The organism is Xenorhabdus sp. KJ12.1 (genome assembly GCF_963876495.1).
Lineage (GTDB): Bacteria > Pseudomonadota > Gammaproteobacteria > Enterobacterales > Enterobacteriaceae > Xenorhabdus > Xenorhabdus stockiae.
The window spans coordinates 115,344-173,014 of record NZ_CAWNQH010000094.1 but is presented as its reverse complement, the minus strand read 5'-3'; the positions used below and the strand labels follow the sequence as shown (position 1 = coordinate 173,014).

Here is a 57,671-nt window from a genome sequence, read left to right as displayed (position 1 = left end):
TACTTATTTTGTCAAGTTGTTCTGCGATAGGGGAAAGACGGCGCGGTTCAAATACGCCGACAATAATACACGCACTGCGTTGTTTCTCCGGGCTACCGCTTTTTACACTAAACTCCATGCGTTCTCCTGAATCTTAAAGACAAAGACAGATACAATCGCTAAAATACCATGTTCCGCATTAAATCATCCCAAATAAAGTTCTCTGCTATGTTAAGCTGAGTATATTAATTTTAGATACTTAGCTAACGATAAGTATGCTCTAATTGAGAACAAATATATGGAATGCTTTGGTATCATTTTAGCTACGGGGAAGCCAAACTGATTCATATAAATGGTAGATATACGACGAAGTTAGCGACTTTCCTGCAAAAAGACAAGTTTTCACAGGCGTAATAAGCGTGATCATCATTAGATATCTGGTACGGGAAACCCTGAAAAGTCAAATCGCAATACTTTTCATCTTATTGCTGATCTTTTTCAGTCAGAAATTAGTTGAGGTATTGGGCGCGGCGGTGGAAGGTAATATTCCCGCAAATTTAGTTTTATCTTTGTTAGGATTAGGTGTGCCGGAGATGGCGCAGCTAATTTTACCCCTGAGCTTGTTTCTCGGGGTGTTAATGACATTCAGTAAACTCTATACGGAAAGCGAAATTACCGTCATGCATGCCTGCGGTTTAGGTAAAAGCGTGCTGGTGAAATCCGCCCTCATTCTGGCTCTGCTCACTGCGATGCTGGCTGCGGCCAACGTTATCTGGTTCACTCCGTGGTCATCCAAGTATCAAGAACAAGTGCTGGCAGATGCGAAAGCAAACCCAAGCCTTGCCGCAATAATGGAAGGGCAGTTCAAGCCTTCTAATGATGGCAATATGGTGCTGTATATCGGTAACGTCAAAGGGAATAATTTTGAGAATGTTTTCCTTGCCCAGCTTCGCCCGACGCATAATCAGCGGCCTTCAATCGTCATTGCTGATGGCGGGCATATGGAAGCGTTACCCAACGGCAATCAGGTTGCGGTACTTCATACAGGAACGCGCTACGAGGGAACGGCCTTGTTACGTGATTTCCGCATTACCGATTTTAACGACTATCGCGCCGTTATCGGACATCAAAACCCGGATGTAGACAGCGGTAAAGTTGAACAAAAATCAATGACTGAACTATGGCATAGCAGCAATGATAAAGATGCCCGTTCTGAACTTCACTGGCGTCTGACTTTGATTGCCTCTGTCCTGATTATGGCATTGATGGTTGTTCCCCTCAGTGCAGTCAACCCACGTCAGGGGCGCGTACTCAGTATGCTGCCAGCCATGTTGCTCTACCTGATTTTCTTCCTGCTGCAAAGTTCACTGCGTTCGGCTGGTGGTAAAGGGAAACTTGATCCTATGATCTGGATGTGGCTGGTTAACGGTGTGTATTTTGCTCTGGCACTGGCGCTCAACGTATGGGATACCACCCCGATGCGTAAACTGCGTTCACGCTTTAAGACTCAAGGAGCGGCCTGATGTTTGGTGTATTAGATAGATATATCGGGCGGACAATCCTGCAAACCATTCTGATGACACTGTTCACGCTGGTGTCGCTATCCGGCATTATTAAGTTCGTCGATCAGCTGCGTAAAGTCGGGCAGGGCGAGTATACCGCCCTTTCTGCCGGTATTTATACCTTGCTGAGTGTTCCCAAAGATATCCAGATTTTCTTCCCGATGGCGGCTTTGTTGGGCGCACTTTTGGGTTTAGGCGCGCTGGCAACCCGCAGTGAGCTGGTGGTAATGCAGGCTTCTGGTTTTACCCGTCTTCAGGTTGCCGGTGCGGTAATGAAAACAGCTATTCCGCTGGTTTTACTGACCATGGTGATAGGTGAGTGGGTTGCTCCGCAAGGGGAGCAAATCGCCCGTAACTTCCGCTCACAGAAGATGTATGGTGGCTCTTTGATGTCCACCTCCAAAGGGCTTTGGGCAAAAGATGGTAATGATTTCGTCTACATTCAGAGTGTAGGGAAGGATAGTGCACTGAACGGTATCAGTATCTATCATGTTGATAACGACAAAAAACTATTGTCAGTGAAATATGCTGCATCCGCTGTGTATGATACGGAAAATGCGCAATGGAAGTTATCTCAGGTAGAAGAGTCTGATTTAAATCATTTTGGCCGGATCACCGGTTCACAGTATATCTCTGCTGACTGGAAAAGCCGACTGACACCAGAAAAACTGGGGGTTGTTTCCCTCGAGCCTACCGCGCTTTCTATTCGTGGTTTGCATCAATACATCACTTATCTGAAACAGAGCCAGCAGGATGCCGGGCGCTACGAACTCAATATGTGGAAAAAGGTTTTTGCGCCGTTATCCGTGGCGGTCATGATGTTGATGGCACTTTCCTTTATTTTCGGGCCGTTGCGCAGTGTTCCTATGGGATTCAGGGTTGTGGTTGGGATCAGCTCAGGCTTTGTTTTCTATGTCCTCAATGAGATATTCGGCCCACTCAGTTTGGTTTATAGCATGCCACCGATGTTAGGTGCATTGCTGCCGAGCCTGCTGTTCTTTACAGTGAGTGTTTACTTACTTTTGAAAAGAAAATAGCAGCCACAAATTGATATCCTGCTCCTATCAGACTGATACAGCCTGAGTTTTGATGATATAAACTCAGGCTGTTATTTTTTATAGGCTTATTTTTTTACCAATTCCATTACCGGTTGCTCTGGAATCTGGTTATGATTCTGTGCCAGTGCAGTGACCAGCTCATTCACACCCTTAGTAACCTGATGAAACTTACTGTGCTCTTTTCGGGTCATGACAATAAAGACACCAATATTCTGCTCAGGGATCATCGCCATATAAGTGTTAAACCCGCCACCACCGCCTGTTTTCTGATAGATACCCGGAACATCTTTCTTACCGTTCATATAAACCCAGCCAAGCCCGATACCATCGGCTTTTCCGGCCACATCCATTCCTCTGATTGAAGCCAGCTCAGCGCGTTTAAAATAAATGCCCTGTTCACGGCTGGCAGTCTGTTTTCTCAAATGATTGTGGGAGGATAAAAACTGCTGCATCCAGCGTTGCATATCGGCGGGAGTAGAATAAATGCCGCCACTGCCTGCTGCGGCGATAGTATTAAGGCAAGGGCTGGATTTGATCCCCTCCATCAACCGGGCACACTGAGCAGGAGTTGGTGTCAGGGTTGTATCCTTCATTTTATAGGGAAGAGTGATTTCTTCATGTAGAAGGCGGCTATAAGGTTCTCCGGTTGCTTTGGAAAGGGCATCAGCTAATAAATCGTAGGCTAGATTAGAATAAGAAGCCGTTGTGCCGGGGGCCGTTTCTAGATCCGCATTTTTCAGCCAGTTCCATCGATTAGACTGAGTCGGCCAGATAAATACCGGACGCCCCCATTTTCCTCCGGGTTGCTCCCGTGGTAACCCACTGGTGTGGCTTGCCAGATGATATAACCGAATAGGCTGGTCGATACCAAAATCGGGTACATGCACACCATGATAAGTATATTTTTGTAATGGATCGGTGATTTTAATACGCTTTTGTTCTGCCAGCTTGATCATGACTTCACTGGTCATCAGTTTGGTGATTGAAGCGATGCGGATTAGAGAATTCTGGCTGGGTTTGATACCGCTCCCTGGATAAGTTTCTCCAAAACTATGGTGTATGACCTGATTATTATCAATCACCACCATTGCCATACCTAGCGGATTACCTTCATTAAAAATTGACTGTGCATACTCTTCAACCAGCGCTGAAGCCATTTTCCGGTTTGAAACATCGCCGTCAAACACTTCCCATTTTGTAGGCTGTTTACCTGAGTGCGGCGTTTTGTTCTGGTGCGAATTACCAGAAGCAGAGCAGGCTGAAATCGCTAATGAGAGAGCTGAAACAACACAAAATTTATAGAGCCGTTTGTTCATTTTCGGATTAACCAATCAGGGAGCGTAATGCATGGCGAAACTCAACCGTTATTTATTCTTCTTAAATATCGCAATAACGGCACCGATAACAAAACCCAGCAGAATACCTGCGAATATCCAATTGATAAGCGTCATACTGATTTACCTCAACAGCAGTGTTTTATAGTATTTTATTTTGAATTATATAAGGAGATTATGGGTTGTCTATCGATGATAAGAAGTTATAAAAGGTCGATTTATGTTACATAGAATAATGTGGGCTTAAATTTAAGCAAATTTATGTGAAAGTTATTGTGTTTGCTTTTTTTTTCAGCACTTGAACAAAATTGGAAGGATAAGTGTTGCGAATGGTCTTCGGGCAAGTATAATGGCTCTCGTTTTCCGACCCCTTTCAGTGCCGAAGTGGCGAAATCGGTAGACGCAGTTGATTCAAAATCAACCGCCTTCGGGTGTGCCGGTTCGAGTCCGGCCTTCGGCACCATTCGTTAGTAAGTTTATTAACGTCCATTCAAGTCTTCAAATTTTTTGAAAATCCCATTAAATCAATATATTTCGTTATTTTGACGTCTACTGCGGTCTGTTGCAATCAACATGTACTAAGGGACATAATCTGGGGCACCTACACTTCGATTTTAACTGTGCCCCAAAAATGAAGAAGCAGATTAGATCACTGATATTGCCATTATTCCTCTAAATATTCGACTTCCATGGCAGGTAATAGAGATAAGTTAAATCATCTAATTTAAAGTTGATATAGTTACCTATGTTATTTTTTACCGGCGGTAATTCACTAAAAATGAACAAATATAGTGGTTTTGATGGGGTACTCATTGCTATTTTGTCTAGCATTTCTCTGGATGTTCTCTGGTAATCGGAATGATCGACGAGGCGAGCAGGAATGAAGAAGGTCGGTTTGCACTTCACGTTACCCGAGTGCATTTCATTAGCGAAACGTACCAGATAATAATCATCTTTTCGATTAAGCCACGCCTTGCCGTAGTATATCCTCGGTTCATCTGGGTATTCACGAATATCTTTGTAATCATTAACTCTGATAAAGAAATCTTTTAAATGGAGTCTGCCTTCTGCTGTTTCAAGGAAAAAATTCTCTTTGTCAATAAAGGCTGTTACAAGCCCAGATAAACGTTTCCGAGAATGGCGTCGTTGAGAATTTTCACTTTCATCATCTGAAACGGAGAGTTTACTGCGTTTTGTTACACTATCATCATCCTCGTTTGCAGGAACGTCATGTGTGGTGTGCTTATTTGGGATAGATAAATCAAGTTCGACAATATCGTCGCGAATAAAAGGGAGAACTTCAGGATCATCTTTTGTTCGTTTAATCTGGCGATATTCATCATCTATTTGTTCCCCTAGCTTACATTCAGGTGCATGTTCAGAGACAAATTTAAAATAAGGATCACGCTTACGCAGCCGTTTAGGCCGATCAAGATTGGCACATGTTACTTGTGCATGGCAGTTTGGTTCAGGACACTCAAAAAGGTGTTTCGATGTCACAAGCCCTTGTATAAAAAATTTATCGGCTTCTTCAGCCGAAATATCTTTATTTAACTCCAGACTTCTTGCCTGCACCAGCTTCATTATACCCCCTTATTAAAATATCAAATTTTATGCTGTGTTTTATTTAAAGATTATCGGGATTAATGATAGTGTGATGGTGGAATCATTGGTAATTCCCTTGCTACATCACGAAACCATGGTAATTCATGCCATACTGCTGGATTACCAATCACGAAAATGTTCTTTTTAGCTCGGGTGAGAGCCACATTTAATAGATTTGGTTTACTTGCTGCCCATTGAGCACCACCCTTATTATCTTTGTCACATCCCAATACAAAAATGACAATATCATTTTCTTTACCCTGAAATGTATGCACAGTACCTATACAATTCTTTTTCCAGTTACTGACATCTTTGCTTTTTATTGATGGATATTTTCTCCAGAGAATTGAATTGCTTTTTTCCAGCAATTCACAAAGGGCGAATTTAACTGATTTGAACGGTGTAATAATATAAATTGAATTTAGGGAAATATTGGCGGAGAGGAGTTTTTCCAGCAATGTAATCAAATCGTTACCGTGACTATCACAATATTGTTTTTCACTTTGATTGCCAATGGATGCCTGCCAGTGATTATTCATTACATTATTTATAGATTGGCTACAGATTTTGTCAGCATCCATCCCATGGATCATACGGTTATTGTAGGCCATTTGGTTTGCTAAGCTGAACATTGGTTCAATACAACGACGATGAACCCACAAAGGTATACCGATCCAGGCAGACTTATTCATTACTTCTAATATACAACCCCATTTATTGGCAAGGTCGGAAACTTGTTGTACGGAAAGGCGGCCTGGATTCCAGTTTTCGGCTTCATCCTTCAAAATATCCTGACAAAGACGCTCAACCAGCGGTGGAGAGGTTGTTAATATAGGCTCAATCTGTAAAGGATCACCAACAATTAATACTCGTTTGGCTCGCCAGATACCTCCGACTGCTTGTTGGGGTGATGCCTGACCTGCTTCATCAATCATCAACCAACCAAGTTCTTCACTTTTCACTCCATGGAACATACGTCCCAGAGATGCAAAGGTCGTAGATAACACTGGGACAATCATAAATAACGTCTGCCACCAGTGTAAAGTTAGTGACATTTGGCGGTAGGGTTGCGCCAAAAAAGATTTAAGATTAAATATAATTTTTCTAAAACGCTCTATCCCTAATGCCTCATATAGCCAAGCCTGATGAAGTTCTATTGCAGCAACAAACAATGAAGAGCGTTGGCGGTTTATATTGCTACTTTGCCAGAACGCTGTGCGTTGTAACGCTGCATCGTTAATTTGTAATTTGACATCAGGCAATGCGATATCAGGAAACTGCTGTCGTAATTCTTGCAAAGTACGCTGATCATTCTCTTGTTCTTGGGTTATTTGTTCAATATTTCGTTGTAGATTCAGCTTTTTTCCTATAATTTCGTTAAGTATTTCGTATTGTTCAACGGTGATTAGGGCTTGTTCTGCTTGTAGGCCCATTAGTCTTAACACTTCATATTGTGAATCTTTCAATACTTCCTGATACGCATGTACTTTTTTGCGGTTCACTAATCTTGTGAACCATCCTGGAGCAGAACTTTCGACGACTTTTTGCTTCTGAGCCGCATACTGGATTTGCTTTTCTAGTGCATGTTGTTTTTCTTTCATTTGCTCTAGTTTATTGTTTTGTTCTTCACACTGTATAATTATTTGTTCCAGTGTTTGAGATAATGTCCCAAGTGGATTGTTGTGCAGTTTTTCTAACAAATGGGCAAATTTTTCTAAGCTTTGGTGAAGCTTTTCTGTTTGAACCAGACAGTCACAAAAACGTTTTTTAGCGTTATCGAATGAAGTGGGTTGATGATAGTTTTTCCAGCGCCAAAGGCTAAGAAAATTCTCATTTTCGGGAGGAGAGGCTTCCACTTTGGTATCACGAGGGAAGTGTTCATCAAACAATAATCTCTGTGCAAATTCTATTCTATTCTCCTTTTTACCTAATGCGGCAGATACTAAACCCCAACACTGTTTTTCATTTACTAATGAGCGGTATAGGTGGTGATTTTTTTTGTTTTTACCTACCTTATGTTCACGTTTAGGGCGTTTTTCTGTGGCTATCTGGTTAGCTGTCGGCGCTAAATAATCGAGTGTGAGAAATTCTTTCGCCAGCGATTTCTTTTGTGGCAGTTCCTTTGAAATGTTTTCCACTGCTGCATTGTTGGATGAAGCAACTACCATTTCAAATCCCGTTAGCTCATTCACGATAAAACCGGAATTGTCCAGGGTATCTTCAACGCATTGAAAATATGAAATTTTTTTAGCTCTTTCTACAATGTTGTGCGCTACCAGATCGCGTAAAAGTGTTGTTTTACCTGTTCCTGGAGGCCCATTTACAGAAAGTAAACCTCCGTCAGCGAGTTCTTCTATCGCTGTATTGATCGCAAATTGCTGCATTAGCGACATGGGATGTTCTGGTTCAGAGGGCCAGCGACCATGAGGCATTTTTGTAGGATGTAATTGCCTGATTATGCAAGAAAGCCCTTCTTGTGTGTAAAGGTCTGGATTTTTGGACTTATTGCGGGAAAGGTATGTTCTGAGTGCTTTGCATTCGTTCCCGTGCTTGAGAGCAGCAATAGCGTATTCAATATCTTCAAAAAAGAAACTGTTCAGTATAGGGAGTACAAAGGTTTTATCTTTAATATTTAGGCCATCTTCAATTTCGTGATTATTTTCTGATGATATTTTCTGAGCTTCGGATTCGTCATTGCTATTTACTTCAATCCAATCTATCTGTAGGGCATATTGCCACTGAGGGACAAAATCTGCCCACTCTACTAGATGTGTTAACAATAGTGTCAAAATATCGTTAGCTGTTAAAATACCAGTAGTATTCTCTCGTATTGGTTTTAATGAGATACGGAATTTACTGAGAGTGTTGGCAAGATGCTCGCAACTTTCTGAGAAGGAAACCGAATTAAGTGCATCAAACCGTTTTTTACGTAGATGCCCCAATGCCCATGGGAGAGAACTTACTGAGAGTTTGTCTAGAATTGGACTTCCTTCGGTATTTAAATTGACTTTTGCGAAACAGGTTGTCCCTTCCTTATCTAGCCGTTGTTCAATTTCTTCAAAATATTGCTCTTTAGGAAGGCCAAAAATTCCTTCACTAATGGTATTGGAAATAGATTTTTCGAACAAACCGATGTGTAAGCTATATGCAATTTTTTTATTCGTAATTTCATATTGTTGTCTGATATCTGGAGATAGCCATGGTAGTACATTATCTCCTTGCAGTCGTAAATCTTGAAGTGTAATTCGAATGCTCGTTTTTTTTTCTTCAAGAGTATAAGGCTGGAAGAACTCTGTACGCTGCCAGGCTCTAAGAATATTGTGTGGAAGAGGAGAATGGGCCATCATAGCTCTTTGATAATTATTCAATAATTAATGAGTTAGATAATTTATCATAATTAATGCTGGTTTTGTAGACACTGCATGTTAGGTTAATTAATAAAAGTAATTTAAGTGATATGTGATTAAAACTACATAAATTACATTCATGCTACCATTTTCAGGTTATCTCTGCTTTTGAAACTCAAAATTTATTTCATTTTTATAATGTTTTTTCAGTTATTGTATACTCATTTTTATGTGCCATGCACTTCATATCTATATCTTTAGATATGAAGTATATCCCCATCTTTTGATTGAGAAATACTCATTGCTATAGTTGCATTATTCAATATAATAATTGATTGTTAATCTAGGTCGTCCTCTATCAACTTGAAAATTTTTCTAAGGATTCATATGAGCACATTACTTGAATTAACCGAAGAGAATTTTGACAGTGTTATTAGTGCCAAAGGGGTCAGTGTTATCAGGTTCTGGGCACCGTGGTGTGAGCCATGTCGTATGGTTGCGCCGACGTTTAAGCAGTTATCAATTGATATGCAAAATAAGGCCACTTTCGGCGAAATTGATATTGAACGATTCAATACTATCGCTATGAAGTATGGTATCCGCGGTATACCAACAACGTACATTTATAAAGATGGGAAACCTGTTGATTCTATAGTCGGAGTCGCTTCGTTATCACAATTTAAGAATATGGTTGCTCGAAATCTGTAGTCCAGATTTCGCCATTTAAAAATCTGCCTTGCCTATATTATGAAATATCAATCAAAAGGTAAGGCAGTTATCAATACCGTGATATTTTCCAATTGAAATTAAATAACAGTCTCTAAATTTAATATATATACACAATGGATTTCAAGATGCATCGCGGCGGCAAGGGAGTTCATCCCCGGGAGCATAGATAACTATGTGACCGGGGTAAGCGAGCACAGCCAACAAAGAGGCAACTTGAAAGACGCAGTGTATAGGATTTTTAATCTCATCCATATAATATATGCGGCTCTATAATTATTGGAGAATGTTATGCAACTTTCAGATTTAGGAAATAGAATCTGCATTATGGGGCCTTCGAATAGCGGTAAATCTACACTTGCTAATGCAATCTCCAAAAAATGTAATTTGAAAGTCACTCATTTGGATCAACTTTTCCATTTGCCGAATACAGATTGGCAGGAACGCTCTGTCGATGAATTTATCTCGTTGCATGATATGGCAATTAAAGAAGAAAGCTGGATTATTGATGGAAACTACGGAAGATGCTTGCCACAACGCTTATCCAGAGCAACAGGAGTTATTTTATTAGATGTTTCAACGCCATTGAGCCTGCTTCGCTATATAAACAGAACGTTATTCCAGCGTAAACGATATGGTGGATTGGAAGGCAATCAAGACTCAATCAAATGGGAGATGCTTCACCACATCACTGTTGTTACACCCAAAAATCGAAAACGCTATGCTGCAATGTTTGAAAAATTGGCCATACCAAAAATAAAACTAAGTTCTATTAAAGAGATGAAAGAACAATTTGATAAATGGGAGCTATTTTAAATAGAAACTGATATAAATTAGTTTTCATTATATTTATATCTAAAATAACCAGATGGATTAATTTATTTTAGATATAAAATATAGATTTAAAATTCATAGTGTTATTATTTTCATGAATTGTTTTATGTCCTGTTAACTCCCTATTCTATATAGCTTATTTTGGATTTTTTCTTATATGCCAAACAAACTTTAGGTTTGTTTATTTAGAATTTATCTATTTAAATCTTATTCATTCTATATTTAAAATCCATCGTTATGCAGGTTGTAGACTTCTTATGAAATAACATTTTTAAATAGAATAAGTAACAAAATATAGCCAGACAACCAAAGGATAAATCCGAGTAAACAGCGTAAATGTACACTCTGCACGTCCCTTGTCCTGCGTTTTCACTTTATTAGCAGCCTGATAAATGTAACTAATTGTTAAGTCTTGAGTAACAAGACAGCGTAACTAGTTTTAATCATTACAAAAAATAAGGGGATAACAATGAAGAGGCAAAAATTGATGAAGCAGATCGTTATCGCCATTTTGCTTGGTGTGATAACGGGATGGGGATTTAATCGTTATCTTGATGCCAGTCAGGCAAAAGAAATTGCCTCTTATATCAACATTATTACCGATGTCTTTCTGCGCCTGATAAAAATGATTATTGGGCCGCTTATATTTTCCACGATTGTTGCCGGATTAATGTCAATTGGAGGCTCATCATCTGTCGGACGGATCACTATCAAAGCAATGATATGGTTTATTGTTGCTGGTTTGATTTCGATTAGCATTGGCACTCTGATAGCTAATCTGTTCCAGCCAGGGGTTGGATTGAATATTGCAATTCCACAACATGGAAATATCGATACGAGTCTGAATGCTGGTGAATTTTCCCTGAAAAATTTTATCAGTCATATATTCCCCAGTAGTTTTGTGGAAGCTATGGCAAATAATGAAATCTTACAGATCCTTATTTTTTCTCTCTTTTTTGGTTCAGCATTGTCATATATTTGCCGGAGTAGCAAGAAAGCAAGCCCTATAGTGACTATGATTGAAGATCTGGGACGCATTATGTTCCGCATCACAGATTATGTTATGGCATTGGCTCCAATTGCGGTATTTGCCGCCATTGCCTCTGCGATTACTCTTGAAGGGATGGGGTTGCTTTATGAATATGGAAAATTAATTACTCTCTTTTATCTGGGGATACTTTTACTTTGGTGCATTTTACTGGCTGTTGGATTTCTTTTCCTCGGTAAGGATGTTTTTTTGCTGATGAAGCTTATCAGAGAGCCTATCATACTGGCCTTTGCCACTGCGAGTAGCGAATCTGCCTATCCAAAGACGATGAATGCACTGAACTGCTTTGGTGTGCCGAAAAAAATTTCCAGTTTCGTATTGCCTCTGGGTTACTCATTTAACCTTGATGGCTCAATGATGTATCAATCCTTTGCCATTCTCTTTATTGCGCAGGCTTACAATATTGATTTGAGTATCACAGAACAGATCCTGATTATGTTAACGTTGATGGTTACCAGCAAAGGCATGGCTGGCGTAGCTCGTGCTTCTGTAGTGGTTATTGCCGCCACTCTCCCGATGTTCAAACTGCCTGAAGCGGGCATATTATTGATCCTTGCTATTGACCAGCTCCTCGATATGGGACGCACAGCCACTAATGTGGTAGGTAACTGCATTGCTACATCAGTTATTGCTAAATTGGAGGGAAAGCGGGGTAGTTCTGAATCCGAAGTGCAGGAAAAAGAGTTTGTCGGGCATGATAGTTAAATCATTGGGGAAATTACTGCACTTTTCGTTTTTACATATGATTGATATGTTTGGTGTCAGGGTATTATTAAATTAGATTCATCACTAAATAGACTTGCTATTTTTTATTTGATAGAAAAAATATAATAAATATAGCTAAATTTAATACTTTAATTTAGAGGGAAGCTTTACCAATTTAATTAAATTGGTACTGAAATAATTCATTAAGACTATAACATTATAAAAGTGTTGTAGAAGATGGAACATGGTTACCATGATCAAGAGTTTAAAGCACAAGGGAATGAAAAAATTCTTCTTAAATAATGATAGTAGTGGGTTGGAACAAAAATTAGTTCTTCGAATAAAAAACCGACTTACAATTATCGATTCTGCCAGTTGTATTGAAGCTATTAATTTTCTTAGTTATGATCTTCATGAATTAAAAGGTAATCGTAAAAATATCTGGTCAATCAAAGTACCAGGAAATTGGCGTATCACATTTAAATTTATAAACGGTGATGCTGAAATTCTTAATTTGGAGGATTATCACTAATGCAAATGGTTGACCCTGCACATCCTGGTGAAATTATTGCAGAAACATTAATCGAAATGAATGTGAGTTTGCGCCAGTTTGCTAAGGCAATGGAAATCGCGCCTTCTACTGCTAGCAGGCTTCTTTCAGGACAGACATCTGTCACTCCTGAAATGGCGTTGAAGTTATCCATAGTGATTGGCAGTACACCAGAAACGTGGTTAAAAATACAGGCTAATTACAGCTTGCGAGAGGCTGAAAAGCATCTTGATTTAAGTCACTTGCACCGTTTAACGTTTGCTTAATTTTTATACCTGAGACATAAATGGTGCGTCAAAACAGCAGATGAGCTTTGAGGTTGGTATCAAAGATGTCTTTTTTAAGAAAATGTCGACTATGGTTATTGTTTGTTTTTTATTCTTTTGGATGATTTGAGGAGTTGCAGTTTAACCGCAACTCCCCACAACGACTTCACTCCACAACTTCTTTCTTCTTAATCCCCCCATAAACTCCAGCTGTTAACATAGTACCTACCAGAATAGCTCCCAAGTAAGGCAATACAGGTGTAATTGCACCCGGTATCAGCAGTACAAACAGTCCGCCATGTGGTGCCATCAGTTGTACGCTGAAGTACATCGAAAGCGCTCCTGTAACTGCACCTCCGAGAATGCAGCTTGGCAGGACTCTTACCGGATCTTTCGCTGCAAATGGAATCGCTCCCTCCGAGATAAAACATAGCCCCAGTACTAGTGCCGCTTTTCCACCTTCGCGCTCATTTTGATCAAATTTATTTCTCGCAATCACAGTTGCCAGCCACATGGCTAATGGTGGAACCATTCCCGCAGCCATAATTGCGGCCATCGGGCCGTAGCTCTGGGCACTCAATAATCCTACGCCAAAGGCATAAGCGGCTTTATTCACCGGCCCGCCCATGTCGGTGCACATCATTCCGCCCAGTATTGCGCCGAGGATCACGGCATTGGTGGTTCCCATGGATTTCAGCCAGTGAGTCAGCCATTCCATAATCGCTGAAACGGGTTTACCGACAACGTAAATCATGATTAACCCCGTCGCCAGTGTTGCGACCAACGGAATAATCAGGATTGGTTTTAATGCTTCCATGCTTTGTGGCAGACGAAGTCTGGTTGTCAGAAATTTGGCAACATAACCAGCAAGAAAGCCTGCAATGATCCCGCCGAGGAAGCCCGCACCAGTGCTAACGGCGAGCATTCCGCCGACAAGTCCGGGAGCCAATCCCGTACGTCCTGCGATGGAGTAGGCGATGTAACCGGCAAGAACGGGTACCATGAGGGCAAGTGCCGAGCCGCCGCCGATTTGCATCAGGGCTGCCGCCAGTGTGCCCGATTCTTTAAAGGCTTCGATGCCGAAGACAAATGACAATGCGATGCACAGGCCACCCGCGACGACCATGGGTAACATGTAGGAAACGCCGGTCATCAGGTGCTGGTAAATAGGAGTATTTTTCTGATTGTTCCTGCTGGGGACAGAAGTTGTGCTAGTAGCGGTATAAATCTCAGCTTTGGTTAGGGCGTTATCCAACTCGCTGGCAGTTTTTTTCAGGGCTGCTCCTGTCGAGGTGCGGTAAAGGCGTTTGCCGGAAAAAGGGGTGAGTTCGACCTCGATATCGGCTGCGACAATCACGAAATCTGCTGCTGCGATTTCGGCATGAGTGAGAGAATTTTCGCTTCCCACGGAGCCTCGGGTTTCTACTTTGATTTGCCAGCCGCGTTTTTGTGCTTCTGTTTCCAGTGCCTTGGCTGCCATAAAGGTATGGGCGACACCGGTTGGGCAGGCGGTAATGGCAACGATGTTGACAGGCTTTTGCTGAACCCCGTTTTCTGCTGTATCAGCGGTGTGTTGCTGATGATAAACACTCGCTTCTGTTTGGGCTTTGTGGAGAAATACCTCGGATTCGCTGATTAACTGTTCTGCGGAGCCAATGAATATTTTCTTTCCATACAAATTATTGCCGAGCAGATTCAGGCTGTCCGGTACAGATTCTCCGATGATGATCACCAGTTCAGCCGTACTTAGATCGTCAGTCAGGGTAAGACCATGTTGGGCTATGACATTCTCCAGTGTTTGTCTGGCGAAGTAGGCGCGTGCTTGTCCTTGTTTCTCATTGCTAATAATCAGTATGTTCATGGCGTTCTCATCTTATTGTTGTTTGCTTTTCGATGGTTGTCTTTTTCGATTGTTTTTTTAATGAAATGAGTTCCACTTTTGTCATCAAGCAGGCGAGTTGCTGGCGGTCGATATTGCCGACGTTACTTTGGCTGACGGTCATGGCAGAAATGGCGGTGGCAAGGCGCAATGTATGTTCGCAGGGTTGTCCCATCATCAAGCCGTAAATCAGGCTACCCACCATGGCATCACCGGCGCCGACGGTACTGACAATTTCACAGTGCGGTGGTCTGGCGTGCCAGGCTCCGGCTGAGTTAACCAGAATGGCCCCTTCTTCGCCTAATGAGACGATGACATGTGAGATCCCCTCCGCACGTAGCTGCTGGGCAGCGCTGATGATATCTTCCTGAGTCAGTAAAGGTCTGCCTGCCCAGATTTCCAGTTCATGGCGGTTCGGTTTAACCATCCACGGTTGTGCTTTAATTCCGGCAGTGAAGGCTTCCTGGCTACTATCGAACACAACACACATACAAGCTTCGCGCAGTTGCTGCATCCAGTCAGTGAAGTCATCCGGCTCAACGCCTGCTGGCAAGCTGCCACTGACGCACACCATGTTGAACTCCCGCAGCCATGTGAGGGAGTTTTTGGCAAAGCTCTGCCAGTCTTCTTTACTGATATTGAATCCTGAAAAATTGAAATCGGTGACAAGGCCGTTCTGCTCGGTGAGTTTGACGTTGATACGCGTCCGGCCTTCTACTATCTGGAATCGGTCAGTGATGCCCAGTTCTGCGAAAGTTTTTTGGAAGCTGCTCTGGTTCTCTTTACCGAGAAAACCACCTACAGTAACGTCAATGCCGAGTGTTTTGAGGATCTTCGCAACGTTGATGCCTTTGCCTGCCGGATATAATCCCGCAGTTTGGATCCGATTAACTTGACCGGTTTTTATATCTCCGGTTAACCCGACCAGATCGTAGGCAGGATTGAGGGTGATGGTGGCTACTCTTTTATTCATTCCATGTTTGTTCATGCGATATCTTCACCCAGATTGTTGTTGATAAGATTTTTGATGGCGTCCAGAGCCTCTTTGGCGTCCGGGCCGGAAGCAGTAAAACGGATACGGTCTCCCCGTTTAATGCCCAAACCGGCAACCAGCATCAGTTTGCGGCCATCAACGGGGATGGTGTCTCCATCCAGATGGATGATGGTAATGCGGCTGCTGAATTGTTTGATGGTATTAACCAACAGTGCACTGGGGCGGGTATGTAGCCCGTGTTCATTGGGCAGGATAAAATCTGCGGTCAGGGTATTTTTTGCTTGTGATGCAGCTTGTTGTGCGGCCTTAGTGGTCAGTAATGTAATGAGCGCTGCATGATCCTGAGCTCGTTGCAGTTGCTCACCTTTTCCTTGCTGGATCAGGTTGTTTAGATTAGTTAGCAGGCTATGGAGCTGATCGTCTGCATAGGCAATGGTGATGAGCAAGCTGACCGGTTTTTCATCAAGATTATCTGTATTCATACTGAAGGAAGCTTGTGGACGGGCGATGGCAACGGCATTACGTAAGCTACCCTGTGAACTGTCACTCAACCAGATCCCTTGCCCCAGATGTATGGGGGATCTCGCGAGGATATCGGCAATAAATGCGGCATTCACCGAGCTGGTTTTTTGCAGGCGAGCGAGGTTCAGCGCCTGCAAGGTTTCCAGATCTCTGGCGTCAATATCCAGTGTGATTGTAGAGGCATCCAATAGATAGGGCGGTTGTGGGTTCATGAGTAATCGGTAGAGTTCATCTGCCGAGGTGGTTTTTGCCATCTGACTGGCTCGATTTTCATCACTGAGAATCGGGAGTAACTGATGTAGCAGCTTCAGATGCTCGTCAGATTTTGCTGCAATGCCGATAACGATGTAGGCAGTCTGGTTATCACCCCAGTCAACACCATCTGGGAATTGCATCACCTGTACACCCGTATGAAGTACGTTGCCGAGTGTGGCATGAGTACCATGCGGGATAGCAATACCGTTACCCAGATAGGTTGAAGACTGTGTTTCACGCTCCAGCATCCCATCAACATACTCTTTACTGACATATCCGGCGGTGGTTAAAACATCGGCAACCTGCTGAATTGCATCTTCTTTATTGTCAGCATGTGCTGCCAGATGGATATTTTGCAATGTTAGGTGAAACATTTTACCTCCCTATATACTCTATAACATTTGTTGAAACGATTCAGTTTTTTAGGGGTGAAAAACCGACGTTGAATAAATTCACGTTATTTTTTATTAAGTAGGTGGATAGTTTTATTTTTCTACGTTGAAGTTACATTAATCCTAACGCTAGGAAATAGTATAGTAATTGATATAATGTGATTTTTATTAGTAACTATTTTTCATAATTATTAACGAGTTGTTTATTGGTTTTTTGTTATTCAGGTAATATTTGCTAATCACCTGTATTGTCAGGAAAGTATCGTTAAATAGTTAATGTGTAAAGTAACGTTTTATATTATTTCCTGAAAGAGTGATAGTGATCTTAATTATTTTAATTTCAGTTAAATTAAATGATTATAAAGTTCATTATTAGAATAATAAAAAATCATATGAATAGATTAATAAATTCTCTTATCAAAGAGATATTCTATTTATGAATGTGAATTCTTGGTCTGAAAAAGGTTTGAGTATGTTGTATTGGAAAGAAAGGCGGTGTACTGTCTTTGCTGACTGAAAAATAGTCAATAAAAGTGTGTTACAGGCTGGATAAATCCGGTTCAAAATGGCCTGAAATGCGAACATACATGAAATGTTAATAAAAAATAGCATATTGCCATATTTCGGCTTTCAATTTCGGCGTACTGCGTTTATTATGCGCGCTTCGTAATTTCAACCGGCGCCACTGGCTTTGAGCTTCAGCGGAGAAATAATGCTTCCTGTTAGCTGACACAGTCTTTTCCCGTGGCGGTTCTATCTGCATTATTCCAAGGGATAGATGATAGCATAAATGACTGAGAATACCTCTCTGATACCACTCGTTGAATTAAAGTCCTTAAGTAAAGGCTTCGACGGCAAGCAAGTTATTTCACAGCTCGATCTGACAATCAATGATGGCGAGTTTCTGACCATCCTTGGTCCATCCGGTTGTGGTAAAACCACAGTACTTCGTCTGATCGCCGGGCTGGAAGATGCTGATAGCGGCAAAATTTTATTGGAAGGGCTGGATATTACTGATATCCCGGCCGAGAACCGTCATGTTAATACGGTTTTCCAAAGTTATGCCCTGTTCCCTCATATGACCGTATTTGAAAATGTTGCCTTTGGACTGCGTATGCAGAAAACACCGGAAAAAGAGATTGCTCCGCGTGTTGAAGAAGCATTGCGTATGGTGCAGCTTGAAGAGTTTGCTCAACGTAAGCCCGCACAGCTTTCCGGTGGTCAACAGCAGCGAGTGGCGATAGCTCGTGCGGTTGTGAATAAACCCAAAGTTCTTCTGCTGGATGAGTCACTGTCAGCGCTCGATTATAAGCTGCGTAAGCAGATGCAGAATGAGCTGAAAGCACTCCAGCGTAAACTCGGTATTACTTTCATTTTCGTCACGCATGATCAGGAAGAAGCGCTGGTCATGTCTGACCGTATCGTGGTTATGCGCGATGGGCGTATCGAACAGGATGGTTCTCCGCGCGAGATCTACGAAGAGCCGAAAAATCTGTTTGTTGCCCGCTTTATCGGCGAAATTAATATCTTTGACGCCAAAGTATTGCACCGTATTGATGATCAGCGGATACGTGCTGATGTGGAAGGCCACGAGTGTGATATTTTCACCGCTCTGCCAGTAACCGCCGGACAAATATTGAAGGTGCTGTTGCGCCCGGAAGATCTGCGGGTAGAAGAGATCAATAATGGTGAGCAGGTATCGGGCCTGATTGGTTATGTTCGCGAACGTAACTACAAGGGAATGACGCTGGATTCCGTGGTCGAAATGGAAAACGGCAAAATGGTGATGGTAAGTGAATTCTTTAACGAAGATGATCCGGATGTTGACCATTCCCTGAACCAGAAGATCGCAGTCACTTGGGTAGAAAGCTGGGAGGTTGTGCTGGTCGATGAAGAAGTCGCGTAAACTATTCCAGAACATCGTCATTACAGGCATCGTATCCTGGCTGATGTTGTTTGTCTTTCTGCCGAATCTGATGATTATCGGCACCAGCTTTCTGACGCGTGATGATGCCAATCTGGTACAGATGGTATTCTCTCTGGACAACTATAGCCGCCTGTTCGACCCACTATATGCAGAAGTGTTAATACACTCGCTGAATATGGCGGTTATTGCAACTCTGTGTTGCTTGGTTATCGGCTATCCGTTTGCCTTTTTTCTGGCGCGGATGCCGAAAAAATTGCGTCCTCTGATGCTGTTCCTGCTTATTTTGCCATTCTGGACAAACTCGTTAATCCGCATTTATGGATTGAAGATGTTCCTCAGCACCCGTGGCTACATGAATGATTTTCTGTTGTGGACAGGAATTATTGAGAAGCCGCTGCGCCTGATGTACACCCCGGAAGCGGTGGTGTTAGGGCTGGTTTATATTCTGCTGCCATTTATGGTGATGCCTCTTTATTCAAGTATTGAAAAGCTGGATAAACCCTGTCTGGAAGCCGCTCGCGATTTGGGAGCAGGGAAGTTACAGACTTTTATCCGTATCATCATCCCACTGACGATGCCGGGTATTGTTGCTGGCTGTCTCTTAGTTCTGCTGCCGGCAATGGGGCTGTTCTATGTCTCTGATTTAATGGGCGGTGCGAAAAACCTGCTGATTGGTAACGTCATTAAAAGTCAGTTCCTCAATATTCGAGACTGGCCGTTTGGTGCGGCAACCAGTATTTGTCTGACGTTGGTAATGGGCATCATGTTGTGGGTTTACTACCGTGCGGCTAAGCTGCTGAACAAGAAGGTGGAGCTGGAATGATCGGACGCCTGTTGCGCGGTGGCTTCATGACCATCGTTTATGCTTACCTGTATATCCCGATTATTATTCTGCTGGTAAGTTCGTTTAACAAGTCACGCTTTGGTATCAACTGGCAGGGTTTTACAACTGAATGGTACAGTCTGTTATTTAATAACGACAGTCTGCTGCAAGCAGCGGGGCACTCCCTGACAATGGCTGTAGTCTCCGCAACATTTGCTACATTGATTGGTTCATTAACGGCAGTTGCGCTGTATCGTTATTCGTTCCGTGGCAAAAAATTTGTCAGTGGGATGCTGTTTGTGGTGATGATGTCACCAGATATTGTGATGGCGATTTCACTGCTGGTGCTGTTTATGTTGCTGGGCGTTTCACTGGGCTTCTGGTCACTGTTGTTTTCGCACATCACTTTTTGCCTGCCGTTTGTGGTAGTAACAGTTTATTCCCGTCTGAAAGATTTTGATGTCAAAATGCTGGAAGCTGCCCGTGATTTGGGGGCAAGTGAATTAACGATTCTGCGTAAGATTATCCTGCCACTGGCGATGCCGGCCGTGATGGCGGGATGGTTACTGAGCTTTACCCTGTCTATGGATGATGTGGTTGTTTCTTCATTTGTGACAGGGCCGAGTTATGAAATTCTGCCACTTAAGATTTACTCAATGGTGAAAGTAGGTGTTTCGCCGGAAGTGAACGCACTAGCTGCTATTTTGCTGGCTTTGTCACTGGTATTGGTACTGATTAGCCAATTTGTGATGCGTGATCGCACGGGTAAGTCTTAGGAATATTTTTAGCGTAGTCACTCGTTGGCTACGCTTTCACTTTCTCAATAACCTTATTTTTCTCTCAATTAATCAGCATTTCTTTCCTAAACCTTAATTTGGTAAGGAATAAGTGGCTTTACCCCATGTAAGGGCGCTTTTATAATAGCCGTTTTTTGGGGTAGGTTTATATCGAGCCTGCTGTATATGGGAATGACGCGATAATAACGCATCAACTGCGGGGAAACACTACATGAAAAACAGCATGAAAAAGTGGTTCTATCTGTTAGCCGCCGGGATGATGGCATTAAGCATTGGTTCGGTAAATGCTGCTGCCGAGAATGATGGCAAGACACTCTATTTTTACAACTGGACTGAATACGTTCCGCCTGGTCTGCTCAACCAGTTCACTAAAGAAACCGGAATCAAGGTGATTTATTCCACCTATGAATCCAATGAGAGCATGTACACCAAGCTGAAAACTTATAAAGACGGCGCTTATGATTTGGTTGTGCCCTCCACTTACTTTGTCTCCAAGATGAGCAAAGAAGGGATGCTGCAAAAAATCGATACCAGTAAGCTCAAGAATTTCCATAATCTTGATCCTAATCTGCTGCATAAGTCATTTGACCCAAAAAACGAATATTCCATTCCTTATATTTGGGGTGCGACAGCGATTGGTGTTAACAGTGATAATATCGATCCAAAAACCCTGACTTCTTGGGCTGAGTTCTGGAAGCCTGAGTACAAAAACAGTTTGGTATTGACGGATGATGCCCGTGAAGTCTTTCAGATGGCGTTGCTGAAGCTGGGGTATTCCGGCAATACGACAAATCCCAAGGAGATTGAAGCGGCGTATCAGGAACTGAGAAAGCTGATGCCAAATGTACTGGCGTTCAATTCAGATAACCCTGCTAATCCATTTATGGAAGGTGAAGTTGATGTCGGCATGATGTGGACAGGTTCTGCTTATGTTGCCCGTCAGGCGGGAACGCCTATTGATATTATCTGGCCGAAAGAAGGTGGAATTTTCTGGATGGATAGTCTGGCTATTCCGGCAAATGCCAAAAATGTCGAAGGTGCGATGAAGCTGATTGACTTCTTGCTGCGTCCAGAGATTGCGGCCCAAGTTGCAGAAACCATCGGTTATCCGACACCGAATCTGGCTGCGAAAAAATTATTGCCAGCTTCTGTATCAGGGGATAAGTCACTGTATCCTGATGAATCGGTGATCCAGAAAGGGGAATGGCAGAGTGATGTTGGTAATGCCAATGTCCTGTATGAAGACTATTTCCAGAAACTGAAAGCAGGTCAGTAATTCAGTATTAAATTTAGCTATAAGGGAGCATTTGACTCCCTTTTTTAATATTTACACGTTATTGCTTAAAGACCTGATTGCGATGCCAGATAACAAAGCTTTCTGACGGATAATAATCTTTTTGTTTGGGAAGTAATATTGACTGATTCGCGAAATTCCAGAATAACTGCCTGACCATCGGGCCGCCATTAATGTTCTCTGATACCAGTAATCTCATATTATCGTCAATACTGATGGAACCCATATCGAATGCAGAATGGTGCAATGAACAGAGAGCGATACCGTTATTTATCGTACATGGCCCACCGTATTGCTTCCATCTGATATGGGCCGCTTCCAGACCGACGGGGGTATCATCATGCCGAAGGTTATAACCGCATATTGCACACTCATAGTTATAGGCTCGTAGTATTTGCTGACGAAAATGGGGATCTCGCATCTTGCGGATATCACTCAAAGAGAAATCCAGTTGATTGGCGATCAGCTCCTGTATGCTATCAGGGAAATGCTCACTAAGGATCTGTTGTGCCAGTTTATCGATTAAGGCGGGTTTACTACGTAACAGTTGGTAGCTTTGTGGCTCGAAACCACCTTTAACACCAAATTCAATCAGTTCGCGTTTTGGCGGCTGTTTGCTACCTTTTTGTGGTGTGCATAGTTCAGTATTCTGTAATTCCCAGAAACCATCGCCCCGCAACCGCCAGAATGGTAAATGGGGTTCGTGGCTTTTACGTCTTGGCCCGAAATGAGCCAGAAGATTTAATAATGGCTGGTGGATTTCTTTTCCATAATCAAACAGTCTTTCGTGGCCTTTCTGGTACTGAGAGAGTACATACAGTAATAATAGTGGCTTATGAGGTGCACGTTGATCGCCTTTGCGCCAGACAGAAAGGTTTGAAATAGCGACTTGTAGTTCTTTGATAGTAGGCATTTAAGCTGTCTGATTAATGGATAAAGGTATTGCGATCATGCTCGCAAAAGTAGCGGAGGGCAAGGTGTTGCGCTTAATATGTGAATCCAATAAATTGAGATATCAAAATAAAGCTCATTGGGACAGTTGGTTTGATGATGAAAATCCTACGCCTGATTTTATGGTTGATAGGTCGCAGCCAGATGAGCAAAACCGAGAAGAGTTCAATTAAGCAAAGATTAAAATTTAACAATTAGATTAATGAATCCTCTTTACATCTTGAATTTCTACAACTAGTATACCCAGCTCAAATCTTCCTGAATTATGCTGCTGCAGGAAAAACAAGACTTCTTCCCTCTCAAAACGGAAGAAGCGATTTTTTGTTTTTCTAGGTAGCTTACATGTCTACATTAAATCGTTTACAAAAACGTCTGTCCCGTCAGGGAATTGAAACTTATTACGAAAACAATACTTATCATTTCAATCAAAATCAGGTGGAAGCCAAAGTCCTGTTACCGGAATCTTTGCCACTGGAAGAAAAAGCTGTACAGCAATTGCTTGATTTGGCTTCGGTTCGGGTTCCCGGCAGTGATGCAAAAGTTTGTCAGGCTCGTGCAACACCAGATTTTCATCCAGGCACGACAGCGCCTGTAGGTAGTGTTGTGGCAACCACAGAAGATTTAGTGATCCCTGCTGCAATTGGTACGGATATTAATTGTGGTATGCGTCTGCTGACAACCGGGTTGAGCTATGAAGAAGCAAACAGCCAGAAAGAAGCATTGGTTCAGCAGCTAAAAAACGTCTTACTATTGGATCAACGCAATGTCCCTGTTACTCCCCGATCATTTAGCGCCTTATTTGATGAGGGATTGGCTGCGTGGTTGCAGGAATTACCCCGACAAGGAATTTGGCAGCAGGCTGATTTCAGCCGGATGTATGTTGAATTAAACGCAGTATTGAGTACACATGCAGTAAAAGCTCATAGTCGATATGCTCCGGAAGCGTTTTTTGAGCAGCGGGAAATTATCCGGCCAGCCAGCCTAGGAACGGTTGGCTCTGGTAATCACTTTGTTGAGTTGCAGATCGTGGATACTATTTTCGACAGACATGCCGCTTATGCTGCTGGTCTGCGCGAGGGGGATATCTTGATAATGATCCATACCGGCTCACGGGATGTTGGGTTTTATGTTGGTCAGCGTTGGTCTGATAAAGCGAAGGCACTTTGGCCTGCGGCAGAAAAATATCCGGCCTCCGGTCTGTTTGGCCTGACGGCGGAACATGCTCAGGAATATTTATTGGCGATGGGTGTTGCTGCACGTTATGCGTGGGCGAATCGTATTGTCCTGACTGAATTAGTGCGTTCGCAATGGCAAAAGGTATTCGAACAGGATAAAAGCCGTCTGCTTGTCGATCTCTCGCATAATATTATTTTTCCTGAACAGGGAATGAACCTTCACCGTAAAGGTGCAACTCCGGCGCGAGCCGGGGAGTTGGCATTAATTCCCGGTTCAATGGGGGATTATTCTTATCTCGTCATGGGAAAAGGTCATTCAGACTGGTTATGGTCATGCTCACATGGTGCCGGTCGTTCAGTACGCCGTCAGGAGATGCGTAGTAAGGCTCTAAAACCACAAGAAAATCGCGGTTTGCCGTGGCAGTGCATTACTCTGAAAAGTGAGCGTTTACGGGAAGAGGCACCTTCGGCTTATAAACCCATTACACCTGTCATCGAAGTTCAGGAACAAGCTGGATTAATTAAATCAGTGGCAAGAGTCAGGCCATGGCTTACGTTTAAAGCCTGATATTAGCGAAGATTTAAAGGCTGGTTTTGACCAGCCTTAATTATCAAAGCAACATCTTTAGTTATTCTTTATCATCTTCATTCAAATAAAAATCAATATTTGATGATTTTTAATAATTAATTGAACAATATATTTCATATGAAATTGTGAATTCATAGTTATTTTATTTTTTTATTGTTTTCAGAAAACAAATGAATTTATCTGGTTTTAATAAACATTAAATAGCCATTGAGTTTTTATAAGTCAATGAATCAATCCCCTTTGCTTTTCCAGTCAGAAACAGGTATTGGATTACTATATAATTAAACTTGATTTTTTATTTTCCCCTTACGTTGAATAAATGTTTTCATAGTCTATTAAGTTATAACCATTATTTATGTTAAGTTTGTAATCGCATCATTCAAAGCTATACTCCAAACTGCAAGAGTTGATTTCGGGTTAAAGTACTTCTAACCAGAGGATTTATATATGAAGAACTTGAAGTTATCAGTTGCGGCATTACTGGTGTTGTTTTCAAGTGCAGTACTTGCAGCGCCAGCAGTACCAACAGAGCCTGTTTCTAAGCCTGTGATACCTGTGGAAAAAAGTATAAAATCGGTAAAAAATAAAACCGGTTCATTAGAAAAACAAGTGCAGAAGAACAGTAAGAAATCAACAAAGAAAAGGAAAGCGACTCCAACAAAAGCGGTGAATACCGCACTTTGTAAAGACGGAACATATAGTAAGAGCAAATCACGCAAAGGCGCATGCTCTCGCCATGGCGGGGTTGCCAAGTGGTTGTAGTTTTCTGTTGATTTCTTATCATATCCAATTAGGGAGCCTAGGCTCCCTAATTATTTTCCAATTGATATCGTTTTAATTGGTTCAAAAGAATATATCGACTACCGTAGAAAATAGAATTTTACCGATATTAGTAATGTGTTTTTTATTTGAGAATGTATTTAATTATAATGAAAGATGAGATTCAATTTTTATTGATAGGATAAGTGTGGATGAGGTTATATTAAATCAATTGATTTAAAATGACCCTGTTACTTATTTAACTTTATTGTTTAAATATAACTAACCAGCAAAATAGATAATGAGAAATAGATAAAATCATATCTGATAATTGATGTAGTATCGCTAATGTTTTATCAATCGAGTAAACGTGGGTGGATGGTGATTTTTTTATTTAAAATAAATGGGTTGATAATGTTTTTCTGAACATGAGTTTTCTATTTTTAGGTGGTAAATTAATATGTTAATAGGTATTATTTCGGGATAAAAATCCAATAATTATTACACTTATTTACTATGTTGAGTGAAAAATATAGATTATTATCAGTAACGTGCTAATATTCGTTACGTAAATAGTTTGTGCGAATCACGAATAAAGATAGCTATAGGTTAATTGCTTTGTTAATATTCGTGTGTTTTCAACCAGAGTAATAAAACGAGGAGAAGCAAATGCCCTCTCGAATGATGAGGACAACTGCGGTCTTCGCTTTCTTTCTCTCTTTAATCTTTACTGGTTTGAGCAGTGCTTCAAAAAATAGCTCAAAAATGGAAGAGTATTCTCACAGTGGCATCAAACATCATTTGCCTGATTTGCGAAAATACCCTTCTGGCGTACCCAGAAAGAAAGCGTTTTTGAACCTTGTTGTCCCTGTAATTGATAAGCATAATCAACAGATTATGCGAGACCGTAAATGGGTTCTGTCACACCATCATACTTCTAAATGGTCTGCACAGGATATCAGGAGGTTGCAAAGGATCTGTTCTGATTACAAAATGACTTGTACCTCACCACAACGCACCAATTGGCAGAAGTTAATTAGTAGAGTTGACATCATTCCAACCCATTTTGTTGCTACTCAGGCCGCAGCAGAATCTGGTTGGGGAACATCAGAACTTGCGCAGAAAAACAATAACCTGTTTGGAATGCGCTGTAGATCATGTGGTCATGCCAAAGGGAAAGTCAAAGGCTATTCCGTCTATGATACGATTGAAGATTCGGTCATTGCCTATATGAAAAATATGAATACGCACCGTGCTTATGAGTCACTGCGTATTTCACGCGCCAGGCAACGAACAGAGCAGAAGCCGCTGAATACCAGCAAACTTATCGATAATTTGCATGGTTATTCTGAATTAGGTGCTGTCTATAATCGTTATTTACACCGGGTATTTGATGGAAATAAGGAATTGATTTCACAGGTACTGGAATACGATAGTTATAGCCAATAAGGCAAGTAATATGGTAATTCATCAAATAATCCGCACCGTATTAATTACGCTGCGGATTATTTTTATTACGACATCTTCAGTTAATAGATTTGGGAGTACATGCCAGAGGAAACGGTATATAGCTAATAAAAAAGCAATCGATATATTATCTATTGTAAATATAAACAAATTCCATAACATAGAGGGGATCGGGATTGTGTTTTTCCTACAATGATAAATGGTTAGCTAGAGCCTAATATGAACTTCTTTTCTTTTGAGTTTCTTGGAGCATTTGTTATTCTGCTCTTTGTTTACTGGCTGTTACAGAAAGCCCCCAGGCTACAAAATGGATTGTTAATTTTAGTTAGTTATTTATTTATATTCTCTTTTTCAGCAAATTTTGTTTATGTTCTATTCATCTACACTCTGTTTATTTACTTTTTAGCCAATATTCTCAGTCGGTATTTATCTCATAAAATTATATTTACTTTACTGACATTGGGTATCCTTAGCTGTTTTACTGCATTTAAATACTATTCTTTCTTTCAGGAGGCAATACAACAGGCATTAGGTAGTATAGGTCTTAATGTAGAGCTACCGGTTCTTGAACTGTTATTACCGTTAGGTTTGTCATTTTATGTTTTTCACTCAGTCAGTTATGTAGTTTCTGTCTGTAAGAAAGAACTTTCACCCGCCTCATTACCTGACGTTATCCTATATCTTTGCTTTTTTCCAAGCCTTGTAGCAGGCCCGATCAATCGGGCCAAAGATTTTCTACCACAGATTCAGGCATCATCCAGAATCATTCTGGAACCCTTGAAAGCCTTGCTTTTGATTGCGCTGGCTGTTGGAAAGCTATTTCTGCTCAGTGCAACACTGACCGAAAATTTCGTTAATCCGGTATTTGAGGATCCGGCTGGTTATCATGCAGGTCAGGTTTTGGTAGCGATTTATGCTTATGCATGGAATATCTATTTTAATTTTTCCGGTTATACCGATTTGGTAACAGGGATAGCGTTATTACTCGGCTTCAGAGTACCGCAGAATTTTAATGCCCCTTATCTGGCAGAGAACCTGCAGGTGTTTTGGCGTCGCTGGCATATCAGCCTGTCCACCTTTATCCGTGACTATGTTTATATTCCTCTGGGAGGAAATAAAAAGGGCGCTATCCGCAAAAATTTGAATCTGTTTGCTGCGATGGTTATCTCTGGATTGTGGCATGGTGTGGGAATAAATTTTATTCTTTGGGGCGCTATTCACGGTCTGGGGCTAATCTTCCACAATATAAAGCGCTTCCTGTTTTCTTCATCAGGAAAACGTCATGAAACATCAGCTAAAAACCCTGTTTTGTTATTTTTATCCCGTGTGATGACATTCCATTTTGTTTGTCTGGCATGGGTGTTTTTCCGAAGCCCAACACTGAATGATGCTTTGACGGTATTGGGTCAGCTTTTCTCCGGTGATATCTTGGCATCTTTGCTTTCCAGTAGTGCTTTGCTAGCCACCTTTTGGGGGCTGTTTATTGCTTATCCATTACTGGCGAAGATCAGAAATTCAATGGAAAGAAATTTCCGGCATATTTCATGGCTATATTATCCGGTTCCTCTGGCACTGGTTCTCACATTGGTATTTATATTGTCACCTTCCGGAATGCCTGGGTTTATCTATGCTAACTTCTGAATTTACATCTACATTTAAGAATGTCGGACGGGTTATTTTCATCGTTTTTTTGACCACACTACTGTTAATCTGGCTGAATCAAAGTTCACTGGATAATTTCTGGCAGCAGAAATATCACCGTAATAGCCCGTGGACTGTTCTGAAAGGTGAGCCGCTATGGGATTTGGGGAATAATATACAGCAAGGGGTTGTTGCGGCTGGTGAGACGTTTATAGCATATGCAGGCGGCCATCATCAGGAAAAATCACAGCAAGCTCGTGATAATGGTGGATCTTCCCCCGCATTATTACCTGAATTTCAGGTTGGGTTACATTTTTTGCAGGGCTATATTTATCCGGTAGAGAGTCGTTATTTAAAGTTTCCTGATTTATTAAGGAAGGATATTAAAATCCCATCATCACCTTTATTGGTCAATAATCAAAAGACCAATCGTTCCGTTGAGATTATTCAGAAAACGGAGGTCAGGTTAGGAAACAGGGATAAGGTACTTTTTGCCGGAGATTCGATGATGCAAGGAGTGGCTCCACATCTGAAGCGCCGTCTTTATCAGGAATATGGTATTTCCGGCATCAATTTGAGCAGACAAAATACCGGACTGACTTATTCTGGTTTCTTTGACTGGCCGAAAGCGATCCGCAATGCGTTAAATCAGGATCCGGATATCAGGTTGGTTATCGTATTTTTAGGGCCGAATGATCCGTGGGGTATTCCTGCCAAGCCCGGAGAAAGTTACCTGAAATTTGCGAGTGAAAGTTGGGAAAGTGTTTATCGCCAGAGGATCGAAGTTATCCTTAATGATGCCCGTGAGCATAATGTTGATGTTATCTGGATCGGGCCGCCTAATATGCGTCAGAAAAAGCTTTCCGGCAATATGGCTTACCTCAGTAAATTGTATCAGGCGGAGGTGGCAAAAATGGGTGAGATTTATGTTTCCGTCAATGATATGTTCAAATATCAGTCAGAAAATTACTCAGATTATATTGGTGATGGCAGCAGTACAATCAAACTCAGAAGTGGTGATGGTATTCACTTTAGTTTGAGTGGGCAGAAAGTCATTGCTGACTCTATCTTTTCATTAATCACCGCTATTCAGGAGCCAGTTGAGGAAAATGCAGCCATTCAGACAGTTCCATAGGTTTTACCGGTTAATGGGTGCAGGTTTAATCCTCTTGCTTTCTATGGGCTTATTATCATGCCATGAAAAAAAGCCTCTACCTCCATCGGAATCTCAGGTAACGCAGATAAATTATCAGAAGCAGCTAGTGGACTTTTCTGAGCCTAATCTCGCATTGTTGGCTGATAAATTGCGCCACAGCCATTCCCAGACGCTGCATATCGTACAATTAGGAGACTCCCATACTGCTGCTGATTTTTTCACAGGTAAGCTACGGGATTTATTTCAGCAACGCTATGGTGATGCGGGGCCAGGTTTTGTCAGCCCGATGACAATTCCGGGCCAGCGCAATGCGAGAGTTAAATTCTCCGGTGATAAGACGGGCTGGTGGCTTTCTTCCAGCCGAAAAGAGGACAGGGCTGATTTTCCTCTGGGTGGGTTTATCGCTATGCCTGAACGTGCTGGCAGCACAATAACAATGAATTTATCTCCGTCTGATAATCACAAGTATCGAATGCGTGTTCTTTATCAGTCTCATGATGAAACTTATTTGAAGCCGCAATCCTCTCTTTTATGGCGATTACCTGCGACACAAAGTGAATGGCGTTTTTCACCGGATAACCCTGTTTTTTTTCCGCTTAAGCTCTCCGCACACGATGCTCAGTTAAAAATTGGTGGCTGGCTGATAAGTCGCCAGAATAGCGGGGTTCTGTTATCTGCACTCGGGATTAATGGCGCGACCATTAATATGCTGAATAAATGGCAGCCGGAATGGATTAATACTCTGGCACAAGTGAAGCCGGATTTAGTTATTCTCGCCTATGGCACGAATGAGGCTTTTAATGATGCTTTAGACCTTGATGGCTATCGTCAGGAACTGATCGCAAAAATACAGAAGATCCGCAGTGTGATACCAGACGCGGTGATCCTGCTGATTGGCCCGAATGATTCTTTGAAAAACAAACATGCGATAGGTTGTGAAGAGCAGCAACCTGCCTTGCTCAGAGATGTTATTCGGATTCAGCAGGAAGTCGCCAGCAAACAACATACTTTGTTCTGGAACTGGCAGGCATTTATGGGAGGAACATGCTCAATTCGCATCTGGGAGCAACAGGGTCTTGCGCGTCCTGATTATATCCACCTTTCTGCTGCGGGTTATGAACGTAGTGCGGAAGGGCTTTATAAGCAGTTTATTGATTTAATTGGGGAGTAAATCGGTGGTGAGGGCAGGATGCCAAAAAGATCTTAAAATAGCACTTTTAAAGGTGCTATAATAAGTCTTTATTAATAAGGAGGACAGTATGTCATATCAGATTCTGACAACGATAGCAGCCAGTATTACCGATCTAAAACGTAACCCAATGGGAACGGTTGCAGATGGAGAAGGTGGGGCTGTTGCTATTTTGAATCGCAATGAACCCGCATTCTATTGTGTACCTCCAGAGCTTTATGCGTACTATTTGGAACTTGCCGAAGATGCTGAGTTAAACAAAATGGCTGATGAGCGGATGGAGTTTCCTGAATTTGTGAGCGTAAATCTCAATGAGTTATAGTCTCAAATTTGAAAAACGGGCATTGAAAGAATGGGGAAAGCTCGGTCATCCCGTTCGGGAGCAATTTAAAAAGAAGTTGGCTGAACGTATGGAAAATCCACATGTTCCATCTGCTCGGTTAAGTGGCCGTCATAACCGCTATAAAATAAAATTACGTTCTTCTGGTTACCGTTTGGTTTACGAAGTTAATGACAATGAGATTGTTTTACTGGTTATCGCAGTAGGTAAACGAGAAGGAAATGAAATTTATTTAGCGGCGAACAAACGTGACTAACAAATAAAAACGGCACCTTATCCATCAGATAACGTGCCGTTAATTTTTTAAGCTTATTACAGCAGGGCGAAATAGATCATACCGATAATGGCCCCGGTGGTGCCTAAAATCGTTTCCATGATCGTCCAGGTTTTTAAGGTCTGTCCTTCAGTTGCTCCGGTAAATTTGCCGAACAACCAGAAACCGGAGTCGTTGACATGGCTGAGGATCAGAGAACCCCCTGCGATACAGACGGATAGTGCTGCCATTTGTGCACCGGAATAACCTAATTCACCGATAACAGGCAGCACTAAGCCGACAGTGGTCAGGCAGGCAACAGTGGCAGAACCCTGAATCACACGCACAGCTCCCGCCAGAATAAAACAGGCCAGAGCGATTGGCAGACCAGCCCCAACCAATGCGTTACCTAATGCTGGGCCTACACCGGAATCAACCAGTACCTGTTTGAAGACTCCGCCCGCACCAGTCACCAATAGGATAATTCCTGCTGGCTGGAGTGCCGCAGAGCACACCTCCATCACTTTTTCTTTGCTCATACCACGACGGATTGCCAGACCATAAATAGCCACCAGGCAGGCAATTAAAATCGCAGTAAACGGATGTCCGATAAATTCCAGCCACTGATACAAAGTTGATTGTTGATCAACAAAACGGGCGGCGATAGTTTTCAAACCGACTAATATCAGAGGGAACAGTACCAATGCCAGACTTAAAGCAAAGGAAGGCATCTGGCTCTTACCGATGCTTGGGGTACTCAGATCGTTGGGTAAATCCAGTGTGACATGTTTACTGATGAAATTACCGTATATCGGGCCAGCCAGTAACATGCCGGGAATTGCTGCACTCAGGCCAATCAGGATCATCCAGCCAAAATCCGCACCCATTTGGGAAGCCAACATCATTGGCGTCGGCCCCGGTACCAAAAATGCCGCCGCCGCTGCAACACCGGCAAACAGAGGGATCGCCAGTTTTACGACATTACCGCCAGTCCGGCGCGCAACAGCAAAAACCACACCTATCAACAATACGACTGCCACATCAAAAAACAAGGGTAATGCACAGATAAGCCCCGCAACACCCAGTGCATAATTAGCCCTTTTTTCACCGAAACTACCCAGTAATTTCACAGCAATCTGATCCAATGCGCCCGTTTCATGCAGGATTTTTCCAAACATTGCACCGAGCGCAACAACGACAGCAAGGAAGCCCAGTGTGCCGGACATGCCGTTTTGCATCGTTTGGGTAATTTTTTCTAATGGCATACCGGAAAACATACCGGCTCCCATTGAAACCAGCATTAAGGCGATAAAGGCGTGCATTCTGGCCTTCATCACTAAAAACAGTAACAGAAGAACAGAGCCGACAGCTGTCAGCACCAACGTTAATGTACTCATGAATGTCCCTCAGTAATACGTTCAATTGTTATAATTGTATTGTTAATTACTTCATCAAGACTCGGTTTGATATCAATGAAATGAACATCTTTTTCATCAATTGTCGGCTCTTCCAGTGTCTCAAATTGTGAGATAAGCATTTGCGGTTTGAAAAAGTGCCCTTTACGAGCTTTCAGGCGGCTTTCAATTAATTCAAAATTCCCCTGCATATACAAAAATGACAGATTTTTATTGCCGCTACGCAGGATATCCCGATAGTGTTTTTTCAGGGCTGAACACACCAGCAAAGAAACGCTATTAGTACGTTGCATGGCAAAAATAGCATCGTTGAGAGCTTCCAGCCACGGTTGGCGATCATCATCATTTAGGGCATGGCCTTCAGCCATTTTATGAATATTGGCGCGGGGATGAAGAAAATCACCATCTAAAAAAGCGGCACCCAGTTCACGGGCAACACCATTGGCAACGGCAGATTTACCGCTGCCGGATACCCCCATCAATATAAAAACGTGGTTTGGTCGCTGGGTATCGCTCATATAAAACTCCTTTATGCAGATTTTGCCACTTGGCTATCCCTGTGACTGATCTGCAAAATTTTCTCTGTGAAATATTACCCGTGTAATGTTACCGGTAACTATCTATCGGCAACATTATCAGTAGCAAAGGATGGTGAGCAATCAATCAAGATTGGCAAAAAAGGAAAATGTGAGGCTTATCGCAATTGAAGGTGGGAAAGCATCATATTAAGCTACAAAAATTAAACACTTTCGCCTAATGAAAGTGTAAACCCAACATCAATAAGGGTTTGTTCCAGTTTTTCACCTTTCAGGCGAGCGAGTAATGCTTCTGCCGCCTTGCGCCCCATTTGGTCACGAGGAGTCAATACACTGGCAAGTTTTGGTGTCATTACCTGACCAACATCATGCCCGTGAAAACCGGCAACAGAGATATCTTCCGGTACGTTGATCCCCTGACGCTGACATTCAAAAATAGCACCAATCGCGATATCGTCATTGGTACAAAATAGCCCATCGACATCAGGGTATTTCAGGTAGGTTTCCTGTAAGAGCTGGGCGCCTAATGAGTAGGATGAACTCGCCGTCGTCATCATTTTCTTTGGTTGTAGACCAGCGCTACGCATTGCCACTTCATAGCCCTGTAGACGTATCAGTGTCCTTTCATCCTGTCGGGCACCGAGATAGACGATACTCCGGCATCCACGTCCGATCATGGATTCCGTCATCTGACGTGCAGCTTCAAAATTATCAATACCGACAGCGACATCAAGGCAGGGTGAGACACTGTCCATTAATTCGACGACGGGAATACCGGTAGTTTCCAGTAATTTTAGTGTTTTAGGAGTATGCGTTCGTTCAGCCAGTATCAGACCGTCAATATTATAGGAAAGCAGGGAGAGCAGACGTTCTTCTTCTTTCTGTGCAGAGTAACCGTAATGAGCAAGCATAGTCTGATAGCCATGACGGTCAGTCATATATTCAATACCGCGGATTACTTCAGCAAATACCTGATTAGTCAGTGAAGGCAGTAAAACACCGATTGTTCGGCTGGTGGAGTTGGAGAGAATATCCGGCACACGATTAGGAATGTACCCCAGTTGATCCAGAGCTGCCGCAATCCGTTTTCCCAGAGGTTCAGAAACTTGGTTGGGATTGCGTAAGAAACGGCTGACTGTCATCTTGGTGACACCGACGAGATCTGCAACATCTTGTAAAACAGGGCGTTTTTTCTTCATTTTCAATGCGGTGTAACCAATATTGGGGGGGACAAACTAATAAAGTGTGTTTTTAACATATTTGGACATCATGATAATACGATTTTTAGCAAAAAACTCTGGCTAACTCACATTCCATAGATGCTCTATTTATTCATAAGCTGCCATAATGTTTTTGTAGATAGGAAATCAGAATAAACCGGATAGATATGAATACAACGACTGATATAACCTATTGGAACCGAATGGTTCCTGAGCTGACGGTTACGGATTTTTCGCTTTCTTTTGATTTTTATCAGCGCATATTGGGTTTTAACGTTTTGATAAGAAGGGAAGATCCCGATTTTGCTTATCTGAGTTTAGGGGAAGCACAACTCATGCTGGAAGCATTTCATGATAGTGGCTGGAATACCGGAGAGTTGAGTAAGCCACTGGGGCGTGGGATTAATCTCCAAATTGAAGTGGATAATGTTACTTCTTTACTGGTTAGTCTGAAGGATAACGGTATTAAATTGTATCGATCAGTAACAGATAATCATTATTGCATCGGCGAGACTTCGGTATGTCAGCGCGAGTTTCTCGTGCAGGATCCTGATGGTTATTTGCTCCGATTTAGTCAGTTTATCGAGAGTACATGAAATAATTAGGATGAAAAACAATCAACTCTAAATGATTTATTTCATGTTAGTTATTCATTTTTAAGCATTTTAGGTTAACTTTAAGTGGCAGAGGTTATGCTAGTCTGCCGAGTCCTCCATTTTTCCTTTGAGTTTATTATGACCTTAACTAACTATAGCAAATTGTTAGCAACTGCATTCTGCCTTGTAACTTCATATAGTTATGCAGACAGTGAGCGCCCACTTTTTTCATTGACGATGACTGAGTCTGGTGTACAGCAAACTAATAGCGATGGTAGTTTATCCCATTCAGCTAAATCAGAGTCCCGTATTCTGCCGATTTGGGGGGATGAAGCCCGAGCCAGAGGCTATGATCTTCCTGAACCATTCGGAGTCAGTTATGGTTATATGAACCTGCGCCAGAATGTAATTGTGGATAGTATTAAGTTTGAATTTACTAATCCACAAATAAATGAAGCGTGGAAAGATCAAATTATTGTTAATGCAGGGAATACCCGGAGCAGAAATGAAACTCATTTATTGAAACTAGATACATGGGTTTTACCTTTTCTGAATGTATACGGTGTTTACGGAAAGACTAAAGGTAAATCTGAAACAAATTTAGATAATATCATCGTATTTGGTGATGATGATACTTTTAAAAATACTCCTTTCGAACTCAGTTTTAAAGGAAAAACCTATGGTGGAGGAGCAACATTTGCGGGTGGATATAATCAGTTTTTTGCCACCTTGGATGCAAATTATACCAGAACTAATTTGGATATTTTAGATGGGGATATTAGCGCTTTTGTTGTCACACCTCGTGTAGGTTATGAATTTGTCTTCAATCCATTAATTCCCGAGAAGGGAAATAGCAAAGTTCAGGTATGGGTTGGTGCTATGTATCAGGACATTACTCAGCGTTTTAAAGGTGATGTCAGCAAACTGAACTTACCATCTGAAATTGATAGTCTATTTAATATGCTTAAGTCTAGCTCAGATATAAATTTCGACGTCAAACAACACCTTGCCCATAAATGGAATAATACAGTTGGTGCTCGTTTTGAGGTCACCCGTAATTTCAATCTATTATCAGAAGTTGGTTTTGGTAACCGAAACAGCTTCTATATTTCCGGCGAGTTTCGTTTTTAATGTTGCGCTTTACGATTATCAAAAGGCTGGTGATATCCAGCCTTCTTATTTTGACTACCTCAGCTGCTTATGCAGATATCCTGCCTGACCGCAAAAAAATTGACGGCTGGCTCAGTGAGCTAGGTGGCGATAATCAGTTCGACGCCAGCAAGAAAATTGACTGGGGTGTATTGCCCGGCCCTTTTTATACACCGGAAATGGGAGTGGGGCTTGGTGTAGCTGTAGTCGGGCTTTATCGCCCTGACAGTCACGACGATATTAGTCAGAATTCTTCACTGGGGCTCAGTGGGTTTGGCTCATCCACCGGCGCTTTTGGCCTCAATTTCACCAATTATAACTTTCTTGCCAGTGACCAGTGGCGGTTATTTGTTTCTGGTACCCTCAATAACATACCTACCTATTATTGGGGAAAAGGTTACAGAGCGGGAAAAGATAACAGTAATAAACAAAGTTATCGTTCGCGTGAATTTGATATTCGTCCCCGAGTGCTTTACCGCGTTGCTGATGCCACTTATATGGGGCTGGGTGTGAATTTTTCCTCCGTTAATGCCGGTGATACCGATGCTCAGGCAAAAAAATATTTTGAACAGTCTGTTGGCGGGGCTTCGGTTATCAGTTCAGGTGTAAGTGCATACTTTAGTTATGATAGCCGGGATTTCCTTCCCAACCCGCAGTATGGTCAGGCGATTGAGCTGATTTACACCTATTTCTCTCCTGAATTAGGAGCAGACTATCGTTTCTCTACGACACAGTTACAGTTCTCGACTTATCACCAGTTATCTGAAAAAACGGTACTCGCTTTTGATAACTATGCGCGTTTTAGTGCCGGTGAAGTACCGTGGAACCAGCTATCTTTGCTAGGGAATAGTCTGCGTATGCGCGGCTATTATGAAGGGCGTTACCGCGATAAAAATATTTTCACAACTCAGTTGGAGCTGAGGCATAAGCTGGACTGGCGTCACGGCGTTGTCGGCTGGGTTGGAATGGGAACGCTGAGTGATACTCCGTCAACGTTGGGAGAACGACATTGGCTTCCTTCAATTGGCGTCGGTTATCGTTTTGAGTTTAAACCACGTATGAATGTCAGGTTAGATTTTGGTATTGGAAAAGGCAGTACCGGGTTTTATTTTCAGGTTGGAGAAGCATTTTGAAGTATTTGGTCACACTACTGTTAAGTTTTCTGCTGACAGCCTGCCAAAACAAATCAGCACCGGTTACAACTATTGATCCGATGCTCAAAAGTACGACACATGAACAGGCAAAAACGGACTGGTTAGCCCTGCCCCCTGTTAAATCTCCCGAAGGTTTAAGAGCATGTTGTGCATTCGGTTATGATCTTAAAGTGAATACATTAGGGGTTTCTGTACCTCTCTATCATATTGATAACATTGTTGAGGCAGAGAAATTGGGAGAACATCACTATAACGATAGCTTTCTTGGTGCAAGCGCGGCGTTATTGGGTGTCAGCAATGAAAAAATCGGCCTGCTCTATACCGAGAAAGGTGGATTCATTGATATTTCCCATGTCAGGGATACTGCGGACTATACGCTTTATCTTTTTAGCCAGATTTATGCGCGCCTTGGCCAAGAATGGACATTGTCTTTGGATGATGAGCTGGCAGCACGTAAGATTCGCTTTTTTGCATTTACTCCGCCCACAGATCCCGCAGAACGCTATACCCTGAGTGCGTATTTGGCTGCAAAGCTGGCATTTCAGTTAGCTGCCTGGCATGAGATTGCCCAATGGTACGGTTATCAGTCTATTCCCGGTTTTTCAGAGGCGATTTCAGCCTTTTCCCCGGAAGATCTCTACTCCAACTTATTGGGCGCGAGACTGGCGCTGACGCTTATTCTGCAAGGTCAGGCATCTTCTGTGAGTCACTTTTCTGTTGCGATTGCGAATATCCTGCCAATGGCCTTAAATGAGCTGGGCGCTTACGACAGGTCAGGCACAAAGAGGATGTTTGATAAGGTTGATGGTTTATGGTGGAACAGTTACCAGCGTATTCCACAAAAGTTTCTGGTATTACGCAGGAATTATGAAACCCAAGATGATCGTTATCCATTAATGCCTTTCGGCAAGGAAAAGTTTGCTTTACGCCTTTCGTTACCGGATTCCTATCGGGATTTTTCATTGGATAAACTGGCTGAATTTCAGTTATGGCCAACAAAGAGCATGAAAGACTTACCTTCCCCGCAACATTACTGGTCAGTAAAAGATTTTTCAATGTTGGCGGAAAATGCTGAAAAACAAGACAGGTATCAACAACAGTTGAATGGCAAATAGTTTTTGTGACACTCAGTCGTATCGTGTTTTACCTGCTGTCTTTCAGCGGGTTTCAGCATGTAGCAGGAAAAGTTGCGGAATGACAACTTTTTCTGCTACATCAATTTATGCTGACAGGACGATTTTCAATGCTTTCTCTTTGGCGGCATTCCCAAATATGTCATAAGCGGTCTCTATTTCACTCAATGAATAGTGGTGAGTGACCAATTTTTCCGGTGAAATCTTACCGGATTGAACGCTTTTCAACAGCATGGGAGTGCTGCTTGTATTGACCAGCCCAGTGGTGATGGTGATATTTTTGATCCAGAGATTTTCCAGATGTAAATCGACGGGTTTGCCATGAACACCAACATTAGCAATAAACCCGCCTGCGGCAATGATATCCTGACATATCTGGAAAGTCGCAGGGATCCCTACACACTCAATAGCAACGTCAACACCAATGCCATCAGTCAATTTGTGGATGGTTTCAACCACGTTTTGCCGTGTCGGGTTGATAATTGTGTTGGCACCAAACCGCTGAGCAACGCTGAGGCGATTATCATCGGTATCTATCATGATGATATGTGCCGGAGAGTAAAACTGGGATGCCAGTAGCGCAGAAAGTCCGACAGGCCCTGCACCAATTAAGGCGATGGTATGACCCGGCTGAACCCTGCCATTGATAACACCAATTTCAAGCCCGGTCGGCAGAATATCGCTGAGCATTAAGGCGGCTTCTTCATCAACACCTTCCGGCAAACGATGAAGACTATTATCAGCGTGGGGAATACGTACTTTTTCTGCCTGCGTACCGTCGATTTTATGCCCCAGGATCCAGCCCCCATCTTTGCAATGCGCATAAAGCTGGCGCTTACAATAGGGGCAGCTACCACAGACGGTAATACAGGAGATGATAACTTTATCACCGACTTTGAGGTTACGGACAGAATCGCCGATTGACTCAACAATACCAATACCTTCATGGCCCAGTGTCCGGCCCTGCTCAACAGTAGGAACGTCTCCTTTGAGGATGTGCAGGTCTGTCCCACAAATGGTGGTTTTGACAATGCGAACAATAGCATCCGTGGGCTCAATGAGTTGGGGTGGCGCTTTCTCTTCCCAAAGTTTTTTTCCGGCTCCGTGATAAACAAGTGCTTTCATATAACCCCCTTCACAATGGTTTTACAATGTTAAGAACTACAGTAAGCCTTGGTGCTTGAATATCTTCATGTATATTTCATGCACAACCGCATGTTTTCTCTGATTGTAATCCATAACGTGAGTTACATTATCCGCTGCCTGAAGTTTAGCAGAGATATAGCGTTCCCGATCTTCAGGATGTTTTCTGAGCCAGTCGCGGAATAAAATATGGCGGATATGTTCAGGGCAGGCAGGGCCAAATACGTGGAGGTTGGCTCTTGGCTTTGCCAGACGAAAACAGCGATGCTGATAAAAGCTGGGTTCACGTACGGTTAAGTAGTAACCTAGCGTTTCCAGTGCTGGCAAATACTTTCTTTCCTGTATGGGATCTTCCACAATAAGATCGATATCGATGATTGGCTTGGCGGCAAGATAAGGCACAGCCGTTGAGCCAACATGTTCCAGCCGGAGGACTGTGCTGCCCAGTACAGATTTTATATCAGTAGAAAGTTGTTGCCACTGAGTGACCCATTCAGGGTCATAATCCACGACTTCGATAACTTCTTCGATAGGTTTTCCATGCACCCACGGATTTTCATTGGGATCTGGCGGCGGGAAAAAAGTAATCTCTTTTGGGGCAATCAATTATGTCTCTCCATGCTATTTGGAAAGAGGGAATAGCCCCCTCGCGGGGACATTCGTGTTAATCGTCCTGTTGTTGCTGTTCCTTCTCTGCCTGAACTTTTTCTTTTTCAGTCATTTCTTTTTTCTTTTTCAGTTTATGCCAGATACGGCTTTCCTGTCCTCGCCAGAGACGCTGAATATTATCGTGATGGCGCATAAGTATCAGGCATGAAAGCATGGCGACGGGAAAGGTAAATTCAGGTTTAAACCACCAGACGTAGAAAGGTGCAACCAGCGCACCGATAATCGCGCCCAATGAGGAGTAACCGCTCAATAATACGGTCAGCAGCCAAGTGCCGGCAATTAACCCCATAAGATCCCAGCCAATGGCAGCGATGGCACCGAATGCAGTGGCAACGCCCTTACCACCTTTGAAATGGAAGAAAACCGGGTAAATATGCCCTAAACAGGCTGCGATAGCGATAATGCCTAAATAAAAGGGTTGAATGTTGAGCTTATATGCCAGCCAGACAGGGATCATGCCTTTCAGTACATCGCAGATCAGTACTGCGAATGCGGCACTTTTTCCGCCGATACGCAGTACATTTGTTGCTCCCGGATTACCGGAACCATGCTGGCGCGGATCGGGTAATCCTGCCAGACGACAGATCAATATCGCGCTGGATATAGAGCCACATAGATACGCGAAGATGATCATACCAAGCGCGATAGCACTCATAAGATATCTCCAATGTCCAATGAATAAGGGTCGTTTTCTTTACTATAACAATGGATAATACGCACATTTAGTCGGAAGTGGTATCCGGTGAACTAAAAAACGGGGAAACAGCGTGATGGATATCGTATTTATTAAAGAATTAACCGTTATTACTACGATTGGCGTATATGACTGGGAACAGACGATTAAGCAAAAACTGGTGTTCGATATCGAAATGGGCTGGGACAATAAACGCGCAGCTTCCAGTGATAATGTTGAGCACTGTCTGGATTATTCTCAGGTTAGTGAAACGGTGATCCGGCATGTAGAAAACCAGCGGTTTGCGCTGGTAGAACGTGTGGCGGAAGAAGTGGCGGATATTTTACTGAATCAGTTTCACTCGCCGTGGGTCAGAATTAAAGTCAGTAAGCCCGGCGCTGTGGCACAGGCAACCAGTGTGGGTGTCGTGATTGAACGTAAAGCTAGCTAGCACTGGATTTGTTCCCAGTCGGCGATGGCGAGCTGGCGTTGTCGTTCTAATTCTGTGCGAATCTCTACTCCCTGAAAACCACGGGCAATGATTTGCTGAACACTGACTTGAGCAGCTACAGTAAAAGCGCCGCGTAAATAGTTTTCAGAGGGATAGAGTGGTGTTTTCGAGCCAGTGAAGGCACAGATATCGGCTTTACTACAGACAATTAACTGCTCAAGACGCTGCGGTTTGCGCCATACATCGATGGCATTGAACAACGCCAGCACTTTTTCTGGCGGTAGTTGTTGAGCCGTATGTACCCAACCGGAATATTGAGCCACGATACCGGCAAGATCCCGTACAGAATTAGGAATACGTAACCGTTCACACAATTGTTTAATCTGTTCACTTTCGATGTGAGTGCACAGTGAAGCAAACCGAATATCAGTATCTGTGCTCAGGTAAGTAGACATCTTCAGGACGTTTAGAGAATGAACGCCCATATTTATATCTGTGTACTTGAGAGGGGCATCAAGCAGGTTATTGAGTTCCGGAAAAAGAACAGCCAGAGCGCCACAATTGCGTAAAACCTGAAAATAAACCTGTGGGGATTGCGATGCGAGTGCTTTTTCAGTTTCCCGCCAGACTCGCTCAGGGGTTAGGGATGACAATTCACCACTCGCTGTCATTTCAGTGATCAGCGCCTGCGTTTCCGTTGCAATGGAAAAATCTAAATGTGCAAACCGGGCTGCAAAGCGAGCCAGTCGTAATACCCGCAGCGGGTCTTCTGCAAATGCTGCTGAAACATGACGGAGGATGCGGTTTTTCAGATCTTCAACGCCCTGATATGGGTCGATCAATTCACCTTCGGCCGTTTGTGCGATGGCATTGATAGTCAGATCCCGACGCAAAAGATCTTCTTCTAGTGTGACATCAGGAGCGGCATAACAGGTAAATCCGGTATATCCCTGACCGGATTTTCGTTCTGTACGTGCCAGAGCATATTCTTCATGGGTTTGAGGATGCAGGAAGACGGGAAAATCTTTCCCGACCTGTTGATATCCCTGTGACAGGAGTTCTTCAGGGTTGCCGCCAACAACAACCCAGTCTCTTTCTGTAACCGGCAGATTCAACAGTTGATCACGAACAGCTCCGCCAACCAAGTAAACTTTCACGCTTGTGTCCTTTAAAGCTATATCCTTAAGACTCTGTTCTTGAATCGATATTCATGAACCCTGCATCCTTAAAACCGGTGTTTTAAAATCAGCTCATCCAGCGATCTTTGCGTTTCCGACGCGGGATAATATGTGGCAGAACAAGCCCCAACAGCAGGCCGATACCAGCGACAGCACCGCCATACATGAACCACTGCAAAATGATTTCTCTTTGTTTATCATCGAGCTGTAGGTTAGCAATTTCTACTTTTTTCTCCGCTACAGTCAGCTTGTTATGGAGTTTTGTATTCTCGGCTTTTAAGTCATTGATGATTCTATCGCTGGCAGCGACTTTGTCCTGCATTTCAGCAGTACGCTCATTCCAGCTATTATCAATATTAGCCAATTGCTCAGTCAGCGTTTTAATTTTCTGCTCCATAGCGGGAATACGCTCGTGCACGCTGGGAATAGCGCTGAGTTCACTGGATAAGATCCAACTTGTACGCCCTTTGCTGTCCTTTATCTGCGAGTAGCCATTCTCTGATTTAGGATTCACCAGAATGACTTCTGAACCGGCATTCAATGAGCCCATGATGCGGTTCTGATTACTTGGGCCGCTACGAATGTAGGCTGATAGTTCATCGGAAACATAACGTTTTTCTTCAGCATGCACGGATAACGGAAGTGTAAAACCAAGTAATAAAATAAGTAATCGATGTAGTTTCTGCATTCTGTTGTCAACTGTTTTGGTGTATGTGATTAACGTGATTTAAGCTATCCAATTTTTCAAACTACTCAGGCTGATAGTAAAGAGTTAAGTTTGTGGGTGCAATCAGTAAACCAGAATGAATGTTCAATCAACTGACCGAATATCGATATTGTTAGGGTTTTTTTGATGGAGTAGCACAATCATTGTTGAGAGAACAGGCTATTGTGGTTTATTTTTCATATTCTGAAAAACTTCTCTGAAGAATTTCCCTGAAAAAACCGTGGACAGGATGAAAAACGAACCGCGCAGTATGAACCGAGAGAGAGATAGATATGCGTTCTGTAGAAGTAGAGTTGAAACTGTCAGTAAAACCCGAAACGATATCGACAGTACGCGACCGATTATTCCAGCTTCCTAATCATTACACCTCACCACAACATTTGACCAATATTTACTTTGAAACATCGGATAACCAGCTGCGTCGCTGGGATATGGGGCTGCGTATTCGTGGCTTTGACCACCAGTATGAAATGACGATTAAAACAGCCGGACGGGTTATTGGTGGCTTGCATCAGAGACCAGAGTTCAACGTTCCTCTTCATCAGCCAAAACTGAATTTAGCCCTGTTTCCTGCTGATATCTGGCCTGAAAATACCGATATTACTCAATTGCAGTCTGCGTTGGCGGATCTGTTCAGCACGGATTTTTCCCGTGAAAAATGGCTGGTGAACTATGGACAGAGTGAAATCGAAGTGGTTCTGGATCAGGGAGAAATCCGTGCCGGAGAGAAAGCCTCGCCTATTTGTGAATTTGAACTGGAGCTGAAAACCGGACAGGTGTCTGATGTATTGTCACTAGCTGAGGAGCTGGCGGTTCAGGGGGGCTTACGGCTGGCAAACAGTAGCAAAGCGGCACGGGGCTATGCGCTTGTCAGAGAAGCCTCGTCCATTAACTTGGTCAGTATGAAAGCGGAGATCTCTGAAACGCCGGAATGGCAGCAACCGTTATCTGTTCTTCTGACAGATATCCTGCAACAGTGGCAGGAACAAGAGGAAGGATGGCTGGCAGGGATCAATGCAGGAAAAGCAGGCTTAGAGAAAGTTTTAAAACGGGCAGGACTACTGGTTGAAAAGCAAGGCGGAACAGCTCCGGCACTGGGTTTATTGTCTGAATTAGAAGAGAGCCTTTCTATAGCCGATGCAGAGGCTGGTGCAGAAAAAATGTGTTACAGCGCGAAATGGTTGCAATGTAAACTGGCACTGACTCAGTGGTTGATGACCCAATTACCATAAACAATGGAACCTGACTATGCTGCCACTTTCATCTGTTTTAACTCATCAATTGAAGCACACGGTGATGCACTTTCAGCCATCATTCCGGCAATCAGAGGCAATCGCAGACAACTTTGCACCTCATGAACAGGCGGTGCTGGCGATAAGTGACTTTGTAGCAGAAAATTTGCTGACTCGCGCTGAATGGCTGGATGAGATCCGTCAGGATCCTCCGCAGCCTGATGAGTGGAAATACTATTCTACATGGTTGGCTGAATGGCTGAATCAGGCTTTGTCTTCAGCCAATGACGAAAATGGACTAATGCGGTCTTTACGCCTTTTCCGTAACAGAATGTTGGTGAGAATTGCATGGTCACAGGCTCTGCGCAGCAGTACAACAGAGCAGATACTGCAACAATTGAGTGTACTGGCGGAAACACTGATTATTGCTGCCCGTGACTGGTTGTACCGTCATTGCTGTCAGAGTTGGGGAACTCCCACGGATCAGACTGGTGTTGCACAGCCACTATTGATCCTCGGTATGGGTAAATTGGGAGGAGGAGAACTTAATTTTTCTTCTGACATTGATCTGATTTTTGCCTATCCGGAAAACGGTGTGACACGAGGTGGTCGCCGTGAAATGGATAACGCGCAGTTTTTTACCCGACTGGGGCAGAAACTGATCAAGGTATTGGATCAGCAGACGATCGATGGTTTTGTTTATCGTGTTGATATGCGATTACGTCCGTTTGGTGATAGTGGGCCGTTGGTATTCAGCTTTCCGGCACTGGAGGATTATTATCAGGAACAGGGGCGGGATTGGGAGCGTTACGCGTTAATCAAGGCGCGGATTCTGGGGCATGATGATCAGGCTTACTGTAACGAATTACGCCAGATGTTGAGGCCATTTGTCTATCGTCGTTATATTGATTTCAGTGTGATCCAGTCGTTACGCAACATGAAGAATATGATTGAGCGGGAAGTTCGTCGGCGGGGTTTAAAAGACAACATTAAATTGGGTGCCGGTGGAATTCGGGAAATTGAATTTATCACACAGGTATTTCAGTTGATCCGCGGAGGCAGAGAACCCATCCTGCAATCCCGTTCATTATTACGGGCACTGGAAGCCATCGAAACATTGGCATTATTAACTCAGGAGCAGGTCAGACAACTCAAAGAAAGTTACCTGTTCTTACGTCGGCTTGAGAATTTGCTGCAATCCATTCGTGATCAACAAACCCAGACGTTACCGGAGAGTGAGCTGGATCGTGCCCGTTTATGCTGGGGAATGGGATTTTCTGACTGGGATCATTTAACAGCAGAAACAGAAAAAAATATGTTGGTTGTGCGGGATATTTTTCAGCAGCTGATCGGTGATGAAACTGAGGGTAATGGTGAAGTCTCCGCTCATGTGCCGTTTAAGAGCTTATGGCTGGAGTACCTGAACAGAGACGAACTGATGGCACTTGTTCCTCATCTCAGTGAACCTGAAGCCCAAAAAATGCTCGAGACGATGGTGTCGCTACGTAATGATATCAGTAAGCGTACCATTGGCCCACGGGGGCGTGACGTGCTGGATCATCTGATGCCACGTCTGCTGGCAAAAATTGTGGCAAGAGAAGATACCAATACCGTATTGGAGCGGGTTATTCCCTTATTACTGAGTATCGTCAGCCGGACAACCTATCTGGAGCTGATTCTGGAATCAGAACAGGTGATGACCCATGTTATTCGTTTGTGTGCCGCTTCTCCGATGATTGCCTGCCAGCTTAGCCATCACCCTCTATTACTGGATGAATTACTCGATCCGACTTCCTTGTATAAGCCATTACCGTTGGATGCATATCGGGATGAGCTGTATCAATACTTATTGCGTATTCCTGAAGATGATGAAGAGCAGTTACTGGAAGCTCTGAGGCAGTTCAAACAGGCACAACTATTGCGGATAGCCGCAGAAGATATCGCGGGAGCACTGTCGGTTATGAAAGTCAGTGATCATCTGACTTATCTGGCTGAGGCGATTATCGGTGCGGTTGTGCATCTGGCATGGAACCAGATGGTAAAACGTTTCGGCACACCAACTCATTTATCGCAACGTCAGGGGCTTGGTTTTGCCATTCTTGGCTATGGCAAATTAGGTGGATGGGAACTGGGTTATGGTTCTGATTTGGATCTGGTGTTTTTACTGGATTGCCCGATTGGGGTAATGACTGATGGTGATCGCTCCATTGATGCCCGTCAGTTCTATTTGCGTCTGGCCCAGCGGATACTTCATTTGTTCAGTACCCGAACCGCGTCAGGGGTGTTGTATGAGGTGGATGCCCGACTACGGCCGTCCGGCGAGTCAGGCATGTTGGTCAGTACTCTTGAAGCCTTTGATGAATATCAGAAAAAAGAGGCATGGACGTGGGAACATCAGGCTTTGATTCGTGCCCGGATGGTATTTGGTGATGAAAAAATGCGGAGCGATTTTGAGCGTATTCGCGGTGAAACGCTATGTATGCCACGGGAGCCTGAACTGTTGCGCCAACAAGTACGTGAAATGCGCGAAAAAATGTATCGGCATCTGGGAAGCCACCAACATGGTCAGTTTGATATTAAAGCTGATCCCGGAGGGATCACCGACATTGAATTTATCGCCCAATATCAGGTACTGCGTTACGCGCCAGAAAATGCCAAACTGGTGCGCTGGTCTGATAATGTCCGCATTTTTGAGTTAATGGCTGAATACAATATTATGGGCGAGGAGGAAGCAAGTGCATTGACACAGGCTTATATCACTCTGCGCAATGAACTGCACCAGCTTGCTTTACAGGCACTATCCAGTCATGTACCTGCTGAACGGTTCATCCAACAGAAAGCACTCGTACACAATAGTTGGCAGAAATGGCTTGGAGATAAAGCACAGTGAGTTTGGCTTTTTCTGAGGGTTCTTTCTGGCATTCTGGCTGGTTATGGTAATATCCGCCACAATTTATTCTGATATTTGGAGCATGGGATGAACGTAGCACTCCCTGATTTTCACCGTGCAGGTGTTTTGGTTGTTGGCGATGTCATGTTAGATCGCTATTGGTACGGCCCAACCAGCCGCATTTCACCGGAAGCGCCGGTTCCTGTTGTTAAAGTTGACACCATCGAAGAGCGTCCGGGCGGAGCAGCTAACGTTGCTATGAATATCGCATCATTGGGCGCTAATTCACATTTAGTCGGGTTAACGGGTATTGATGATGCTGCCCGTGCGTTAAGCGAAAAACTGAGCAGCGTGAAAGTCCGGTGTGACTTTGTTTCCGTTTCAACCCATCCTACTATTACGAAATTACGCATTCTTTCGCGTAATCAGCAACTGATCCGTCTGGATTTTGAAGAAGGCTTTCAGAACGTAGATGCTCAGCCCATGCTGGAGAAAATTCAGCAATCTCTGCCAAATATCGGCGCACTGGTATTGTCCGATTACGCAAAAGGTGCGCTGAGTCAGGTTCAGGCAATGATTAAGCTGGCAAATGCTGCTGGTGTCCCAGTTCTGATTGATCCTAAAGGTCACGATTTTGAGCGTTATCGTGGCGCAACACTGCTGACTCCGAATATGTCAGAATTTGAAGCTGTGGTTGGTCATTGCAAAGATGATGATGAACTGGTGCGTAAAGGTACGCAGTTGGTACAGGATCTGGAACTGAAAGCGCTGTTAATCACCCGTTCAGAGCGTGGCATGAGTCTGCTGCGTGTCGGGCAGCCTCCTTTACATCTGCCCACTCAGGCGCAGGAGGTTTTTGATGTAACGGGCGCCGGTGACACGGTAATTGGTGTGCTGGCAACGGCTATTGCAGCCGGTAAACCACTGGCTGAAGCCTGTTATCTGGCTAATGCGGCGGCGGGAGTGGTAGTCGGAAAACTGGGTACTTCCACTGTTTCCCCGGTGGAATTGGAAAATGCCGTGCGTGGACGTGCAGAAACAGGCTTTGGTGTGATGAATGAATCACGCCTGAAAGAAGTTGTTGAACAGGCACGTCAGCGCGGTGAACGTATCGTAATGACAAATGGTTGTTTCGATATTCTCCATGCCGGGCACGTTTCTTATTTGTCCAATGCCCGTAAACTGGGCGATCGCCTAATTGTGGCCGTTAACAGTGATGCCTCAACCAGACGCCTGAAAGGTGAAACGCGCCCAGTCAATCCACTGGAGCAGCGAATGATTGTACTGTCTGCACTGGAGTCAGTAGACTGGGTCGTTGCATTTGAAGAAGATACGCCGCAGCGCCTAATTGCGGGCATTTTGCCTGATATTCTGGTCAAGGGCGGGGATTATAAGCCCGAAGAGATTGCTGGCAGTGAGGAAGTCTGGGCCGCTGGTGGTGAAGTGCAGGTGCTGAATTTTGAAGACGGGATCTCAACGACCAATATTATTAAGGCGATAAAAAGTCAGTAATTTGATCTGAGCCATAATGCCGTTATGTTTTTTGCGTAATTTAACGGGTGACATCAACGGCATAGCCTGAATGATTGGGAGAATTGTATTTTGTTGCAATTCTCCTTATGTATTAATCAGCTTTCTTTTCGCCATGACTCTCTTCGGCATCAATCGCTGTTTTTGGGGTTTCGAAACGAGCTTCCAGTTCGTTCAGGCGCTGTTCCATACTGATCAGTTTTTCACGGGTACGCAGTAACACCTGAGTCTGAACATCAAATTCCTCACGGTTGACGAGATCCAGCTTGCTCAACTGAGATTGCAATACAGTGCGCAATTTTTTCTCTATATCATCACCAAACTCTTTTACACCTTTTGGCATCGCATTGTGGATTTGGCGGGCAATTTGTTCAATTTTTTTGGGATCGAGCATAATGGGTATCCTTTTACTGACAGCATCGTTTATACACGTCGTCTTTCAAGCTGCCTCTTTGTTGGCTGCGTTCGCTCACCCTAGTCACATAGTTATCTATGCTCCTAGGGGTTTACTCCCTTGCCGCCGCGATGCAGCTTGAAATCCATTGTGTATAGTCACCGGGCTGTTATTAATAAAAATAATGTTGTCGCTATTTTAATACCTGTTGGCGAAAGCACAAATGATTGAGAGACAGGTTTTATATTTGGTTTTTACTAATTGCCCTGATGAAGCATTAACGTTATAGTCGAATGGTTTATCTCAGGGCAGGGTGAAAGTCCCTACCGGCGGTAAAGTGAAATCATCTTCTGGTGATTTTATGAAGCCCGCGAGCGCTCTATTTGTCGTTATTCCGTTGTTGTTAACAATAAAAACAACCGGGGTATAAATAGAGGTCAGCAGATCCAGTGTGACTCTGGAGCCGACGGTTATAGTCCGGATGGGAGAGAATAACAGCATCAATCGGGCGCTTGCGCTCGTCTGTTGTTTTTGTTGCTTCATTTTTAAGCAATATCAACTCCTCAAAATCGCCCTGATTCTGGTAACCCACATACTTAAAAGAGGTTTTTTTACCATGAATCAGACGCTACTTTCTTCTTATGGCACCCCATTCCAACGTGTTGAACGCGCGATCGCGGCTTTACGTGCAGGCGGTGGGGTAATGGTATTGGATGATGAAAATCGTGAAAATGAAGGTGATATGATTTTCGTTGCCGAAACCATGACTGTAGAACAAATGGCATTAACCATCCGTCATGGCAGCGGCATTGTGTGTCTTTGCATGACAGATGAGCGCCGTCGGCAATTACAGTTGCCTATGATGGTGGAAAACAATTCAAGCCAGTATCAGACGGCTTTTACTATCACGATTGAAGCTGCACAGGGAGTGACAACAGGCGTATCTGCCGCAGATCGTATTACAACCATTCGTGCGGCTATTGCAGATGGCGCGCAGCCTGATGATCTGAATCGTCCGGGGCATGTTTTTCCTCTACGAGCGCAGAACGGGGGGGTTTTGACCCGCCGTGGTCATACAGAAGCAACGATTGATTTGGTCAAACTGGCAGGCTTTAAACCAGCGGGTGTGTTGTGTGAGCTAACGAATGATGATGGCTCCATGGCCAGAGCACCTGAGGTGATTGAATTTGCTCAACAGCACGATATGCCAGTGGTCACAATTGAAGATTTGGTTGAGTATCGCATTAAAATGGAAAAAGCTGTCAGCTGATTCAGCACAGTTTTCTTCTGCTGGTATCGTCCTCCATTAGCATGGAATATTTCATGGTTCTTAATTTGTAGCTGATAGAACTAAATTCTGAGTCATGATGGGTAAAAAAAGTTCGGAATAAAAGGCCGAACAGGATAGAATATATCAGTTCTTATCGCATGTACGCTTATAAGGCCGCAGTCCACACCCTGTGGCCTTTCAGTATTTTTAAAGTACCCCATCATTTTTTGATTGGCCATATTCAGGGAAGAAACATCATAATCTTGCCATAATTTTTTTGTCGCTATCCATAATCCACCATGTTTGATTTGCTGTATGAGGGACGAGAATGAGTCTCCTGAGAATGCCCGCCTTGTTCATTGGTCACGGTAGCCCAATGAATGCCATTGAAGATAATTGTTATTCACGAGCCTGGTTTGAGTTAGGACAAAAACTGCCCAGACCAAGAGCCATTCTGGTAATTTCTGCGCATTGGTATATAGATGGTACTGCTGTGACGGCAATGTCTCAGCCCAGAACTATCCACGATTTTGGTAATTTCCCCCGTGAGTTGCATGAAAAACAGTATCCAGTGAAAGGTTTTCCTGAACTGGCTGTTTTGGTACAGGATATTCTTGAGCCGATTGAGGTCGAAACTGATTTTGACGAATGGGGATTGGATCATGGTTCCTGGGGAATATTAGCTAAAATGTACCCTGATGCGGATATTCCGGTGGTACAGCTGAGCATAGATCGTAATCAGTCGACTGCTTTCTATTATGATATAGGTAGAAAACTATCTATGCTACGGGATGAAGGCGTTATGATCATCGGCAGCGGGAATGTTGTGCATAACCTGCCAGCCGAAGAGTTGGGTGCAGAACCTTACCCGTGGGCACTCTCTTTTGAGCAGTTTGTACGTGAAAACCTGACGAGTATTGAAGAGCCACACCCGTTACTTCAGTCCTTAGACAGGGAAGACGGTAAATTATCCCACCCGACACCTGAACACTTTATGCCACTTTTTTATGTACTGGGAACATGGGATAAAGAAGAGCCAATTTCAACGCCCGTTGAAGGGATTGAAGATGGCTCCTTAAGTATGCTGACAATCCAGTTAGGGTAATTCCCTTCATCTTTCGAACGGGCACTTTATTGGCTATGTTCGTCCACCCCAGTCACATAGTTATCTATGTTCCTGGGGGTTACTACCTGTTCGCTGATGCTATGCAATTCAAAATCGATTGGATATGACTGAATTAATCCAGAATGATATGCGGATAGAAGCGGGACAGATCTTGTGTGATTAATTCACGGTCTTCGCGGATACAGATACCCGCAGCCTGATCGTTCACTAACCAGCTTCCTACCAGCGCATGGTTATCGCCGAATTTAGGCAGGGCATGGAACTGCTGAACAATCATGCCTTCTTCACCATAAGGGCCATCTGCACTGGCTATCTCTCGGCCATTCTCGATAATACGGATATTGGCCCCTTCACGTGAAAATAAAGGCTTAATCACGTAGCTGTCCATGTCTGCCGGACGTTCATCAGCAAAGTAAGCAGGCAACAGATTAGGGTGATTCGGGAACATTTTCCATAGCATCGGCAATAATGCTTTGTTGGAAAGAATACTTTTCCATGCTGGTTCGAGCCAACGGACTCCGGCATCAGCCAGTTTGGTCGAGAAGATTTCACGCAGCATGAATTCCCACGGATACAGCTTAAACAGATTACCGATCACCTGATCCTGTAAATCCGTAAACTGCCCCTTTTCACCCAGACCGATATCTTCAATAAACAGGAATTCTGTCGGAATACCGGCTTCTGAAGCACAATCCTGCAAATACTGGATTGTACCACGGTCTTCTTCACTATCCTGACAACATGCCATATGCAGCAGACCAAATCCGTGTTTTTCACGTAATTGCGCAAAACGCTCGATCAGCTTTTCCTGTAGGCTGTTGAATTGGTCTGCATTTGACGGTAGATGACTAGCATTGACCTGATCTTCCAGCCAGATCCACTGGAAGAATGCCGACTCATACAGGGATGTCGGAGTATCGGCATTATTTTCCAGCAGTTTTGGTGGATTCTGACCATCGTAGGCAAAATCCAGACGGGAATAGAGTGAAGGCTGGCTGGTGACCCATGAAGAGCGGACAAACTCCCAGCAATGCTTAGGGATCTGGAATTTTGTCAGCAGCTCTTCACTATTGACGACTTTTTCCACAACCTGCAAACACATCTGATGCAGCTCTGCGGTAGCATCTTCAATTTCTTCAATCTGACTCAGACTGAACTGATAATAGGCCTCTTCACTCCAGTAAGGCTGGTCATACATGGTATGGAAATTGAAGCCATATTCTGTTGCTTTTTCGCGCCAGTCCGGGCGCTCAGTAATACTAATGCGTTTCATCTTGACTTAATACTCACTTTGACTTAGCCACCCATTGAACGGGAAGAACTGGAACTTGAGCCAGCAGATGAACGCTGCATACTGGATTGTTTTGCCACCGAATCACCGAACCCGCCACGGGTAATTGTCGTTGTGGTTGCCGGTTTTGGTGCCATTGCGGTCTTTGGTACAGACATGCTGCGGCCGCCAGCGGTAGCCGGGCCATAACTTTTACCTGTAGCGTCAACAAATTTACCATTAGCCGGGCTGCTGGCTGATTTTGATGAGAACAGCGGTTGCGAAGGCGCAGATCTGTTACCCATCAGTTGCCCCATCATATAACCCGCCATCAAAGGCATCCAGAAGCTTCCGCCACTGCTTTGTGCCTCAGCCTGACTACCGACGCCTGCCTGTGCAGGAGCCTGAGTACATTGCTGTTCACCAAATTCGGCCACACAGTCTTCACGGGTCGCATATTTTGGTGCAGTTTTCTCTGCTTCTTTCAGGGCGTTGTTATAAGCAATGGTACATTGTTCACTTTGAGAAGGATTTGCCTTGGAACACTCATCGGCATTGGTATAAAGCGATACCGTTTCATCGTTCTGTTCACAGGCAGAAAGCATGAAAACAGCACTGACAGCGAGTGCTACAGGTGCCAGACGATATTGTTTCCACGCTTTGCGGAAACTATCGCGGTTAATCTCTTTTGTCCGTTTCATTGTCATAGGGAGCATCCATCTTAAAGGTATCAGATTAGATTAAGAGCTAATCCCACCAGTAATTCACAATGGGATGGCTCATTAGGATCTATTAAAAAATAGCCCACACAACGGCGGGCTGTTTATTGAGTATAGCGCGTTTAATATAACGTTTTTTAATCTAAAACGATAGCGCATTAATTCAGCGAATTGATGGTGTTTTCATCTCTTTAATAATATTGCTGGCAGAGGTTGAAACCTGTGTTCCCAGTATATTATTCAGTGCCGCTAGATCGTCTTCGTTCAAAGTACCACGGGATTGCTGATTAACCAGCAGACTTATCAGGTACTTATAGCGTGCCTGAGACAGATTCTTTTTGGCTTGATACAGTTTGGTGGTTGAATCCAGCACGTCAACAATAGTACGGGTTCCTACCTGATAACCGGCTTCCATTGAGTGCAGTGAACTTTCTGCGGAGAGCACGGCTTGTTTGTTCGCTTCAATGCTACTGATAGACGCTCCAATATCATTGGAGGAAGAACGAACATCCTGAATCACCTTACGGTAAGTATTTTCCAAATCCTGACTACTGGAGAGGAAATCATATTTAGCCTGTTCTACCTGAGAGCTGGTTGCACCGCCGCTGTAAAGTGGCATGCTGAATGAGACACTGACAGAATTGTTGCCTCTATATTGATTGCCACTGGCACTGGCACTGCTATGACGCGTGTGTTCATTATCAACCCCTGTACTGGCTGACAACTCGAGAGTTGGCATATAACCAGTCTGAGCATCTTTGATTTGCTCACGTTTCAAATCCTGCATCAGGCGTGCAGATAACAGGTTGAGATTGCGGTTTTCGGCTTCTTTCAGCAAGTCTTCAGCTGGTTTTGGCTTACTTGTCTTGAAGTGATCAATGTTCAATGAAGCTAGCTGCGGGTAATAAACGCCGGTAATCAGACGCAATTTTTCCAATGAATTATCCAGCTCATTACGGTCATGAACTTCCTGTGCCAGAATAGAATCATACTGGGCACGGGCGTTCTGGACGTCAGTAATGGCGGCCAGCCCCACATTGAAGCGCTGGGTTGTCTGATCCAGCTGCCGGTAGAGTGAGGATTTCTGAGCTTCGCTATAGGTCAGAGCATCAATTTTGCTCAGGACATCAAAATAAGCGTTGGCGGTATCCAGAATCAATTTCTGCTGAGCTGCCTGATAGCTGATATCGGCAATCCCAGCTTTCTTTTCTGCCTGATTCAGTTTACTCCAGATGGACATATCAAAAATGCTTTGTTTCAGCGATAGAGTTGCTCTGGTACCATGAGTTTCCTGTTTACCGCTGCGAAAATTTTTGCCATAGTTGGCTCCCGCACTTAGGCCTAACTGAGGCAATAAAGGGCTGCGGGCGACATCAATCCCTTCAAAAACCGAATTGCGATCAGCCAGCGCCTTAAGCAACTCAGGGTTAGTTTCTTTCGCCTGTTTATAAATTTGTAACAGGTCTTCTGCGTGGCCTGAAGTACTGAAACCTACCAGATTCATAGCGATAAAAAGAGATAGCAATTTTTTCATTTGCGTTCCTTGTTGTGCAGCTATTTTGCTTAAGTTGCCTCTGCATAAAAACAATATCACAGATTCTAGCAGAGAATACTTGCAGTATAAGGTGGCTGTTTGTGCCATATTGCCTTATTTTCTAGAGTGTTTGTATCTTCAAAATCAATTTATTTAGAACAATGTGAAAAAATACATTTTAATAGTAGAGAATTAAAAGATAACAAACAGGAGCTTTTATGTGCGAAGATCTTACCTCACCGCTTATTTCTACAAAATCGATAGATTCAGAAAAACCATTTACGTTTTCGAAACAAGATGTTGAAGTCATTTCCCGAAAAACACTCTATCACGGTTTTTTCAAAATGACGGAGTATCAATTCAGACACCGTCTGTTTCGTGGAGGATGGAGCGAAAATATTAAGCGTGAAGTATTTGAACGGGGTCATGCCGGTGTTTTGTTGCCTTATGATCCGGTGCGTGATGAAGTTGTCCTGATTGAACAGATCCGCATTCCGGCGATAGAAACCAGCCAGACGCCATGGTTGCTGGAAGTGATTGCCGGCATGATTGAAGAAGGGGAAGATGCTGAGCAGGTTGTCCGCCGTGAAGCGATAGAAGAAGCAGGTATTGAAGTTAAACGTTGCCAGCCGGCACTGAGTTACCTTGCAAGCCCCGGAGGAACAACAGAGCGCATGAGTATTTTTGTAGGAGAAGTCAACTCTTCTACTGCTCCAGGTATCCATGGTCTGGAAGGGGAAAATGAAGATATCCGGGTACTGGTTGTCAGCAGAGAGCAGGCTTATCAATGGGTTGAAGAGGGAATTATTGATAATTCAGCTTCAGTGATTGCAATACAGTGGCTGGCATTGCACCATGAAAAACTGAAAAAAGAGTGGCTGGAAATATAAACGGCAATTTTGTGTTGGGAAACGTGAAGTGTGCCCCAGTCAGCAGATCTTATGCATAAAGACACGTTAGAATGACCCTCTATGACCGACAGGAAAAGGAAACCATTTGGAAAGCCTGCTTGAAATACCTGTGGCGAAAGGTGCCACAGCAAGAATATTGCAAATCACTGACATGCACCTTTTTGCCAATAAAGGTGGCTCACTGCTGGGTATCAATACCTATCGCAGTTATCATGCTGTGTTGGATGCGATCCTTGAGCAGAATATTGATATTGATTTGGTCGTTGCGACCGGCGATTTAGTTCAGGATCAGACTCCCGGTGCCTATCAGAATTTTGTTGAAGGCATTGCCCGTTTGCCCGCCCCTTGTGTCTGGTTACCCGGTAATCACGATTATCAGCCTGCTATGGTTGATGTACTGGCGGCGGCGGGGATTTCACCTTCCAAGCAAATATTCATCGGCCAGCACTGGCAGCTTATCATGCTGGATAGTCAGGTGCAGGGTGTTCCCCACGGCGAATTGACGGAATACCAGCTGGAATGGATGAGTAAATGTCTGGATGAACACAGTGATCGTCAGGCGATTGTCATGCTTCATCATCATCCTGTACCATCCGGCTGTACATGGCTGGATCAGCACAGTCTGCGCAATGCTCCTGCACTGGCAGAATGCCTGAAGGGTAAATCGCAGGTGAAAACAATACTGTGCGGGCATATCCATCAAGAGCTGGATGTAATGTGGAATGGTATTCGTGTGATAGCAACACCATCAACCTGTGTGCAATTTAAGCCACATTGTACTAATTTTATGCTTGATACAGTGGCTCCGGGTTGGCGTTACCTTGAATTGCCTGTAACTGGTGGCGGAGAAGCAGAACTGCAAACGCAGCTTTATAGGCTCAAGAGTAATGAATTTTGCCCGGATTTAGATTCGGACGGGTATTAATGTCAACGTTACTTTACCTACATGGTTTTAACAGTTCATCCCAATCAGCAAAAGCAACTGCGCTGAAAACATGGTTGCACCAGCAGCACCCTGAAATAGAGATGCTGGTGCCGCAATTGCCTCCTTACCCCGAAGATACGGCAGCTTTACTGGAAGAAATAGTGATGAGCCGCTCAGGGGAACACATCGGTTTGGTTGGTTCCTCATTAGGAGGTTATCTGGCCATCTGGCTTTCACAATGCTTTGGCCTGCCAGCCGTAGTCGTCAACCCTGCGGTTCGTCCATTCGATCTTCTTCAGGATTATCTTGGGGAAAACGTGAATCCTTATACCGAAGAGCGGTATACTCTTGAAGAAAGCCACATTCATGACCTCAAAGTAATGCATATTGACCCGCTGGAATCACCGGA

At 43.5% G+C, this 57,671-nt stretch carries 53 protein-coding genes, 1 tRNA gene and 1 riboswitch (2 of these 55 cut by a window edge); of the genes, 34 read left to right on the top strand and 20 right to left on the bottom strand.

Translation table 11 applies throughout. The features are described from left to right. Nucleotides 1-118, bottom strand: the 5' portion of a protein-coding gene (gene pepA, locus AACS92_RS17325; protein WP_099109028.1) for a leucyl aminopeptidase. It extends 1,391 nt beyond the left edge of the window; only the first 118 of its 1,509 coding nucleotides appear in the window; the start codon lies at nucleotides 116-118; the stop codon falls past the left edge of the window. Nucleotides 119-398: 280 nt separating this feature from the next. On the opposite strand from pepA, the gene lptF reads away from it, so the two are divergent. Beyond that, nucleotides 399-1,502 carry an LPS export ABC transporter permease LptF gene (gene lptF, locus AACS92_RS17320; RefSeq protein ID WP_099109027.1) on the top strand — a complete coding sequence of 368 codons (1,104 nt, stop codon included), beginning with the start codon at nucleotides 399-401 and terminating at the stop codon, nucleotides 1,500-1,502. Then, a complete protein-coding gene (lptG, locus tag AACS92_RS17315; RefSeq protein ID WP_099109026.1) occupies nucleotides 1,502-2,578 on the top strand; it encodes an LPS export ABC transporter permease LptG in 1,077 nt (358 codons plus the stop codon). The genes lptF and lptG overlap by 1 nt, the downstream gene beginning before the upstream one ends. An 86-nt stretch (nucleotides 2,579-2,664) precedes the next feature. On the opposite strand, the gene ampH is transcribed toward lptG, so the two are convergent. Beyond that, entirely contained in the window at nucleotides 2,665-3,915 is a 1,251-nt protein-coding gene (gene ampH, locus AACS92_RS17310) for a D-alanyl-D-alanine-carboxypeptidase/endopeptidase AmpH (protein ID WP_099109025.1), read from the bottom strand. Between the two features lie 396 nt (nucleotides 3,916-4,311). Between ampH and AACS92_RS17305 the strand changes: the two genes are divergently transcribed. Next, a tRNA-Leu gene (locus tag AACS92_RS17305) sits at nucleotides 4,312-4,396 on the top strand. Between the two features lie 209 nt (nucleotides 4,397-4,605). On the opposite strand, the gene AACS92_RS17300 is transcribed toward AACS92_RS17305, so the two are convergent. Next, entirely contained in the window at nucleotides 4,606-5,517 is a 912-nt protein-coding gene (locus tag AACS92_RS17300) for a hypothetical protein (RefSeq protein WP_099109024.1), read from the bottom strand. A 59-nt stretch (nucleotides 5,518-5,576) separates the two neighbouring features. Next, the gene (locus AACS92_RS17295) at nucleotides 5,577-8,882 is read right to left on the bottom strand and encodes a DEAD/DEAH box helicase family protein (RefSeq protein WP_099109023.1); all 3,306 of its coding nucleotides are present in this window, start codon (nucleotides 8,880-8,882) and stop codon (nucleotides 5,577-5,579) included. Nucleotides 8,883-9,272: 390 nt separating this feature from the next. Here AACS92_RS17295 and AACS92_RS17290 point away from each other — a divergent pair, with 390 nt between their 5' ends. The 5 genes from AACS92_RS17290 (at nucleotide 9,273) to AACS92_RS17270 (ending at nucleotide 13,014) form a co-directional block, all read left to right on the top strand. Continuing rightward, entirely contained in the window at nucleotides 9,273-9,593 is a 321-nt protein-coding gene (locus tag AACS92_RS17290; protein ID WP_099109022.1) for a thioredoxin family protein, read from the top strand. A gap of 309 nt (nucleotides 9,594-9,902) precedes the next feature. Beyond that, the gene (locus AACS92_RS17285) at nucleotides 9,903-10,427 is read left to right on the top strand and encodes a GTPase (RefSeq protein WP_099109021.1); all 525 of its coding nucleotides are present in this window, start codon (nucleotides 9,903-9,905) and stop codon (nucleotides 10,425-10,427) included. Between the two features lie 487 nt (nucleotides 10,428-10,914). Then, entirely contained in the window at nucleotides 10,915-12,198 is a 1,284-nt protein-coding gene (locus AACS92_RS17280; protein ID WP_099109020.1) for a dicarboxylate/amino acid:cation symporter, read from the top strand. A gap of 253 nt (nucleotides 12,199-12,451) precedes the next feature. Beyond that, entirely contained in the window at nucleotides 12,452-12,730 is a 279-nt protein-coding gene (locus tag AACS92_RS17275) for a type II toxin-antitoxin system RelE/ParE family toxin (protein ID WP_099109019.1), read from the top strand. After that, complete coding sequence (locus AACS92_RS17270) at nucleotides 12,730-13,014, top strand: HigA family addiction module antitoxin (protein ID WP_099109018.1); 285 nt, start codon at nucleotides 12,730-12,732, stop codon at nucleotides 13,012-13,014. Before AACS92_RS17275 ends, AACS92_RS17270 begins: the two co-directional genes overlap by 1 nt. Nucleotides 13,015-13,180: 166 nt before the next feature. Here the strand turns inward: AACS92_RS17270 and fruA are convergent, their stop codons facing one another. The 3 genes from fruA to fruB are packed head-to-tail and all read right to left on the bottom strand — an operon-like array spanning nucleotide 13,181 to nucleotide 17,038. Then, nucleotides 13,181-14,875 (bottom strand): PTS fructose transporter subunit IIBC, encoded by a 1,695-nt coding sequence (gene fruA / locus AACS92_RS17265; protein ID WP_099109017.1) that lies wholly within the window; start codon nucleotides 14,873-14,875, stop codon nucleotides 13,181-13,183. A 7-nt stretch (nucleotides 14,876-14,882) separates the two neighbouring features. After that, nucleotides 14,883-15,866, bottom strand: coding sequence for a 1-phosphofructokinase (fruK, locus tag AACS92_RS17260; protein WP_099109056.1), 984 nt, complete (start codon nucleotides 15,864-15,866; stop codon nucleotides 14,883-14,885). A gap of 11 nt (nucleotides 15,867-15,877) precedes the next feature. Next, on the bottom strand, nucleotides 15,878-17,038 hold the full coding sequence (fruB, locus tag AACS92_RS17255) for a fused PTS fructose transporter subunit IIA/HPr protein (protein WP_099109016.1): 1,161 nt from the start codon (nucleotides 17,036-17,038) through the stop codon (nucleotides 15,878-15,880). Between the two features lie 808 nt (nucleotides 17,039-17,846). Here fruB and potA point away from each other — a divergent pair. The 4 genes from potA to potD all read left to right on the top strand — a co-directional run bounded on the left by potA (nucleotide 17,847) and on the right by potD (nucleotide 21,879). Beyond that, a complete protein-coding gene (potA, locus tag AACS92_RS17250; RefSeq protein WP_099109015.1) occupies nucleotides 17,847-18,962 on the top strand; it encodes a spermidine/putrescine ABC transporter ATP-binding protein PotA in 1,116 nt (371 codons plus the stop codon). After that, nucleotides 18,946-19,806, top strand: coding sequence for a spermidine/putrescine ABC transporter permease PotB (potB, locus tag AACS92_RS17245; RefSeq protein WP_099109014.1), 861 nt, complete (start codon nucleotides 18,946-18,948; stop codon nucleotides 19,804-19,806). Before potA ends, potB begins: the two co-directional genes overlap by 17 nt. Next, on the top strand, nucleotides 19,803-20,582 hold the full coding sequence (gene potC / locus AACS92_RS17240; RefSeq protein ID WP_099109013.1) for a spermidine/putrescine ABC transporter permease PotC: 780 nt from the start codon (nucleotides 19,803-19,805) through the stop codon (nucleotides 20,580-20,582). Before potB ends, potC begins: the two co-directional genes overlap by 4 nt. A gap of 244 nt (nucleotides 20,583-20,826) precedes the next feature. Beyond that, nucleotides 20,827-21,879: a spermidine/putrescine ABC transporter substrate-binding protein PotD gene (potD, locus tag AACS92_RS17235; RefSeq protein WP_099109012.1), complete on the top strand. Its 1,053-nt coding sequence runs from the start codon at nucleotides 20,827-20,829 to the stop codon at nucleotides 21,877-21,879. A 58-nt stretch (nucleotides 21,880-21,937) separates the two neighbouring features. On the opposite strand, the gene AACS92_RS17230 is transcribed toward potD, so the two are convergent. Next, nucleotides 21,938-22,810, bottom strand: coding sequence for a phosphorothioated DNA-binding restriction endonuclease (locus AACS92_RS17230; protein ID WP_099109011.1), 873 nt, complete (start codon nucleotides 22,808-22,810; stop codon nucleotides 21,938-21,940). Between the two features lie 16 nt (nucleotides 22,811-22,826). Here AACS92_RS17230 and AACS92_RS17225 point away from each other — a divergent pair, with 16 nt between their 5' ends. The 9 genes from AACS92_RS17225 (at nucleotide 22,827) to AACS92_RS17185 (ending at nucleotide 31,420) form a co-directional block, all read left to right on the top strand. Next, nucleotides 22,827-23,021 carry a hypothetical protein gene (locus AACS92_RS17225; RefSeq protein WP_193756876.1) on the top strand — a complete coding sequence of 65 codons (195 nt, stop codon included), beginning with the start codon at nucleotides 22,827-22,829 and terminating at the stop codon, nucleotides 23,019-23,021. A 169-nt stretch (nucleotides 23,022-23,190) separates the two neighbouring features. Beyond that, nucleotides 23,191-24,591: an RtcB family protein gene (locus AACS92_RS17220; RefSeq protein WP_099109010.1), complete on the top strand. Its 1,401-nt coding sequence runs from the start codon at nucleotides 23,191-23,193 to the stop codon at nucleotides 24,589-24,591. Between the two features lie 468 nt (nucleotides 24,592-25,059). Next, on the top strand, nucleotides 25,060-25,374 hold the full coding sequence (locus AACS92_RS17215; RefSeq protein WP_099109009.1) for a DUF3761 domain-containing protein: 315 nt from the start codon (nucleotides 25,060-25,062) through the stop codon (nucleotides 25,372-25,374). 666 nt (nucleotides 25,375-26,040) lie between these two features. Further along, complete coding sequence (locus AACS92_RS17210) at nucleotides 26,041-26,820, top strand: protein bax (RefSeq protein ID WP_099109008.1); 780 nt, start codon at nucleotides 26,041-26,043, stop codon at nucleotides 26,818-26,820. A 237-nt stretch (nucleotides 26,821-27,057) separates the two neighbouring features. Beyond that, nucleotides 27,058-28,479, top strand: coding sequence for an MBOAT family O-acyltransferase (locus tag AACS92_RS17205; protein ID WP_099109006.1), 1,422 nt, complete (start codon nucleotides 27,058-27,060; stop codon nucleotides 28,477-28,479). Then, a complete protein-coding gene (locus AACS92_RS17200) occupies nucleotides 28,466-29,614 on the top strand; it encodes an SGNH/GDSL hydrolase family protein (RefSeq protein WP_099109005.1) in 1,149 nt (382 codons plus the stop codon). Before AACS92_RS17205 ends, AACS92_RS17200 begins: the two co-directional genes overlap by 14 nt. Further along, complete coding sequence (locus AACS92_RS17195; protein WP_099109004.1) at nucleotides 29,589-30,806, top strand: SGNH/GDSL hydrolase family protein; 1,218 nt, start codon at nucleotides 29,589-29,591, stop codon at nucleotides 30,804-30,806. Before AACS92_RS17200 ends, AACS92_RS17195 begins: the two co-directional genes overlap by 26 nt. Before the next feature lie 88 nt (nucleotides 30,807-30,894). Next, a complete protein-coding gene (locus tag AACS92_RS17190) occupies nucleotides 30,895-31,146 on the top strand; it encodes a type II toxin-antitoxin system Phd/YefM family antitoxin (RefSeq protein ID WP_099109003.1) in 252 nt (83 codons plus the stop codon). Continuing rightward, the gene (locus tag AACS92_RS17185; RefSeq protein WP_099109002.1) at nucleotides 31,136-31,420 is read left to right on the top strand and encodes a type II toxin-antitoxin system RelE family toxin; all 285 of its coding nucleotides are present in this window, start codon (nucleotides 31,136-31,138) and stop codon (nucleotides 31,418-31,420) included. Before AACS92_RS17190 ends, AACS92_RS17185 begins: the two co-directional genes overlap by 11 nt. 56 nt (nucleotides 31,421-31,476) lie before the next feature. On the opposite strand, the gene gntU is transcribed toward AACS92_RS17185, so the two are convergent. The 3 genes from gntU to gntR all read right to left on the bottom strand — a co-directional run bounded on the left by gntU (nucleotide 31,477) and on the right by gntR (nucleotide 34,567). Further along, nucleotides 31,477-32,814, bottom strand: coding sequence for a gluconate transporter (gene gntU / locus AACS92_RS17180; RefSeq protein WP_099109001.1), 1,338 nt, complete (start codon nucleotides 32,812-32,814; stop codon nucleotides 31,477-31,479). Continuing rightward, entirely contained in the window at nucleotides 32,811-33,350 is a 540-nt protein-coding gene (gene gntK, locus AACS92_RS17175) for a gluconokinase (RefSeq protein ID WP_099109000.1), read from the bottom strand. The genes gntU and gntK overlap by 4 nt, the downstream gene beginning before the upstream one ends. 221 nt (nucleotides 33,351-33,571) lie before the next feature. Next, nucleotides 33,572-34,567 carry a gluconate operon transcriptional repressor GntR gene (gntR, locus tag AACS92_RS17170; RefSeq protein ID WP_099108999.1) on the bottom strand — a complete coding sequence of 332 codons (996 nt, stop codon included), beginning with the start codon at nucleotides 34,565-34,567 and terminating at the stop codon, nucleotides 33,572-33,574. Nucleotides 34,568-34,755: 188 nt separating this feature from the next. Between gntR and AACS92_RS17165 the strand changes: the two genes are divergently transcribed. The 4 genes from AACS92_RS17165 (at nucleotide 34,756) to AACS92_RS17150 (ending at nucleotide 38,602) form a co-directional block, all read left to right on the top strand. Further along, nucleotides 34,756-35,184 (top strand): bleomycin resistance protein, encoded by a 429-nt coding sequence (locus AACS92_RS17165; protein ID WP_099108998.1) that lies wholly within the window; start codon nucleotides 34,756-34,758, stop codon nucleotides 35,182-35,184. A gap of 138 nt (nucleotides 35,185-35,322) precedes the next feature. Beyond that, nucleotides 35,323-36,315: a hypothetical protein gene (locus AACS92_RS17160; protein WP_099108997.1), complete on the top strand. Its 993-nt coding sequence runs from the start codon at nucleotides 35,323-35,325 to the stop codon at nucleotides 36,313-36,315. Further along, a complete protein-coding gene (locus tag AACS92_RS17155; RefSeq protein ID WP_099108996.1) occupies nucleotides 36,315-37,466 on the top strand; it encodes a BamA/TamA family outer membrane protein in 1,152 nt (383 codons plus the stop codon). Before AACS92_RS17160 ends, AACS92_RS17155 begins: the two co-directional genes overlap by 1 nt. Beyond that, nucleotides 37,460-38,602 (top strand): DUF4056 domain-containing protein, encoded by a 1,143-nt coding sequence (locus AACS92_RS17150; protein ID WP_241537901.1) that lies wholly within the window; start codon nucleotides 37,460-37,462, stop codon nucleotides 38,600-38,602. Before AACS92_RS17155 ends, AACS92_RS17150 begins: the two co-directional genes overlap by 7 nt. Before the next feature lie 105 nt (nucleotides 38,603-38,707). Here the strand turns inward: AACS92_RS17150 and AACS92_RS17145 are convergent, their stop codons facing one another. Genes AACS92_RS17145 through plsY form a run of 3 tightly spaced genes read right to left on the bottom strand, consistent with a single transcriptional unit; the run spans nucleotide 38,708 to nucleotide 41,087 of the window. Next, on the bottom strand, nucleotides 38,708-39,745 hold the full coding sequence (locus AACS92_RS17145) for a zinc-dependent alcohol dehydrogenase family protein (RefSeq protein ID WP_099108995.1): 1,038 nt from the start codon (nucleotides 39,743-39,745) through the stop codon (nucleotides 38,708-38,710). A 36-nt stretch (nucleotides 39,746-39,781) separates the two neighbouring features. Further along, complete coding sequence (locus tag AACS92_RS17140; RefSeq protein WP_099108994.1) at nucleotides 39,782-40,369, bottom strand: GrpB family protein; 588 nt, start codon at nucleotides 40,367-40,369, stop codon at nucleotides 39,782-39,784. Between the two features lie 58 nt (nucleotides 40,370-40,427). Further along, nucleotides 40,428-41,087, bottom strand: a complete 660-nt coding sequence (plsY, locus tag AACS92_RS17135) for a glycerol-3-phosphate 1-O-acyltransferase PlsY (RefSeq protein WP_099108993.1) — start codon at nucleotides 41,085-41,087, stop codon at nucleotides 40,428-40,430. A gap of 115 nt (nucleotides 41,088-41,202) precedes the next feature. Here plsY and folB point away from each other — a divergent pair, with 115 nt between their 5' ends. Further along, nucleotides 41,203-41,556 (top strand): bifunctional dihydroneopterin aldolase/7,8-dihydroneopterin epimerase, encoded by a 354-nt coding sequence (folB, locus tag AACS92_RS17130; RefSeq protein WP_099108992.1) that lies wholly within the window; start codon nucleotides 41,203-41,205, stop codon nucleotides 41,554-41,556. Here folB and AACS92_RS17125 read toward each other — a convergent pair. After that, complete coding sequence (locus AACS92_RS17125; RefSeq protein WP_099108991.1) at nucleotides 41,553-42,713, bottom strand: multifunctional CCA addition/repair protein; 1,161 nt, start codon at nucleotides 42,711-42,713, stop codon at nucleotides 41,553-41,555. The two genes, folB and AACS92_RS17125, sit on opposite strands and share 4 nt — an antisense overlap. Before the next feature lie 88 nt (nucleotides 42,714-42,801). Next, complete coding sequence (locus AACS92_RS17120) at nucleotides 42,802-43,422, bottom strand: TIGR04211 family SH3 domain-containing protein (RefSeq protein WP_099108990.1); 621 nt, start codon at nucleotides 43,420-43,422, stop codon at nucleotides 42,802-42,804. Nucleotides 43,423-43,733: 311 nt separating this feature from the next. Between AACS92_RS17120 and AACS92_RS17115 the strand changes: the two genes are divergently transcribed. The 3 genes from AACS92_RS17115 to hldE all read left to right on the top strand — a co-directional run bounded on the left by AACS92_RS17115 (nucleotide 43,734) and on the right by hldE (nucleotide 49,095). Beyond that, nucleotides 43,734-44,693: a CYTH domain-containing protein gene (locus AACS92_RS17115; RefSeq protein ID WP_193756875.1), complete on the top strand. Its 960-nt coding sequence runs from the start codon at nucleotides 43,734-43,736 to the stop codon at nucleotides 44,691-44,693. 16 nt (nucleotides 44,694-44,709) lie between these two features. Continuing rightward, nucleotides 44,710-47,583 (top strand): bifunctional [glutamate--ammonia ligase]-adenylyl-L-tyrosine phosphorylase/[glutamate--ammonia-ligase] adenylyltransferase, encoded by a 2,874-nt coding sequence (glnE, locus tag AACS92_RS17110; protein WP_099108988.1) that lies wholly within the window; start codon nucleotides 44,710-44,712, stop codon nucleotides 47,581-47,583. Between the two features lie 87 nt (nucleotides 47,584-47,670). Continuing rightward, complete coding sequence (gene hldE / locus AACS92_RS17105; protein WP_099108987.1) at nucleotides 47,671-49,095, top strand: bifunctional D-glycero-beta-D-manno-heptose-7-phosphate kinase/D-glycero-beta-D-manno-heptose 1-phosphate adenylyltransferase HldE; 1,425 nt, start codon at nucleotides 47,671-47,673, stop codon at nucleotides 49,093-49,095. Between the two features lie 112 nt (nucleotides 49,096-49,207). Here the strand turns inward: hldE and ubiK are convergent, their stop codons facing one another. After that, a complete protein-coding gene (ubiK, locus tag AACS92_RS17100; protein ID WP_099108986.1) occupies nucleotides 49,208-49,507 on the bottom strand; it encodes a ubiquinone biosynthesis accessory factor UbiK in 300 nt (99 codons plus the stop codon). 295 nt (nucleotides 49,508-49,802) lie between these two features. Next, nucleotides 49,803-50,004: riboswitch (FMN riboswitch) on the top strand. A gap of 119 nt (nucleotides 50,005-50,123) precedes the next feature. Here ubiK and ribB point away from each other — a divergent pair. Together ribB and ygiD are read left to right on the top strand one after the other, a co-directional pair. After that, on the top strand, nucleotides 50,124-50,777 hold the full coding sequence (gene ribB / locus AACS92_RS17095) for a 3,4-dihydroxy-2-butanone-4-phosphate synthase (protein ID WP_099108985.1): 654 nt from the start codon (nucleotides 50,124-50,126) through the stop codon (nucleotides 50,775-50,777). A gap of 328 nt (nucleotides 50,778-51,105) precedes the next feature. Continuing rightward, the gene (ygiD, locus tag AACS92_RS17090; RefSeq protein WP_099108984.1) at nucleotides 51,106-51,882 is read left to right on the top strand and encodes a 4,5-DOPA dioxygenase extradiol; all 777 of its coding nucleotides are present in this window, start codon (nucleotides 51,106-51,108) and stop codon (nucleotides 51,880-51,882) included. A gap of 133 nt (nucleotides 51,883-52,015) precedes the next feature. Here the strand turns inward: ygiD and AACS92_RS17085 are convergent, their stop codons facing one another. The 3 genes from AACS92_RS17085 to tolC all read right to left on the bottom strand — a co-directional run bounded on the left by AACS92_RS17085 (nucleotide 52,016) and on the right by tolC (nucleotide 55,426). Further along, nucleotides 52,016-53,176, bottom strand: a complete 1,161-nt coding sequence (locus AACS92_RS17085) for a glutathionylspermidine synthase family protein (RefSeq protein WP_099108983.1) — start codon at nucleotides 53,174-53,176, stop codon at nucleotides 52,016-52,018. A gap of 23 nt (nucleotides 53,177-53,199) precedes the next feature. Beyond that, nucleotides 53,200-53,874, bottom strand: coding sequence for a DUF1190 family protein (locus AACS92_RS17080; RefSeq protein WP_193756882.1), 675 nt, complete (start codon nucleotides 53,872-53,874; stop codon nucleotides 53,200-53,202). Between the two features lie 181 nt (nucleotides 53,875-54,055). Then, on the bottom strand, nucleotides 54,056-55,426 hold the full coding sequence (gene tolC / locus AACS92_RS17075) for an outer membrane channel protein TolC (RefSeq protein WP_099108981.1): 1,371 nt from the start codon (nucleotides 55,424-55,426) through the stop codon (nucleotides 54,056-54,058). A 218-nt stretch (nucleotides 55,427-55,644) separates the two neighbouring features. Between tolC and nudF the strand changes: the two genes are divergently transcribed. The 3 genes from nudF to yqiA all read left to right on the top strand — a co-directional run. Beyond that, nucleotides 55,645-56,316 (top strand): ADP-ribose diphosphatase, encoded by a 672-nt coding sequence (gene nudF, locus AACS92_RS17070; protein ID WP_099108980.1) that lies wholly within the window; start codon nucleotides 55,645-55,647, stop codon nucleotides 56,314-56,316. A gap of 106 nt (nucleotides 56,317-56,422) precedes the next feature. Beyond that, nucleotides 56,423-57,262: a 3',5'-cyclic-AMP phosphodiesterase gene (cpdA, locus tag AACS92_RS17065; RefSeq protein WP_099108979.1), complete on the top strand. Its 840-nt coding sequence runs from the start codon at nucleotides 56,423-56,425 to the stop codon at nucleotides 57,260-57,262. Next, on the top strand, nucleotides 57,262-57,671 hold the 5' portion of the coding sequence (yqiA, locus tag AACS92_RS17060; RefSeq protein WP_099108978.1) for an esterase YqiA. The gene runs 199 nt beyond the window's last position; only the first 410 of its 609 coding nucleotides appear in the window; the start codon lies at nucleotides 57,262-57,264; its stop codon lies beyond the right edge, outside the window. The genes cpdA and yqiA overlap by 1 nt, the downstream gene beginning before the upstream one ends.

Excerpts from the sequence above, each read along its gene's own strand:
- lptG (WP_099109026.1), top strand. The coding sequence starts at position 1,502 with ATGTTTGGTGTATTAGATAGATATATCGGGCGGACAATCCTGCAAACC.
- ampH (WP_099109025.1), bottom strand. The coding sequence starts at position 3,915 with ATGAACAAACGGCTCTATAAATTTTGTGTTGTTTCAGCTCTCTCATTA.
- AACS92_RS17300 (WP_099109024.1), bottom strand. The coding sequence starts at position 5,517 with ATGAAGCTGGTGCAGGCAAGAAGTCTGGAGTTAAATAAAGATATTTCG.
- AACS92_RS17295 (WP_099109023.1), bottom strand. The coding sequence starts at position 8,882 with ATGGCCCATTCTCCTCTTCCACACAATATTCTTAGAGCCTGGCAGCGT.
- AACS92_RS17290 (WP_099109022.1), top strand. The coding sequence starts at position 9,273 with ATGAGCACATTACTTGAATTAACCGAAGAGAATTTTGACAGTGTTATT.
- AACS92_RS17285 (WP_099109021.1), top strand. The coding sequence starts at position 9,903 with ATGCAACTTTCAGATTTAGGAAATAGAATCTGCATTATGGGGCCTTCG.
- AACS92_RS17280 (WP_099109020.1), top strand. The coding sequence starts at position 10,915 with ATGAAGAGGCAAAAATTGATGAAGCAGATCGTTATCGCCATTTTGCTT.
- AACS92_RS17275 (WP_099109019.1), top strand. The coding sequence starts at position 12,452 with ATGATCAAGAGTTTAAAGCACAAGGGAATGAAAAAATTCTTCTTAAAT.
- AACS92_RS17270 (WP_099109018.1), top strand. The coding sequence starts at position 12,730 with ATGCAAATGGTTGACCCTGCACATCCTGGTGAAATTATTGCAGAAACA.
- fruA (WP_099109017.1), bottom strand. The coding sequence starts at position 14,875 with ATGAACATACTGATTATTAGCAATGAGAAACAAGGACAAGCACGCGCC.
- fruK (WP_099109056.1), bottom strand. The coding sequence starts at position 15,866 with ATGAATAAAAGAGTAGCCACCATCACCCTCAATCCTGCCTACGATCTG.
- fruB (WP_099109016.1), bottom strand. The coding sequence starts at position 17,038 with ATGTTTCACCTAACATTGCAAAATATCCATCTGGCAGCACATGCTGAC.
- potA (WP_099109015.1), top strand. The coding sequence starts at position 17,847 with ATGACTGAGAATACCTCTCTGATACCACTCGTTGAATTAAAGTCCTTA.
- potB (WP_099109014.1), top strand. The coding sequence starts at position 18,946 with ATGAAGAAGTCGCGTAAACTATTCCAGAACATCGTCATTACAGGCATC.
- potC (WP_099109013.1), top strand. The coding sequence starts at position 19,803 with ATGATCGGACGCCTGTTGCGCGGTGGCTTCATGACCATCGTTTATGCT.
- potD (WP_099109012.1), top strand. The coding sequence starts at position 20,827 with ATGAAAAAGTGGTTCTATCTGTTAGCCGCCGGGATGATGGCATTAAGC.
- AACS92_RS17230 (WP_099109011.1), bottom strand. The coding sequence starts at position 22,810 with ATGCCTACTATCAAAGAACTACAAGTCGCTATTTCAAACCTTTCTGTC.
- AACS92_RS17225 (WP_193756876.1), top strand. The coding sequence starts at position 22,827 with ATGGATAAAGGTATTGCGATCATGCTCGCAAAAGTAGCGGAGGGCAAG.
- AACS92_RS17220 (WP_099109010.1), top strand. The coding sequence starts at position 23,191 with ATGTCTACATTAAATCGTTTACAAAAACGTCTGTCCCGTCAGGGAATT.
- AACS92_RS17215 (WP_099109009.1), top strand. The coding sequence starts at position 25,060 with ATGAAGAACTTGAAGTTATCAGTTGCGGCATTACTGGTGTTGTTTTCA.
- AACS92_RS17210 (WP_099109008.1), top strand. The coding sequence starts at position 26,041 with ATGCCCTCTCGAATGATGAGGACAACTGCGGTCTTCGCTTTCTTTCTC.
- AACS92_RS17205 (WP_099109006.1), top strand. The coding sequence starts at position 27,058 with ATGAACTTCTTTTCTTTTGAGTTTCTTGGAGCATTTGTTATTCTGCTC.
- AACS92_RS17200 (WP_099109005.1), top strand. The coding sequence starts at position 28,466 with ATGCTAACTTCTGAATTTACATCTACATTTAAGAATGTCGGACGGGTT.
- AACS92_RS17195 (WP_099109004.1), top strand. The coding sequence starts at position 29,589 with ATGCAGCCATTCAGACAGTTCCATAGGTTTTACCGGTTAATGGGTGCA.
- AACS92_RS17190 (WP_099109003.1), top strand. The coding sequence starts at position 30,895 with ATGTCATATCAGATTCTGACAACGATAGCAGCCAGTATTACCGATCTA.
- AACS92_RS17185 (WP_099109002.1), top strand. The coding sequence starts at position 31,136 with ATGAGTTATAGTCTCAAATTTGAAAAACGGGCATTGAAAGAATGGGGA.
- gntU (WP_099109001.1), bottom strand. The coding sequence starts at position 32,814 with ATGAGTACATTAACGTTGGTGCTGACAGCTGTCGGCTCTGTTCTTCTG.
- gntK (WP_099109000.1), bottom strand. The coding sequence starts at position 33,350 with ATGAGCGATACCCAGCGACCAAACCACGTTTTTATATTGATGGGGGTA.
- gntR (WP_099108999.1), bottom strand. The coding sequence starts at position 34,567 with ATGAAGAAAAAACGCCCTGTTTTACAAGATGTTGCAGATCTCGTCGGT.
- AACS92_RS17165 (WP_099108998.1), top strand. The coding sequence starts at position 34,756 with ATGAATACAACGACTGATATAACCTATTGGAACCGAATGGTTCCTGAG.
- AACS92_RS17160 (WP_099108997.1), top strand. The coding sequence starts at position 35,323 with ATGACCTTAACTAACTATAGCAAATTGTTAGCAACTGCATTCTGCCTT.
- AACS92_RS17155 (WP_099108996.1), top strand. The coding sequence starts at position 36,315 with ATGTTGCGCTTTACGATTATCAAAAGGCTGGTGATATCCAGCCTTCTT.
- AACS92_RS17145 (WP_099108995.1), bottom strand. The coding sequence starts at position 39,745 with ATGAAAGCACTTGTTTATCACGGAGCCGGAAAAAAACTTTGGGAAGAG.
- plsY (WP_099108993.1), bottom strand. The coding sequence starts at position 41,087 with ATGAGTGCTATCGCGCTTGGTATGATCATCTTCGCGTATCTATGTGGC.
- folB (WP_099108992.1), top strand. The coding sequence starts at position 41,203 with ATGGATATCGTATTTATTAAAGAATTAACCGTTATTACTACGATTGGC.
- AACS92_RS17120 (WP_099108990.1), bottom strand. The coding sequence starts at position 43,422 with ATGCAGAAACTACATCGATTACTTATTTTATTACTTGGTTTTACACTT.
- AACS92_RS17115 (WP_193756875.1), top strand. The coding sequence starts at position 43,734 with ATGCGTTCTGTAGAAGTAGAGTTGAAACTGTCAGTAAAACCCGAAACG.
- glnE (WP_099108988.1), top strand. The coding sequence starts at position 44,710 with ATGCTGCCACTTTCATCTGTTTTAACTCATCAATTGAAGCACACGGTG.
- hldE (WP_099108987.1), top strand. The coding sequence starts at position 47,671 with ATGAACGTAGCACTCCCTGATTTTCACCGTGCAGGTGTTTTGGTTGTT.
- ubiK (WP_099108986.1), bottom strand. The coding sequence starts at position 49,507 with ATGCTCGATCCCAAAAAAATTGAACAAATTGCCCGCCAAATCCACAAT.
- ribB (WP_099108985.1), top strand. The coding sequence starts at position 50,124 with ATGAATCAGACGCTACTTTCTTCTTATGGCACCCCATTCCAACGTGTT.
- ygiD (WP_099108984.1), top strand. The coding sequence starts at position 51,106 with ATGAGTCTCCTGAGAATGCCCGCCTTGTTCATTGGTCACGGTAGCCCA.
- AACS92_RS17085 (WP_099108983.1), bottom strand. The coding sequence starts at position 53,176 with ATGAAACGCATTAGTATTACTGAGCGCCCGGACTGGCGCGAAAAAGCA.
- AACS92_RS17080 (WP_193756882.1), bottom strand. The coding sequence starts at position 53,874 with ATGAAACGGACAAAAGAGATTAACCGCGATAGTTTCCGCAAAGCGTGG.
- tolC (WP_099108981.1), bottom strand. The coding sequence starts at position 55,426 with ATGAAAAAATTGCTATCTCTTTTTATCGCTATGAATCTGGTAGGTTTC.
- nudF (WP_099108980.1), top strand. The coding sequence starts at position 55,645 with ATGTGCGAAGATCTTACCTCACCGCTTATTTCTACAAAATCGATAGAT.